The sequence below is a fragment of the Arachidicoccus sp. genome, assembly GCF_050436765.1.
In the GTDB taxonomy this organism is placed as follows: Bacteria; Bacteroidota; Bacteroidia; order Chitinophagales; family Chitinophagaceae; genus Arachidicoccus.
This window is the reverse complement of the sequence record NZ_JBNQGD010000153.1, coordinates 1-54,258: the sequence shown is the minus strand read 5'-3', so window position 1 is coordinate 54,258 and position 54,258 is coordinate 1. Positions and strand designations below refer to the sequence as shown.

The 54,258-nt window shown below is 37.9% G+C and carries 50 protein-coding genes; 35 read left to right on the top strand and 15 right to left on the bottom strand.

Annotated elements, in window-relative coordinates:
* The 3 genes from ACQR30_RS06645 to serS all read right to left on the bottom strand — a co-directional run.
* On the bottom strand, positions 1-938 hold a 938-nt coding region (locus ACQR30_RS06645; protein ID WP_429733039.1), incomplete at its 3' end, for a LacI family DNA-binding transcriptional regulator.
* Positions 939-1,456: 518 nt separating this feature from the next.
* On the bottom strand, positions 1,457-1,732 hold the full coding sequence (locus tag ACQR30_RS06640) for a hypothetical protein (protein ID WP_429733036.1): 276 nt from the start codon (positions 1,730-1,732) through the stop codon (positions 1,457-1,459).
* Positions 1,733-1,948: 216 nt separating this feature from the next.
* Positions 1,949-3,217: a serine--tRNA ligase gene (gene serS / locus ACQR30_RS06635; RefSeq protein ID WP_429733033.1), complete on the bottom strand. Its 1,269-nt coding sequence runs from the start codon at positions 3,215-3,217 to the stop codon at positions 1,949-1,951.
* Between the two features lie 98 nt (positions 3,218-3,315).
* Between serS and ACQR30_RS06630 the strand changes: the two genes are divergently transcribed.
* The 4 genes from ACQR30_RS06630 to typA all read left to right on the top strand — a co-directional run bounded on the left by ACQR30_RS06630 (position 3,316) and on the right by typA (position 8,727).
* On the top strand, positions 3,316-3,663 hold the full coding sequence (locus tag ACQR30_RS06630) for a hypothetical protein (protein ID WP_429733031.1): 348 nt from the start codon (positions 3,316-3,318) through the stop codon (positions 3,661-3,663).
* A 101-nt stretch (positions 3,664-3,764) separates the two neighbouring features.
* Complete coding sequence (locus ACQR30_RS06625) at positions 3,765-5,027, top strand: ABC transporter permease (protein WP_429733028.1); 1,263 nt, start codon at positions 3,765-3,767, stop codon at positions 5,025-5,027.
* Positions 5,028-5,197: 170 nt separating this feature from the next.
* Entirely contained in the window at positions 5,198-6,763 is a 1,566-nt protein-coding gene (gene rny / locus ACQR30_RS06620) for a ribonuclease Y (RefSeq protein ID WP_429733025.1), read from the top strand.
* 161 nt (positions 6,764-6,924) lie between these two features.
* The gene (typA, locus tag ACQR30_RS06615) at positions 6,925-8,727 is read left to right on the top strand and encodes a translational GTPase TypA (RefSeq protein WP_429733022.1); all 1,803 of its coding nucleotides are present in this window, start codon (positions 6,925-6,927) and stop codon (positions 8,725-8,727) included.
* Between the two features lie 102 nt (positions 8,728-8,829).
* Here typA and ACQR30_RS06610 read toward each other — a convergent pair whose 3' ends face one another.
* Both ACQR30_RS06610 and ACQR30_RS06605 read right to left on the bottom strand, forming a co-directional pair.
* Positions 8,830-9,363 (bottom strand): DUF4251 domain-containing protein, encoded by a 534-nt coding sequence (locus ACQR30_RS06610; RefSeq protein WP_429733019.1) that lies wholly within the window; start codon positions 9,361-9,363, stop codon positions 8,830-8,832.
* Positions 9,364-9,471: 108 nt separating this feature from the next.
* Positions 9,472-10,320: a transketolase gene (locus ACQR30_RS06605; RefSeq protein ID WP_429733016.1), complete on the bottom strand. Its 849-nt coding sequence runs from the start codon at positions 10,318-10,320 to the stop codon at positions 9,472-9,474.
* Between the two features lie 225 nt (positions 10,321-10,545).
* Between ACQR30_RS06605 and frr the strand changes: the two genes are divergently transcribed.
* The 3 genes from frr to ACQR30_RS06590 all read left to right on the top strand — a co-directional run bounded on the left by frr (position 10,546) and on the right by ACQR30_RS06590 (position 13,440).
* Positions 10,546-11,109: a ribosome recycling factor gene (gene frr / locus ACQR30_RS06600; RefSeq protein WP_429733013.1), complete on the top strand. Its 564-nt coding sequence runs from the start codon at positions 10,546-10,548 to the stop codon at positions 11,107-11,109.
* Positions 11,110-11,148: 39 nt separating this feature from the next.
* A complete protein-coding gene (pheS, locus tag ACQR30_RS06595; RefSeq protein ID WP_429733010.1) occupies positions 11,149-12,177 on the top strand; it encodes a phenylalanine--tRNA ligase subunit alpha in 1,029 nt (342 codons plus the stop codon).
* A gap of 69 nt (positions 12,178-12,246) precedes the next feature.
* On the top strand, positions 12,247-13,440 hold the full coding sequence (locus ACQR30_RS06590; protein WP_429733008.1) for a phosphoglycerate kinase: 1,194 nt from the start codon (positions 12,247-12,249) through the stop codon (positions 13,438-13,440).
* A 77-nt stretch (positions 13,441-13,517) separates the two neighbouring features.
* On the opposite strand, the gene ACQR30_RS06585 is transcribed toward ACQR30_RS06590, so the two are convergent.
* Positions 13,518-13,934, bottom strand: coding sequence for an OsmC family protein (locus tag ACQR30_RS06585; protein WP_429733005.1), 417 nt, complete (start codon positions 13,932-13,934; stop codon positions 13,518-13,520).
* A 30-nt stretch (positions 13,935-13,964) separates the two neighbouring features.
* Positions 13,965-14,420, bottom strand: coding sequence for a GtrA family protein (locus ACQR30_RS06580; RefSeq protein ID WP_429733002.1), 456 nt, complete (start codon positions 14,418-14,420; stop codon positions 13,965-13,967).
* Between the two features lie 61 nt (positions 14,421-14,481).
* On the opposite strand from ACQR30_RS06580, the gene ACQR30_RS06575 reads away from it, so the two are divergent.
* Complete coding sequence (locus tag ACQR30_RS06575) at positions 14,482-16,149, top strand: ArnT family glycosyltransferase (protein WP_429732999.1); 1,668 nt, start codon at positions 14,482-14,484, stop codon at positions 16,147-16,149.
* A 55-nt stretch (positions 16,150-16,204) separates the two neighbouring features.
* Here the strand turns inward: ACQR30_RS06575 and ACQR30_RS06570 are convergent, their stop codons facing one another.
* The 4 genes from ACQR30_RS06570 to ACQR30_RS06555 form a co-directional block, all read right to left on the bottom strand.
* Positions 16,205-17,617, bottom strand: coding sequence for an MBL fold metallo-hydrolase (locus tag ACQR30_RS06570; RefSeq protein WP_429732996.1), 1,413 nt, complete (start codon positions 17,615-17,617; stop codon positions 16,205-16,207).
* A gap of 315 nt (positions 17,618-17,932) precedes the next feature.
* Positions 17,933-18,274, bottom strand: a complete 342-nt coding sequence (locus tag ACQR30_RS06565) for an ArsR/SmtB family transcription factor (protein ID WP_429732993.1) — start codon at positions 18,272-18,274, stop codon at positions 17,933-17,935.
* A gap of 109 nt (positions 18,275-18,383) precedes the next feature.
* The gene (gene tsaB, locus ACQR30_RS06560) at positions 18,384-19,073 is read right to left on the bottom strand and encodes a tRNA (adenosine(37)-N6)-threonylcarbamoyltransferase complex dimerization subunit type 1 TsaB (protein ID WP_429732990.1); all 690 of its coding nucleotides are present in this window, start codon (positions 19,071-19,073) and stop codon (positions 18,384-18,386) included.
* Positions 19,074-19,408: 335 nt separating this feature from the next.
* Positions 19,409-20,005: a phosphoribosylglycinamide formyltransferase gene (locus ACQR30_RS06555; RefSeq protein ID WP_429732987.1), complete on the bottom strand. Its 597-nt coding sequence runs from the start codon at positions 20,003-20,005 to the stop codon at positions 19,409-19,411.
* 252 nt (positions 20,006-20,257) lie between these two features.
* Between ACQR30_RS06555 and ACQR30_RS06550 the strand changes: the two genes are divergently transcribed.
* The 24 genes from ACQR30_RS06550 to ACQR30_RS06435 all read left to right on the top strand — a co-directional run bounded on the left by ACQR30_RS06550 (position 20,258) and on the right by ACQR30_RS06435 (position 47,102).
* Positions 20,258-21,520: a c-type cytochrome gene (locus ACQR30_RS06550; protein WP_429733042.1), complete on the top strand. Its 1,263-nt coding sequence runs from the start codon at positions 20,258-20,260 to the stop codon at positions 21,518-21,520.
* A 77-nt stretch (positions 21,521-21,597) separates the two neighbouring features.
* Complete coding sequence (locus ACQR30_RS06545) at positions 21,598-24,711, top strand: TAT-variant-translocated molybdopterin oxidoreductase (protein WP_429732984.1); 3,114 nt, start codon at positions 21,598-21,600, stop codon at positions 24,709-24,711.
* Positions 24,712-24,769: 58 nt separating this feature from the next.
* Positions 24,770-26,212 carry an NrfD/PsrC family molybdoenzyme membrane anchor subunit gene (gene nrfD, locus ACQR30_RS06540; RefSeq protein ID WP_429732981.1) on the top strand — a complete coding sequence of 481 codons (1,443 nt, stop codon included), beginning with the start codon at positions 24,770-24,772 and terminating at the stop codon, positions 26,210-26,212.
* Positions 26,213-26,294: 82 nt separating this feature from the next.
* Positions 26,295-26,885, top strand: a complete 591-nt coding sequence (locus ACQR30_RS06535; protein ID WP_429732978.1) for a DUF3341 domain-containing protein — start codon at positions 26,295-26,297, stop codon at positions 26,883-26,885.
* Between the two features lie 86 nt (positions 26,886-26,971).
* Positions 26,972-27,643, top strand: a complete 672-nt coding sequence (locus ACQR30_RS06530) for a c-type cytochrome (protein ID WP_429732975.1) — start codon at positions 26,972-26,974, stop codon at positions 27,641-27,643.
* Positions 27,644-27,700: 57 nt separating this feature from the next.
* Positions 27,701-28,927, top strand: coding sequence for a quinol:cytochrome C oxidoreductase (locus ACQR30_RS06525; RefSeq protein ID WP_429732972.1), 1,227 nt, complete (start codon positions 27,701-27,703; stop codon positions 28,925-28,927).
* Positions 28,928-29,040: 113 nt separating this feature from the next.
* Positions 29,041-30,096 (top strand): cytochrome c oxidase subunit II, encoded by a 1,056-nt coding sequence (locus ACQR30_RS06520; protein WP_429732970.1) that lies wholly within the window; start codon positions 29,041-29,043, stop codon positions 30,094-30,096.
* Positions 30,097-30,155: 59 nt separating this feature from the next.
* Positions 30,156-31,967: a cytochrome c oxidase subunit I gene (locus ACQR30_RS06515; RefSeq protein ID WP_429732967.1), complete on the top strand. Its 1,812-nt coding sequence runs from the start codon at positions 30,156-30,158 to the stop codon at positions 31,965-31,967.
* Positions 31,968-32,041: 74 nt separating this feature from the next.
* Positions 32,042-32,983 (top strand): heme o synthase, encoded by a 942-nt coding sequence (cyoE, locus tag ACQR30_RS06510; protein WP_429732964.1) that lies wholly within the window; start codon positions 32,042-32,044, stop codon positions 32,981-32,983.
* The gene (locus ACQR30_RS06505; protein WP_429732961.1) at positions 32,984-33,553 is read left to right on the top strand and encodes a cytochrome c oxidase subunit 3; all 570 of its coding nucleotides are present in this window, start codon (positions 32,984-32,986) and stop codon (positions 33,551-33,553) included. It abuts the gene before it with no gap.
* 54 nt (positions 33,554-33,607) lie between these two features.
* On the top strand, positions 33,608-34,288 hold the full coding sequence (locus ACQR30_RS06500; RefSeq protein WP_429732958.1) for a cytochrome c oxidase subunit 3: 681 nt from the start codon (positions 33,608-33,610) through the stop codon (positions 34,286-34,288).
* 38 nt (positions 34,289-34,326) lie between these two features.
* Positions 34,327-34,809: a cytochrome C oxidase subunit IV family protein gene (locus tag ACQR30_RS06495; RefSeq protein WP_429732956.1), complete on the top strand. Its 483-nt coding sequence runs from the start codon at positions 34,327-34,329 to the stop codon at positions 34,807-34,809.
* A 184-nt stretch (positions 34,810-34,993) separates the two neighbouring features.
* Positions 34,994-35,824 carry an SCO family protein gene (locus tag ACQR30_RS06490; RefSeq protein ID WP_429732953.1) on the top strand — a complete coding sequence of 277 codons (831 nt, stop codon included), beginning with the start codon at positions 34,994-34,996 and terminating at the stop codon, positions 35,822-35,824.
* A gap of 17 nt (positions 35,825-35,841) precedes the next feature.
* A complete protein-coding gene (locus ACQR30_RS06485; protein ID WP_429732950.1) occupies positions 35,842-36,387 on the top strand; it encodes a DUF420 domain-containing protein in 546 nt (181 codons plus the stop codon).
* 138 nt (positions 36,388-36,525) lie between these two features.
* Complete coding sequence (locus ACQR30_RS06480; protein WP_429732947.1) at positions 36,526-36,879, top strand: BlaI/MecI/CopY family transcriptional regulator; 354 nt, start codon at positions 36,526-36,528, stop codon at positions 36,877-36,879.
* 39 nt (positions 36,880-36,918) lie between these two features.
* Entirely contained in the window at positions 36,919-38,787 is a 1,869-nt protein-coding gene (locus ACQR30_RS06475; RefSeq protein WP_429732944.1) for a TonB-dependent receptor plug domain-containing protein, read from the top strand.
* Positions 38,788-38,960: 173 nt separating this feature from the next.
* A complete protein-coding gene (locus ACQR30_RS06470) occupies positions 38,961-39,737 on the top strand; it encodes a DUF937 domain-containing protein (protein ID WP_429732941.1) in 777 nt (258 codons plus the stop codon).
* A gap of 384 nt (positions 39,738-40,121) precedes the next feature.
* The gene (locus ACQR30_RS06465; RefSeq protein ID WP_429732938.1) at positions 40,122-40,961 is read left to right on the top strand and encodes a LiaF transmembrane domain-containing protein; all 840 of its coding nucleotides are present in this window, start codon (positions 40,122-40,124) and stop codon (positions 40,959-40,961) included.
* Between the two features lie 35 nt (positions 40,962-40,996).
* Positions 40,997-42,085, top strand: coding sequence for a sensor histidine kinase (locus ACQR30_RS06460; RefSeq protein ID WP_429732936.1), 1,089 nt, complete (start codon positions 40,997-40,999; stop codon positions 42,083-42,085).
* 17 nt (positions 42,086-42,102) lie between these two features.
* Positions 42,103-42,828, top strand: coding sequence for a LytR/AlgR family response regulator transcription factor (locus tag ACQR30_RS06455; RefSeq protein WP_429732933.1), 726 nt, complete (start codon positions 42,103-42,105; stop codon positions 42,826-42,828).
* Positions 42,829-43,164: 336 nt separating this feature from the next.
* Positions 43,165-44,355, top strand: a complete 1,191-nt coding sequence (locus tag ACQR30_RS06450) for a glycoside hydrolase family 3 protein (RefSeq protein WP_429732930.1) — start codon at positions 43,165-43,167, stop codon at positions 44,353-44,355.
* Positions 44,356-44,376: 21 nt separating this feature from the next.
* Complete coding sequence (locus ACQR30_RS06445) at positions 44,377-45,366, top strand: glycoside hydrolase family 3 C-terminal domain-containing protein (protein WP_429732927.1); 990 nt, start codon at positions 44,377-44,379, stop codon at positions 45,364-45,366.
* Positions 45,367-45,556: 190 nt separating this feature from the next.
* Positions 45,557-46,471 (top strand): phosphoribosylaminoimidazolesuccinocarboxamide synthase, encoded by a 915-nt coding sequence (locus tag ACQR30_RS06440; RefSeq protein WP_429732925.1) that lies wholly within the window; start codon positions 45,557-45,559, stop codon positions 46,469-46,471.
* Between the two features lie 106 nt (positions 46,472-46,577).
* Positions 46,578-47,102 (top strand): gamma carbonic anhydrase family protein, encoded by a 525-nt coding sequence (locus ACQR30_RS06435; protein WP_429732923.1) that lies wholly within the window; start codon positions 46,578-46,580, stop codon positions 47,100-47,102.
* A gap of 7 nt (positions 47,103-47,109) precedes the next feature.
* Here ACQR30_RS06435 and rsgA read toward each other — a convergent pair whose 3' ends face one another.
* The gene (gene rsgA / locus ACQR30_RS06430; protein ID WP_429732921.1) at positions 47,110-48,036 is read right to left on the bottom strand and encodes a ribosome small subunit-dependent GTPase A; all 927 of its coding nucleotides are present in this window, start codon (positions 48,034-48,036) and stop codon (positions 47,110-47,112) included.
* 158 nt (positions 48,037-48,194) lie between these two features.
* Between rsgA and ACQR30_RS06425 the strand changes: the two genes are divergently transcribed.
* Positions 48,195-49,268, top strand: coding sequence for a glycoside hydrolase family 53 protein (locus ACQR30_RS06425; RefSeq protein WP_429732918.1), 1,074 nt, complete (start codon positions 48,195-48,197; stop codon positions 49,266-49,268).
* A gap of 98 nt (positions 49,269-49,366) precedes the next feature.
* Positions 49,367-49,843, top strand: a complete 477-nt coding sequence (locus ACQR30_RS06420) for a heme-binding domain-containing protein (RefSeq protein ID WP_429732916.1) — start codon at positions 49,367-49,369, stop codon at positions 49,841-49,843.
* Between the two features lie 5 nt (positions 49,844-49,848).
* Here ACQR30_RS06420 and ACQR30_RS06415 read toward each other — a convergent pair whose 3' ends face one another.
* From ACQR30_RS06415 to ACQR30_RS06405, 3 genes are all read right to left on the bottom strand, one after another.
* Entirely contained in the window at positions 49,849-50,097 is a 249-nt protein-coding gene (locus tag ACQR30_RS06415; RefSeq protein WP_429732913.1) for a hypothetical protein, read from the bottom strand.
* A gap of 66 nt (positions 50,098-50,163) precedes the next feature.
* A complete protein-coding gene (gene ccsA, locus ACQR30_RS06410) occupies positions 50,164-52,614 on the bottom strand; it encodes a cytochrome c biogenesis protein CcsA (protein WP_429732911.1) in 2,451 nt (816 codons plus the stop codon).
* Positions 52,615-52,682: 68 nt separating this feature from the next.
* Positions 52,683-53,105 (bottom strand): cytochrome c maturation protein CcmE, encoded by a 423-nt coding sequence (locus tag ACQR30_RS06405; protein WP_429732908.1) that lies wholly within the window; start codon positions 53,103-53,105, stop codon positions 52,683-52,685.
* 191 nt (positions 53,106-53,296) lie between these two features.
* On the opposite strand from ACQR30_RS06405, the gene ACQR30_RS06400 reads away from it, so the two are divergent.
* Positions 53,297-54,258: ABC transporter permease (locus ACQR30_RS06400; protein WP_429732905.1), on the top strand; the 962-nt coding region annotated here is incomplete at its 3' end.

Sequence of the window (54,258 nt, the reverse complement as noted above, 5' to 3'; positions counted from 1 at the left end):
AATAATAATTCAGTAGCAAGCTTTCCCATTTCAAAAGCTGGTTGCTTAACTGTAATGACATTATTATGTAAAATCCCCGGCATATCAAAATTACTGAACCCGGCAATAGTCATTGGTTGACTCGTCTTTTCTTTCCATATTTGTGCTAAATTTAAGCACTCCATCGTTATACGATCCGAACCGGTAAAAATCGCATCAGGAGGTTCTGGCAATGCCATCAATTCATTAAACGCTATTTCTATCTCCATCGAATCCTTTCCGCCGTGCGCACAGTATTTTGTATAATCACTATTAACAGGCATGTTATTTTCCTTAAGTGCATCTACATATCCTGCTAACCTTTCATTGGTTATGGATAGTCTTGGGGGGCTGGTTATATGTGCGATGCGGGTGTGGCCTTTTTCTATTAACTGTTTTGTACAATTGTATGCCCCACCTTTATTATCCACAGAGACAGTATGCGTTTTAATCGTATCTGTAACCCTGTCAAAAAATACGATGGGTATGCCTTCTTCCTGTAGCTTTTTAAAGTGTGTTAAATCTTCCGTTTCAGAGGATAGTGAAACTAATAATCCATCTATACTTCTCCATTCTAGATTTTCTAACTTTTTGACTTCTTGCTCATACGATTCGTTAGTTTGTGAAATAATGCTAAAATAATTATTCTCGTTTGTAGCCGATTCAATTCCATTAATTACTTGCGAAAAAAACATATTGGGAATTGAACTCACCATTACGCCAATATATCTTGTCTTTTTCTTTTGAAGACTTTGCGCAAATAGGTTAGGACGATAATGATGTTTAGTCGCATAGTCTTCAATTTTTTTTCTTGTAGTTTCACTGATATTGTGCCTTCCCTGCAAAGCTCTGCAAACAGTTGAGGGAGCAACTTTCAACGCTTTGGCAATGTCTTTTATTTTTAAATTTTCAGCAGTCATTTTGATATTTTTTAAAAATGAAAAATATGATGGACAAGATTTGGAATCGATTTCTATGTATAAAGAACAACCATTTGTTATCCAAATATACTTAATCGATTAAATAAAAGTCAAATTAGCAATATAAAGTTTTTATTCTTTGTTAAATATTTATATTTATTATATTTAATAATCATATGATCAATAAATTACCAATTATTAACTGAAGGCTTATTTTAGGCTTCCGTCGCTGATTTTTTAGTGTTATTCAATCGTTTTCTGAACCCGATGAAAATAAATGCAAATGCGCTTGCTATTTTTGAGAAAAAGGATTTATTGCTGGGACAAGTCTACCAGGCAGAAAACGGGAAGCAGACTTAGTTGGGGGGAGGCACTCTTTAAACGGGAAAGATAATTCTTGGTTGTCGGAAGAGGCGATTGCCTTATTATTGGACTGATGGTCTCAAAAGAGATGTCTTTTTTTTAAACATCCTTTTAATCGTTTGCAAATCGATAAAATCAGTGAGAAAATTTTTACATTAACTATCCCACATTTCACGATAAAAATGAATATACCTGGCTGTGGCTTGTGGGTTGATATCAAAATAGTAGCGGCAAAGTTTTTTAAATAACAAAAGCATTTTCTCCTCTCCGCAAAAATCTAATATCCCATCCAGTAAACCTTGAATGGTGCTATCGTCCTTAATTTTATTTTCCGTCAAAGATTCTAGCTGCGGCAGGTATTGCCGATAAGCTAGCTGCTGCAACTGTTGCAAGTGTTTTGCCAATGGTCTTATATCATCTATCAAATTCATTGGAGTTTTTTGATAAAGGCATTTCTAGGAATTGTTTTTAGCTGAGAAATGCCCGTTTGATTTAATAGAATCAATCACTTAATCTATTTTTGTTTTTCTCAGCAGTGCTTATTTCGTTATAATTACCGGCCTATTTATATGTTCTTTGAATTCATTTATAATCTTCAATTGGTCCTATCCACTGTTTTGCCGCATGTCATCTGGATTAAATAGATTTTATATTTTTTCTGCACCAAAATATCTGTGCAATACTTTCGGTAGGTTTATTTCCGTCTCCGTTTGATTATTTTCCAGTAAAGCTGCAACTATTCTTGGTAAAGCCAAAGAACTTCCATTTAAAGTATGTACCAATTGTGTTTTACCATCGGTATTTTTAAAACGGCATTTCATACGGTTGGCTTGGTAGGATTCAAAATTGCTGACGCTGCTTACTTCTAACCAACGCTGTTGGGCTGCGCTATACACTTCAAAATCATAGGTAATCGCGCTTGTAAAACCCATATCACCACCACACAAACGCAAAATGCGATAGGGCAATTCGAGCGATTGAATTAATTTTTCTACGTGCGCCACCATTTCATCCAAAACCATTTCGCTTTTTTCGGGATGCACAATTTGAATGATTTCCACTTTTTCAAATTGATGCACACGGTTTAACCCACGCACATCTTTGCCAAAACTTCCGGCCTCACGGCGAAAGCAAGGAGAATGGGCAGTAAGCTTTAATGGCAAATCACTTTGTTTTAAGATTTCGTCTCTGTAAATATTGGTAACAGGTACTTCGGCGGTGGGAATTAAATAAAAATTATCCTCTGTCGCGTGGTACATTTGACCTTCTTTGTCGGGCAATTGTCCTGTTGCATAGGCTGAGGTCTCATTGACCATATAAGGAGGAATGTATTCAGTGTAGCCTTCGGCTGTATTGAAGTCTAAGAAATATTGTACCAAGGCACGTTGTAATTTTGCACCCTTACCTTTATATAGTGGGAAGCCGCTGCCGGTAATTTTTGCGCCGGTCTCAAAATCTATTAAATCGTATTTTTTTATTAAATCCCAATGAGGTAAAGCAGTTGTTGCTAAGGTCGGCTTTGAGCCACTTTCGCGTACGACCACATTGTCTTCGGGAGTTTTGCCCAAAGGAACTTTTTCGTTGGGTAAATTGGGTAATTGTACTAACGTTTTGTATAATTTTTCTTCTACCTCAGTTGCACTTATTTTTAAAGGGTCAAGTAATGGTTTTAAGGTAGCTACTTCTGCTTTTGCATTTGCTGCTTCTTCTTTTTTGCCCTGTGCCATTAGCGCGCCGATGGTTTTGGAGGCTAGGTTTATTTTCGATTGTATAGTATCAAATTCTGTTTGCAGGCGTTTGCGCTCATTATCCAACGCAATGATTTCATCTACCAGATGGATGCTTGCGAAGTTCTTTACTTTCAGTCTTTCCTTTACCCAGTCAGGGTTTTGCCTCAATACGTTTACTTGTAACATCTAAGAAATTTGGGTAAAGATAAATTTAATTTGAAGATTTGAAGAGCTTGGTCATTTGAAAAAAATATTCTTTGCTCATTCACTATTATCTTTGCCTTATGAATGTAAACGACGATATAACACAACGGTGGTGGAATTTGGAAGCGAAACTTGCGGAAAAATTTGAAAAGAAGCCCGATATGGAGGCTATTTTGTTTTTAATAGGGATGCAGGAAACGGGGTTTATCCAGAATAATATTTCAAAAGAGCAGAAGCAAGATCTGATGCATGTAGCGATTTGTACTTTGCTGCTGCCAAGTGGGTACTATAAGTTAGATCACCACGATGAAGATGGCTGGCCCCATTTTATACAGCTAAAAGAGCATGCTTCCCAATCGGTCATGGAGCAGGAGAATTTTTTGAAAGATCATATTTTGTTTTATTTTGAACAACAGCAGTTTTTATAGGCGGGAGGTATTCGGCAATATCTTTTGTGCCGCTCAACAGCGTGATTTCTCTTTCATCATAAATATTTTCCGGAGAGGCTGATGCTTCTTATCTTTATAAAATGAACCTTTTTGATTCATTATCTTCCGCTTTTCGTACTGTTAAAAGTAATAAGCTCCGTACCGGTATTACCGTTACTATTATTGCTTTGGGTATTATGGCCCTAATTGGGATTGTAACCTCGACAACAGCAATTAAGCAGAAGATGCGCTCCAGTTTTTCTTCTATGGGCGCTAATGGATTTACTATTACGTATAAAGATATGCAGCGCTTCGGCAATCAAGTGCGTGTGCAAAATGGTAAGCGTCAGAAAAAATCGAATCTTGATAAACCCATTACCAAGGTAGAAGCAGAGTTATTTAAGCAAAAATATAAGTTTCCCGCAAAAGTGAGTATTGCCCTTGATGCTACCGGTGGAAGTGTGGAAGTGCATTACAAGAATATAAAAACGAATCCCAACGTAACACTCAGCGGTGGAGATGAGAACTATTTGTTTGTAAATGGCTTTACCGTTGCCGATGGCCGCAATCTTTCCGTTAACGATGTGAACTCGGGAAGAAATGTATGCGTATTGGGTAATGATTTGGCAGTAAAACTTTTTGGCAGTAATACGGGAAGAGCGGTAGATAAAATGATTTTGGTTGGGACATTACCCTACCGGGTTGTCGGTGTGTTAGCGGCAAAGGGTTCTGGTGCCAGAGGAAGTCAGGATAATTTTATATTAACGTCCTATAACAATATTCGCCGTTTAGGGCTGAGCAATGCCAACTCTTTTTCTATAGGAGTCGCCGCTGACGATGTGCAGAATGTAAGTGTCGCAGCATCGGAAGCGACAGGTGTTTTTAGAAGGGTAAGAAAGCTTTTGCCCAGTGAGGCGGACAATTTTGTTATTAATAAAAGTGATGAACTCACCCAAAAATTATTCAGTTCACTTAGTAGCATTGAATATGGTGTGGTGGGTATTGGATGTATTACTTTGTTTGGAGCGGCTATAGGCTTGATGAATATAATGTTGGTGGCGGTGAGCGAGCGCACCAAAGAAATTGGCCTTATTAAGGCCATCGGAGGGAAGAAGAAAAATATTCGCCAACAATTCTTATTTGAATCCATCATCATTAGCTTGATGGGTGCTTTCATAGGTATCCTATTGGGTATTTTGATAGGCAATGTCTTTGCCAGCTTTATGAAAACAGGTTTTGTTGTTCCATGGCTATGGGTGACGATCGGAATTGTGTCATGTTCGGTAACGGGTTTGCTGGCGGGACTATATCCGGCAATTAAGGCATCAAAGCTCAATCCTATAGATGCACTCCGCTATGAATAGCCTTTACAACAAATAGAGTTGGTAGGCAGTAATTTAGCAAACAAATATTTGTTATATCTCTACCCGTTATTGAAGGTTTTATTGAATGCTTTCTTTATCTTCGCTCATTAATTAGCCTTGGCTACCTTGTTGGCAAGGCATTTTTTTTAATATACATAACAAAATATAGAATGAATTTAGGAATATGGGAGGCGGTGGTTGCAATTGTGGGTGTTGTAATTGGTATAATTGTTGGCAAATTTGTTTTTGCAAAAGACACTAAAAAGCAAATTGCGGACGCAGAAAACCAGGCACAATCCATCATAAAAGAAGCTCAATTACACGCCGAAACTACCAAAAAAGAAAAATTACTTGAAGCAAAAGAAAAATTTGTTCAACTAAAGTCAGAACACGACAAAGAGATATTTGAACGTGACAAAAAGATTGGTGATATTGAAAATAAAATTAAGCAGAAAGAGAATACCATTAATCAAAAAGAGAATACGCTCGACAAACAATTGAAAGAAAACAGCCTTATCAAAGAAAATTTGAACAGGCAAATTGAAGTTGTGAATCAAAAACGTACCGAGCTCGAAAAGCACCAGGAGGAGCATATTCGACGCTTGGAAAAAATATCTAATCTCTCTTCAGAAGAAGCAAAATCCCAGTTGATAGAAAGTTTGAAAAGTGAAGCCAAAACCCAAGCGCTTTCGCTACAGCAAGACATAATTGAGGATGCGAAACAAAAAGCTAACAAAGAAGCTCGCAAAATCATTATACAGTCTATTCAGCGTACGGCCGCAGAGCAAACTATTGAAAATACGGTAACTGTCTTTAACCTGGAATCTGACGAAATTAAAGGTCAGATTATTGGTCGTGAAGGGCGCAATATACGTGCTATTGAAGCTGCTACCGGAGTAGACTTAATCGTTGATGATACGCCGGAAGCCGTAATTCTTTCGAGTTTTGATCCTTTGCGCCGTGAAATTGCGCGTCTTTCTTTGCAGCGTTTGGTTGCTGACGGACGTATTCACCCGGCTCGTATTGAGGAGGTGGTAGATAAAACCCGTCGTCAACTGGAAGAGCAGATAATGGAAATCGGAGAACGTACAATTATTGAATTAGGTATTCACGGTTTGCACAAAGATCTCGTAAGAATTGTGGGTAAAATGCGATTCCGTTCTTCTTACGGACAGAACTTATTGATGCACAGCCGCGAAACAGCCAATCTTTGTGGCATAATGGCCGCAGAATTAGGACTTAATCCGAAATTGGCAAAACGTGCCGGTCTGTTACATGATATAGGTAAAGTTCCTGACGAAGAGACTGAATTGAGTCACGCTTTATTAGGTGCTAAACTGGCGGAGAAATACGGAGAAAACCCTGCTGTGGTCAATGCCATTGGTGCTCATCACGATGAAATGGAAATGCTCTATGTAATTTCACCCATTATCCAGGCTTGTGATGCTATTAGCGGGGCGCGCCCTGGTGCTCGTCGCGAAATAATGCAGCAATATATTCAGCGTATCAAAGATCTGGAATCGTTGGCGCAGGGCTATACCGGCGTTGAAAAAGCATATGCTATTCAAGCGGGTCGTGAATTGCGTGTGATTGTGGAAGCAGATAAAGTAACCGATGATGAAAGCGGTAAATTAAGTTTTGATATTGCTCAAAAAATACAAACCGAGATGACTTATCCCGGTCAGATAAAAGTGACCGTTATTCGTGAAAAACGTGCGGTGAACGTGGCGAGATAGAAGTGATTGCTAATAGATTTCGCTCAAATTTTAATAAAGAAGCATTGCATGATGCTTCTTTATTTTTTGGGTGAAAGATTAGATTATTGTTATCCGATTATCATTTTCTCTAAAGACCAAATAAATTCGTACCTTTGCGCACTTAAAATAAAATTATTTTGATGAATATCAGAAATATTGCCATTATCGCGCACGTTGACCACGGTAAAACTACCTTGGTGGATAAGATTTTACACACTGCCAGAGTATTCCGAGACAATCAGGATACCGGAGATTTGATAATGGATAGCAATGACCTTGAACGAGAAAGAGGTATTACGATTTTTAGTAAAAATGCAGCCGTTATTTATAACGATGTAAAGATAAATGTGATTGATACACCTGGTCACTCCGATTTTGGCGGAGAAGTGGAACGTGTATTGAAAATGGCAGACGGGGTGATCCTTTTGGTGGATGCCTTTGAAGGCCCTATGCCACAAACACGCTTTGTATTACAAAAAGCATTGCAATTGAATTTAAAGCCAATCGTGGTTATCAACAAAGTTGATAAGCCTAATTGTCGTCCTGATGAAGTACACGATGCGGTATTTGAATTATTCTTTAACCTAGATGCAACGGAAGAACAACTTGATTTTCCTACTTTCTATGGTAGTGGTAAGAATGGTTGGTTTAACGATAGCCTAACGGAGCGCGAAGACATTTTGCCATTGATGGATGGTATTTTGAAATATGTTCCTGAACCTAAGGTAAACGAAGGTCCTTTGCAAATGCAAATCACTTCTTTGGACTATTCTTCCTTTTTGGGAAGAATTGCGGTGGGAAAAGTTACCCGTGGCAGCATTAAAGAAAGTCAGCCAATAGCCTTGGTGCAAGCTGACGGAAGTATCAAAAAATCCCGCGTGAAAGAGCTGTATGTATTTGAAGGAATGGGCAAACGCAAGGTTACAGAAGTTATAGCCGGCGATTTGTGTGCGGTTGTTGGCCTCGAAGATTTTAATATTGGCGATACTATTTGTGATGCAGAAGTACCGGAAGCTTTACCCATAATCAGCGTAGATGAACCTACAATGAGTATGTTGTTTAGCATCAATACTTCACCATTTTTTGGTAAAGATGGTAAATTTGTAACTTCGCGCCACTTGCGCGATCGCTTGCTGAAAGAAACCGAAAAGAACTTGGCATTACGTGTAGAAGATACAGATAGCGCCGATAGCTTTTTAGTATTCGGCAGAGGTATTTTACACTTAGGTGTTCTGATAGAAACCATGCGTCGTGAAGGTTATGAATTAACGGTGGGGCAACCACAGGTATTGGTAAAAATGGTCGATGGTAAAAAACATGAGCCTTATGAAAATCTTGTGGTAGATGTACCGGCAGATTTCAGCGGAAAAGTAATTGATTTGGTTACACAACGCAAAGGTGAAATGTTGGTTATGGAAAGCAAAGGTGAGATGCAACATTTGGAATTTGATATTCCTTCTCGTGGCTTAATCGGCCTTCGTTCTCAGATGCTTACCAATACGGCTGGTGAAGCAGTAATGGCTCACCGCTTTAACGAATATAAGCCTTGGAAAGGAGTAATTCCAGGTAGAAGTAATGGCGTTTTGATTGCAAAAAATCAAGCAACGACTACCGCCTATTCTATCGATAAATTGCAAGATAGAGGTTCTTTCTTTGTAGATCCGGGAGATGACGTATATGTAGGTCAAATTATTGCAGAACATATTAAACCCGGAGATTTAATTGTAAATGCTACAGAAGGAAAAAAATTGACCAACATGCGTGCGAGTGGTAGTGATGATTCTGTACGTATTGTTCCAAAAATTCAAATGACTTTAGAAGAATGTATGGAATATATTCAAGATGACGAATGTATAGAAGTTACGCCGAAAATTATTCGTTTGCGCAAAACTTTGCTCAATGAAGAAGAAAGAAAACGTCAATCTAAATCAATGAAAGCCTAGTGAAAAAAGCTTCTGCTGTCCTTAAAAGGCGATAGAGCTTATATATAAAAAGAATCCGCACTTCAATTTTTGGGTGCGGATTCTTCTTTATAGGAGGGTGAGTTATAATATATCTGTTTTTGACGAGTTTATTGTTCCATAAAAAGACATTATATCCCGATTAATACTTTGCACCTGTAAAGTGCTATAACCACTCTCTGTGATATCCAAAATGAGTTCGTTTGCATTTTTTACATTGTTCAGGGTGATGGTAATTTCATAAATACCTTTTCTCTTTTGCTTAAGATGGTAATTAAAATCCTTGGTACTAAATTTTATACCATTATCATCACTATGGAAATTACCGCTATAAGCCCTTCCGTAAAATGGTAGATTAGCTTTTATTGAGTCTTTTGTTACGGAAAGATAATAGCCCGGCGATAATTGGCGCAGCTGCTGGCCATTGGGTAATATATTCAAGATATTGATTCTTTGTGGATTTGCCTGTGTTGCTTCAAATACAAAATTCTGCATCCCTGTCAATTTTGCGATTTTTTCTCTTTGTTCCGTTTTTTCAACGCCGGATTTTAGAGAGGAGGAACAAGCGAATAACACTAAAGAAATAAGGATGCAAGTAGAAACTACGTAATTTTTCATCTGCTTTCAATTTGTTCTGTTAAAGGTAGTAAAACCCTTTATATATAAATAAAAAGAGCGGCTAATGACAGCCGCTCTTCGGTAAAAGCATATTTAACATAGGCGAAGTTAATAATCACCTAAAGGAGTTTCGCCTAATTGAGTAAGTGCACTGGCTAATTGTTCATCATTGGGTGCAACACCATGCCATTGATGGTGACCTTCCATAAAGTCAACGCCTTTCCCCATCACGGTTTTCATTAAAATAACCACCGGTTTTCCTGGTTGAGAGAGCTTTTTGGCTTCTTCTAGTTTTTTAATAATAGCTGCAATATCATTACCTTCTTCTAAAACCAAAACTTGCCATTTGAAAGCCTTGAATTTAGCTTCTAAATCACCCAAATCCATTACTTCTTTTGTAGGTCCGTCAATTTGTTGACCGTTCCAATCCACAGTTAGAATAAGTTTTGAAGCATCCAAATTAGGCGCTGCTAGTATGGCTTCCCAGTTTTGACCCTCATTCAATTCACCATCGCCACAAAGTGTATATACAAAGTTTTCATCGCCATTATGTTTCTTGGCTAAGGAAGCACCAATGGAAACGCTTAAACCTTGTCCCAAAGAACCGCTGGCAATACGTATCCCTGGCAGGTGTTCGTGGGTTGTCGGGTGTCCTTGCAAACGAGAGTTTAATTTACGAAAAGTTGCCAATTCTTTTTTATCAAAATAGCCGGCATGTGCAAGTGTTGAGTAAAACACCGGAGAAATATGTCCATTGGAAAGAAAGAAAATATCTTCATCTTTTCCATCCATGTCAAAACCTGATTTACGTTTCATCACGCTGAAGTACAAGGCTGTAAAATAATCGGCACAGCCCAAAGAGCCGCCGGGATGCCCACTCTGTGCACCATGTACCATTCTTAATATATCACGTCTGATTTGCGTAGCTGTATTTTTTAGCTGTTCAATATCTGCCATTTCGAATTACTTTTTTATGCAAAAATTATTTTAGCCCCGAAGGTAAATCATTTTCCTATTTTGAACTTTACATTATTGAATTTATATGAATAAATTTAATAATTAAGTTTTGTAATAAATGCAACAAGGGCCATATTGCTGTTATTGTTCTGATTTTTAATGATTTTTCTATTGTCTTGATCAGCTTTTTAGAGTAATTTCGCCGCAATATAAAACAGCATAATTATGCCTGAAGATTTAAATTCGATAATAGAAGACGCAAACGCTACAATGAAAAAGGCTGTAGCTCATTTGGAAGTAGAACTTACACGCATACGCGCGGGAAAGGCCAGCCCGTCAATGCTAGATGGCTTAATGGTTGAATATTATGGTAATCCCACACCTGTTTCGCAGGTGGCAAATATCAGTGTCTTAGACGTACGAACTATTTCTCTTCAACCTTGGGAAAGAAATATGCTTGCGCCCATTGAACGTAGTATAATGGCTGCTAATATTGGGGTAACTCCTCAAAATGATGGCGTACAGATCCGCTTATCCCTTCCTCCACTTACAGAGGAACGTCGAAGAGAATTGTTTAAAAAAGCAACTGCCGAAGGCGAAAATGCAAAGGTGAGCATTCGTAATATACGCCGGGATGGTATTGAACAAATAAAAAAGTTACAAAAGGACGGTCTTAGTGAAGACATTGCCAAAGGCGGGGAAAAGGAAGTGCAAGAGCTTACCGACAAATACACGGCTGTTGTAGAAAAGCATTTGGTTACGAAGGAAAAAGAAATGATGTCGATTTAATGTTGACAACCTAAAATTTATATCTTACACAAGATACCCATGCAAGAAATAGTAGAGAAAATAGATCATTACAAGCGAGAAATAGAAGCCGCATCCGTAGCCAATATTGACGATGTTGAAAGTTTCCGAATAAAATATTTGGGAACCAAAGGTTTGGTAAAATTGATTATGGGAGAAATGAAAAATGTTCCCAACGAACAAAAAAAACAAGCCGGTCAATTATTGAATGAGTTTAAGATTTTTGTGGAAACGAAATTCGACGATCTCAAAGCGCAATTTGAAAATACAGATACAGATGCCTCTCACATAGACTTTTCTTTGCCGGGTGACGCTATTGCTGTTGGCACAAGACACCCATTGAGTATTGTACGTAACCGTATTGTTTCCATTTTTAAAAGACTGGGTTTCGCTATTGCAGAGGGGCCGGATATTGAAGACGATTGGCATAATTTCGGCGCAATGAATCTGCCGGAAGACCATCCTGCAAGAGACATGCAGGATACGTTTTATATTCAACAAAATCCGTCCTGGTTGTTACGTACACATACCAGTAGTGTACAGGCGCGCGTTATGGAGACGCAAAAGCCACCTATCCGTGTTATCTGCCCTGGACGGGTCTATAGAAATGAGACCATCAGTGCAAGAGCCCATTGCTTCTTCCACCAGGTAGAAGGATTGTATATTGACGAGAATGTAAGTTTTGCTGATCTGAAACAGACACTTTATTTCTTTGTACAAGAAATGTTTGGCAAGGATATCAAAGTACGTTTTCGCCCGAGTTACTTCCCTTTTACGGAACCAAGTGCAGAAATGGATATCAGTTGTTTGATATGCGAAGGCAAAGGCTGCAATGTTTGTAAGCATACAGGTTGGGTGGAAATTTTGGGAAGTGGAATGGTGCATCCAAAAGTGTTGGAAAACTTTGGAATTGATAGTAATAAATATACCGGGTTCGCTTTTGGGATGGGTGTGGAACGTATTACACAATTGAAATATCGTGTCAATGACTTACGCCTATATTCGCAAAATGATGTACGGTTTTTGCAGCAATTTACGGGATCGGTGTAGTGTTTATAAGTCAAAAAAGACGAGAAAGCAATATCATAAATCATCTTCATAAATAATAATCATTCTTCTATGAGCAAATTTAGTAACCACTCATTCACAAACGAAAAAGCATTAATTCGTGTAGATTTTAATGTACCTCTTGATAAAGCGACTTTAGCCATCACCGATGATACGCGCATTGTTGCTGCCCTGCCTACTATAAAGAAGATTTTAGCAGACGGCGGAAGTGTTATTTTGATGAGTCATTTAGGTCGCCCGAAAAGTGGCCCGGAAGATAAATTCTCCTTAAAACATATTCTTGCCCATTTAAGTGAATTGTTAGGCGGGGAAGTTCTGTTTGCCAATGATTGCATTGGAGAAGAAGCCGTTCAAAAAGCTAAAAACTTGCTACCGGGACAAGTACTTTTATTAGAAAATTTACGTTTTTATCCGGAAGAAGAAAAAGGAGATAAAGTCTTTGCTCAGAAATTGAGTCAACTGGGCGACGTATATGTAAATGACGCTTTTGGTACTGCTCATCGCGCGCATGCTTCTACAGCCGTGATTGCACAATTCTTCCCTGAAGGTAAAAAAATGTTTGGCTTGTTGATGAACGCGGAAGTAAGCAGTGCAGAAAAAGTAATGCACGCGTCAGAAAAGCCCTTTTGTGCCATTATAGGCGGCGCAAAGGTTTCCGATAAAATACTGATAATAGAAAATTTATTGGATAAAGCGACTGATATTATTATCGGTGGTGGTATGTCTTATACTTTTTTCAAAGCTAAAGAAGGTAAAATAGGTAATTCTCTTTGCGAAGATGATCGCCTGCAAACTGCTATTGAGCTGATGGAAAAAGCAGAAGCAAAAGGTGTTTGCATCCATTTGCCAAGTGATTCTATTATTGCAGATAAATTTGCTGCAGATGCAGAAACTGCTGCATCACCTAGTAACAATATTCCCGAAGGGTGGATGGGCTTAGATATTGCGGAAGATGCACGCGAGCAATTTTCCAATGTTATTAAACGCTCCAAAACTATTTTGTGGAATGGCCCAATGGGCGTTTTTGAAATGGAAAAATTCCAGGGTGGAACGAAAACGATTGCTTTGGCTGTCGCCGAAGCTACTAAAAATGGTGCTTTTTCTCTGGTAGGAGGTGGTGATAGCGTTGCCGCAGTCAACAAATTTAATTTAGCTGATCAAATCAGTTATGTTTCCACGGGTGGAGGTGCCCTATTGGAATATTTTGAGGGAAAAGAATTACCCGGTATCGCAGCGATAAAATAAGATCATGTTTTGTCATAAAAAAACTCATTTAGTGAAAATAGGCTAAATGAGTTTTTTTATGATCGGGGGTACATTCTTTAAATTAAGGATGCATCAAGAGAAATGTCCAGGTTTAAAACTTTGCTTATCGGACATCCCGCTTTTGCATTTTTTGTGCACTCTTCAAATTTTTCTTGGCTAATACCAGGAATGTTGGCTTTTAATACGATATGAGAACTAGTTAATTGCAATTTTTCGGTGTCCATTGTAATGGTTGCATTCGCTTCTAATGATTTTGGTATAAAACCTGCTTCACCTAAGATTAAACTTAACGCCATTGCAAAACAACCTGCATGTGCCGCGGCAATTAACTCTTCAGGATTAGTGCCCACCCCTTCTTCGAAGCGTGATTTGAAAGAATATTGTGTATTGTTTAAAGTAGTGCTTTGCGTGGTAATTTTACCAGCACCCTCTTTGATAGAACCATTCCAGATGGCTGTTGCTGAACGTTTCATAGTGTCCTTATTTTATTTTGAAATTATTGATTATCTCAGGCTAAAGGTAAACAAATAATTAGCTGTAAAGTTCCAAAATATTACTAAAATGATAGCTATTAGTTTTGCCACATAAAAGTTCATTTTTCTTTTATTAATTAATAAATAAATAATACCATTATTAAGTGATAACCCAATAACCGATACCATAAAAAATGAAAAATATTCTTTGGGAATATTAGCCTGATGACTTTTAAAGGTCCAGACGCGATTTAAAATATAGTTGCTGGATGCAGCACTGATAAAGCCGCAGCTATTGGCAATATATTTATTTACCTTCAGTTTTTCTTTTAATAACCCAGTGATAGAAAAATCGATTACCATTCCGGAAAAACCAACAACGGCAAATTTTATAAATTTAAAAAATATACCCATTCCTCTTTGAATATTTATGAGCGCGAAAGTACTATTAATTGTTGGGGTGTCATTTTTTAATGGCTTGTTCATTAAACAATAGGGTCAGATATCTTTATCTTTGTTTTGGAACAATGTATTTTAAATAAGTCAAATGATGGGTACATCCGTGGCATTTAATTTTGAGGCATTTTTGGATAAAAATTTTAAAGTGTTATTAGCTGTGGCAATTTTATTGAATGCCACCGCGTTATTTACGGGTGTTTTTGTGGGCGATAGTGCTTTATATGCGGATGTCTCAAAATATATCGCACAAAAAAATGACTGGCTGGATTTATATGCTTATGGCAGCGATTGGCTAGATAAGCCACATTTCCCTTTTTGGGTTGCTGCGCTGAGTTTTAAGGCATTTGGGATCAATGCATTTGCCTATAAGCTCACAGCTTTAGTCTTCTGGCTGATAGGTATGTTGTATACTTTCAAGTTGTCTAATTTGCTTTACAATAAAACGGTGGCACAAATAACAGTACTTATTTATGCCATCGCATTGCATGGCGTGATTGCTAATTTTGATGTGCGTGCCGAGCCCTATTTGACCGCTTTAATTATTGGTGCACTTTTCTATATCTACAAACTTACGGATAGCAATAATTGGAGATATTACCTTCTGGGGGCGATTTTTATTGGTTGTGCGTTGATGACAAAAGGGTTATTTGTACTTGTAACAATCGGGGGAGGCTTGGTTGTTTATTGGATGATAACAAGAGATTGGAAACAGTTTGTCAATCCGAAATGGTATTTGCTTTTGCTGCTTTCATTTATTGTGATTTTGCCGGAAATGTACGCTTTATATACACAGTTTGACTTGCATCCGGAGAAATTGGTCTTTGGCGAACATAATGTTTCGGGGATACGGTTTTTCTTCTGGGATAGCCAGTTTGGGCGATTTTTTAATACAGGACCCATTAAAGGCTCGGGAGACAAAACATTCTTTTTGCATACGACGCTCTGGGCTTTTTTGCCCTGGTCAGCTTTATTTGTTTTTTCTCTTTTTAAAAGAAATAAAATTGCCAATTCCAAAAGATGGATTGTTGCTGGTAGTGCGCTGTTGACTTTTATATTATTTTCTTTGTCGAAGTTTCAATTGCCCCATTATATTATCATTCTCTTTCCACACTTTTCTATGTTTACTGCAGTTTATCTTTATTCTTTAAAAGATAAAAAATCGCTTAAAGGCTTTGCTATTACACAGCAAGTAATTTTTTATGTAGCAGTGATAGTGGTAATACTGCTCACTTATTTAGCTGGACTTGACACGGCCGTGGTTATTTCACTGGCTTTGGCTGCTTTTATTTTTTCTCTTTTCGTTGCCCGAAGAAAACAGGATGGAGAGAAAATTTTCTTTTACAGTTATGCTTTTGCCATAGTACTGTATTTATTTATGAATTTGTGTTTTTATCCTTTTCTGGTCAATTATCAAGGTGGGTCGAGTGCGGCAAAATACACCAATTCTATTGCCTCTGATATTAAATTAGGGATGTCTGGTTATTCGGTATCGGCTACAACATTTCGGTTTAATTCAAACAAGCCGGTCACATATTTGGCCGATATAAATCAGGTAAATGCATTTTTGGAGCAGCCCAATACGGCCGTATTTATTGAACAAAATAATTTGGATTCTTTGAAATTGATGGATAAAAACGTTGATGTTTTACAAGCGTTCGATGATTTTCATGTAACAAAGTTGACATTCAAATTCCTTAATAAATCTACCCGAAAATCGGCTGTAGACGCGACCTACTTGGTTGCACTAAAAAAATAAAAGGATTCAAAATCAATTGAACCCTTTTAAAATATTGTAAAATAAATCTTATAGGCTAGTTCAATATAGCCGGTGACTTTGCTGTCTTTATTTTCTTTTCCTGAGCGATAGCCTTCCAGCCACCCACGATATTGCGCAGGTTGTGGATGCCTTGTTTCTTCATCATGGAAGCGGCGATTACACTACGGTAGCCACTTTGACAATGAAGATAAATATTGTCGGTATCTTCAATGGGCGACATGCTTGCGGGATCGGTCAAAGAAGATAGAGGAATATTTACAGCATCTTTTACATGACCATCTGCAAATTCAATTTCTTTGCGCACATCTATTACCAAGAGATGCTCATCGAACGGAATATCCATCGCCAACTCATCCACTTCTACATCGATAATCATATCGGTTTTCAAACCTGCATCTTTCCAGGCCTCAAACCCCCCTTCAAGAAACCCAATCATTTTGTCAAAACCTACACGAGCCAAACGAACCATTGCTTCCTGTTCCATTCCCGGCTCTGTGACTAAAATTAATTTTTTGTCAAATGAAATAAGGCTGCCTGCCCATTCTGCAAAACGTCCGTCTAGTCCAATAAATATAGATCCCGGTATAAATCCCTGTACAAAAGTTTCCTTGTTACGGGTATCAATTACCCAAACATTGTCTTGATGTGATTTGTCTTCTACCTCTTTTGTTGATAATGGTTGAAGTGCCCTTTGCAATATTTCATCGAGTTTATCATATCCATTTTTATTAATAGCCGCATTGATCGGGAAATATTGTGGAGGTTCGGCAAGGCCTTCAAGCACCACTTTTATAAAATCTTCTTTGCTTTGAGATTGCAAAGCATAATTGGTTTGCTTTTGCTCGGCAATAGTGCTTTGAGTAGAGGCACCTATATTTTTTCCGCAACTACTACCTGCACCATGTGCCGGATAAACGAGGATATCATCCGCTAAAGGCAATATTTTTTCCTGGAGACTTTCATACAGCATTCCGGCCAAATCTTCGCTCGAAAGTAGCTCACCTTTCTGCGCCAAATCGGGTCTTCCGACATCACCAACAAATAAAGTGTCCCCGGTAAAGACAGCATAACCTTTACCTGATTTATCTTTCAATAAATAGCAAGAACTCTCTAAAGTGTGTCCAGGCGTGTGTATCACTTCAATTGAGCAGTCCCCTAAAGGAAAGCATTCACCATCTTTGGCCATTTTAAAGGCAAAATTTGCTTTTGTCTGGGGACCGTATATGATAGGTGCCCCTGTGGCTTTGCTTAAATCTAAATGACCACTTACAAAGTCGGCGTGAAAATGTGTTTCGAAAACATATTTAATTTTTGCCCCCCTTTTTTCCGCTAAGGCTAAATAGCTTTCAATGTCGCGCATGGGATCTATAATAGCGGCTTCGCCATTACTTTCTACGTAATAAGCAGCTTCGCTCAAGCATCCGGTATATAATTGTTCTATATGCATTAATGATAGTGAACTGTCAATCGAGAATGTGTAATCAATTGACTTCGAGTTTCATAGCTAGTGTTTGTTTTTTTCCAAAAGTAGTCGGAATCTTTATCTTTGCTCTCCACTCGTGTACTCGATAGTCCTTACCGAGGTTTTAATGTCTAATGCTGACGCCGCAAGGATACGAAAAAATATTTTTAATATCCCGTCCTCTCTGTTATTCATTTTATCCAATTCATGCTAAAGTGATGAATTGATTTTGCCTTACTTTCTATAATAAAGATACAAATATTAAGTCTGGTGCGAAGCCAAGTAAATAGGTGCTTAAGGTTATTTTAGCAATTCGTCCACAAAGGTTACCAGTTCCTTCATGCGAGAATGATTAATGGTATAATAAATGAATTTGCCGTCGCGCTGAGTACCTACAAGAGCGGCCCTACGTAATATTGCCAAATGTTGTGAAACTACCGATTGCTCCAAACGAAGCTTTACATATATTTCAGTAACGGTAATTTTCTGATGCTCTTGAATAAGCTTTACGATTTGTAAACGTAATTTATGATTAATTGCACGTAATATTAACGCGGCTTTTTTCATTCTTAAGAAGTCTATTGTAACTTCTTCATTACTCTCAGGAGACTTAATTACGATATTTTGGGCTGCGTTGCTCATGTTGAAAATGATTTGTACTTGATGGAATAATATAATTTATAAAGTTAATAAATTATTATTTCTATTATTAGAAGAAGAAGCAAAATGACAAATTTTTAACATATATTATTTAAGGTATAATTTTGGCTGTCGTATAAAAGGGTTTGAAATATAAAGGCTCACTGTAGGCTAAATCTGCAAATCGTTGTTGGTGAAAATCTTGCTGAGCCAAACTATTTAATGCGTGGGGTGAAGGGGTTGTTTTTTGCAGGAAGATAAAATCTTCTTTAGGCGCAACTTTTTGCCATTTTTCTACTCCGCTTCCCGTAAAAATTATTTGTTTTGCCGTTTTCTGCAATTGCCGGGTGAAGTCATTTTCCGTAAGAATAAATGTCTTTGTATGCATCACTTCATTTAGTTCATAACTATATAAAGCCGAAAATATTTCCATTCTGCGTGCATCAATCATGGGACAATATAATGCCGTTGGATTACCGACTTCCTTAATAGCATCAGCGGCTAAAATTTGCAAAGTGTTCAGTAAGATAAGCGGTTTGTTTAAAGCATAACAGATGCCTTTTGCAGAAGCCAGGCCTACCCGTAATCCCGTATAGCTACCCGGACCTGCACTTACTGCAACTGCATCTATATTTTTAATCTTTTGATTGGCCGACGATAAAACCTGTTGAATAGCTAGTTGCAAAAATGAACCATGATCTTTTTGTTCATCATTGGATTGGGACGCAAGCAGCTGATTCTCATCACCTAAACACACTGTTGCTGATGCTGTAGCAGCATCTATTGATAAAATAAGTGCCATTGAAATATAAAAATTTGACCAAAGATAAAAAGTTATTCTCGGAGATATAGCCGCATTGTTCACTTTCTTAAGCGTTTCAAGAAACTAACGAACATAAATTTGTTGGTTCGAATCTTTTTCTTTTAATTTGCTTAGGCAAAACAACCGAAGACCTTTTTGTGTTTTGTTTAATGATTAGATGATTTGATTTATTAAAGCCTCTTGTAAAAGAGGCTTTTTTTGGCAATAATAAGGATAATTGTAGCGATAAATAATCATAAATGGAATCACAAAAAGTTGCTTTTCCCGATCTTCTTCGCTAGTGATGTATAAATCTTATTTTCTGCAAGTATCGATTAGCTGTTTTGATTATTCATTAACGCCTGGCAATACTTTTCTATGACCTCAGGTAAAAATCGATGTTCCAGTGCATGTATTTTTTGGGCTAATGATTCGACTGTATCTTCCTGAACAACAGAGCATTCTGCTTGAAAAAGGTGCTTGCCATGATCATATTGTTCATCTACCAGATGAATAGTAATACCTGAGATTTTATCTTTTGCGTCAATTACGGCCTGGTGTACAAAGTTTCCGTACATGCCTTTGCCTCCATATTTAGGAAGTAAGGCGGGGTGGATGTTGATGATTCTGTCGGGAAAAGCAGCAACTAAATTAGCGGGAATTTTCCATAAGAAGCCGGCTAGTACAATTAAGTCTATATTTTGTTCTTTTAAAAGAAGAACGTACTTATCTGATTCAAAGAACGGCTTTCGTTCTAAGATGATGGTGCGAATGTTGTTTTGATTGGCTATTTCAACGACGCCCGCCTCGGCTTTATTGGATATTATAAGGCTGATATTAATTTCGGAAGGTTGTTGAAAGTGTTGAATAATCTTTAATGCATTAGAGCCTGCTCCTGATGCGAATATAGCAATATTGAATTTATTTTTCATGTCGCAAAGTTGCGTCAATTCTTTTATAAATAAGTACTTAATAGCAGAATTATGAGTTTGAATTGTTATTAGATTTAGATAGTGAATAATAAAATTTATTGCTGTAGATGCTTATTGCCATTGAGCTTGAGAAGATATGACTAGTAGATTATTTAAATTTTTTTTTGCCTGATTGTACTTTTGTCAATTTCGTGTCATATTTTTGCCCCCGTCAGGGATATTTCTCCACATTCCAACAACTGAATTGTGAATATGATCCACATAAGAAAGTTAACCGCAAAGTTTGGTTTTTTTGTAAGTTTTTTATTTTTATTGTCTTTTGCCAGTCCTGCGCATGCGCAAGATGGGAAGGCGTTGTTTCAGGCTAATTGTGCCAGCTGTCACCAAATCCATAAGGACGCAACGGGTCCGGCATTGGCAGGTGTTGAAGATAGATGGCCTAGTCGTGATAAAATTCACCAATGGGTACATAATAGTTCTGCTGTACTTGCTTCCGGTGATAAATACACGAACGACCTTTTCCAAAAGTTTGGTAAAACGCCGATGACGCATTTCCCGCAATTGTCTGACAAAGACATTGACGGTATTTTGGACTATATTAAGAAAGAACAGGCAAATGTACCGGCCCCAACAGCTGCAAATGTTACCGCAAATGCTGGCGCATCATCAAGTGACAATACCTTGCTTTATGCTGTGCTTACAGGGGTATTGTTGATTGTAGCCTTTATATTACTGCAAGTAAATAATAGCTTAAAAAGATTGTCTAACAAACAGGAAGGTCATCCTGTAATTGCTCCTATTCCATATTATAGAAATAAGAAGATAATAGCATTCGTTTCTATTGTAGTCTTTATATTGATAGGTTTCTGGCTGTCGAGTGGGGCGATTGGACTCGGGCGAACACAAAATTACGAGCCTAAACAGCCCATCTTCTATTCACACAGAGTGCATGCCGGTATCAACCAAATTAGTTGTTTATACTGCCATACGAATGCGCAATACAGCCGCCACGCAACCATACCTTCTGTAAATGTTTGTATGAATTGTCACATGGCCATCACAGAATACACAGGACCTAAACTTTATACAGCCGAGGGCGATGAAGTAGACGGTACAGCTGAAATAAAGAAATTATATAAATATGCCGGATATACACCGGGTCCGGGTGCAACCTTTGATGCTTCCAAGGCAAAACCAATTGAATGGATTAGAATTCATAAATTGCCTGATCACGTTTATTTCAATCACTCTCAACACGTAATGGTTGGGAAAGTACAGTGCCAAACTTGTCACGGTGATGTAACAAAAATGGATGAAATAAAACAATTTGCTCCATTAAGTATGGGTTGGTGTATCAATTGTCACCGTACCACAGATGTACAATTTAAAGACAATGGCTTCTACAGTATTTATACAAAATACCAGGAAGAATTAAAAAATGGTACGATTGATTCAGCAAAAGGAGTCACCGTTAAGATGATTGGTGGGACGGAGTGTCAAAAATGCCACTATTAATCAAGAAGCGGTAAGATTGATTAATGTAGATGAGTTTTAGGCTTTATTAAAATTTAAAAATTTTCAAATTCCGATAAATGGCGAACAAAAAACATTGGCAAAGTTTTGGTGAACGGGAAAATACTAAAGGGTTTCAGGAAGCGAATAAAAATGAATTTCCTGAAGAGCTTCTCCCTTTTGAAGAGATTGATGGTGGATTTTTAAGCGCGCCAACGCCCAGAAGAGATTTCTTAAAATATTTAGGCTTTGGTACTGCAGCTGCTACTTTAGCGGCTAGTTGTAAGACGCCTGTAATGAAAGTTATTCCATTTGCCAATAAACCGGAAGATATTGTACCGGGTGTGGCAAATTATTATGCGACTACTTATGTACAAGACGGTGATGTGCTTAGTATGTTAGCTAAAGTACGTGATGGTCGTCCGATAAAATTAGAAGGTAACGAGTTAAGCCCTATTACTAAAGGAGGTACTTCTGCCAGAGCACAGGCTTCTGTGATCGAACTTTATAATACTGCACGTTTACGCTTTCCGTCAATTTCGGGTAAAGAAGTTACTTTTGAATCAATTGATAATTCCATTGCAGGTGTATTAGCCGGCCCGGCAGTTATTTTGACTACAACAGTTAATTCCCCCAGTACTTTAGAGGCTATCAATAAGTTTATTGCTAAATACCCCGGCAGCCGTCACGTAATGTATGACGCGGTTTCTTACTCCGGTATTCTGGAGGCAAATAATCTTTCTTATGGTAAAAAGGCAATCCCTTCTTACCATTTTGAAAATGCAAAAGTAATTGTAGGTATTGGTGCAGACTTTTTAGGTACCTGGATTTCTCCGGTAGAATATAGCACACAATATTCTGCGACTAGAAAAATTAATGAAAAGAACCCTACCATGAGCAAGCACTTTCAGTTTGAAAGTATTTTGACTCCAACAGGTGCTTCTTCCGATGAACGTTTTACACATTTGCCTTCGCAAACAGGTGCCGTTGTGGCCGCATTATTGAATGCTGTAAACGGACAAAGTATCGCTGGTATCTCTGATGAAAAATTAAAGGCGGGCATAGCAAAAGTTGCAAAAGAATTAGCTGCTAACAAAGGCCAGTCTTTGGTAGTTTGTGGAAGCAATGATAAGAATATTCAGGTTTTGGTAAATGCTATTAACGAAGCTATTGGCGCAAATGGTAAAACCATTGATTGGAGTGTTCTCAACAATGCTCGTCAAGGTACGGATGCAGATTTTGTGCAGTTATTGAGCGATATGAACGCAGGCGGTGTAAATTCACTATTAGTATATGGTGCAAATCCGGCTTATAGTTGGTATGACAGTGATAAGTTTGTTGCCGCTTTGAAAAAGGTAAAAACAACCATTTCATTTGCGGAAAAAAATGATGAAACTACCCAGCTCTGTAAATATGTTATTCCAAGCCATAACTTTTTAGAAAGTTGGGGCGATGCGGAAGCTAAGACGGGCTATTTCTCTTTTATGCAACCTACTATTAACCCACTGTTCAAAACACGTCAATGGCAAGACAGTTTGTTGAAATGGGCTGGTGAACCAACAGATTACGAAACATTCTTGAAGAATTATTGGTTGACAAAAGTAGGTGGCGAAACGGGTTGGATGAAAACGTTACAGGCAGGTGTTATCAATGCTGCTGAGACGCCGATAACAGCAACTGCTTATAATGGTGCTGCTGCCGTTTCCGGCGCTTTGTCTTCTATCAATACAAAAGCCGGTGATATAGAATTGATGCTTTATCAGAAGGTTGCTATCGGCGAAGGACAAGGTGCAAGTAATCCGTTCTTGCAAGAAATGCCAGACCCTATATCCAGAGCGACTTGGGACAACTACATTATGATTTCACCATCTTTAGCATTGAGCCTTTTGGGAATCAATTTGCATAATGAAGGTGACGCTGATAAATACGAAACACATCCCGCAAAACCGGTATTAAAACTAACGGTTAACGGAAAATCTATAGAGTTGCCTATTTTGGTAATTCCTGGTACACATCCTAAAACTTTGGGTATTGCACTAGGATATGGAAGGACCGGTAAAATAGGTAAAGCAGCAGATGGTTATGGTAAAAATGCCTATCCTCTTGCTCAGTTTACGGGTGATGCTGTTCAGTTTGAACAATACGATGTAAAGATAGAAAAGACAGATAAGACATATAAAGTAGCGCAAACACAGATTCAAGGCCGTTATGATTCTTTTATGGGTGGCAAGCGTACTGAAATATTAAAGGAATTGACGCTCCCTGAATTTGCAGAAGATCCTAAAGAGATTTTGCGTGATCGGGAAAAAGAGTTAAAACCTTATGGGGGTATTGAAAACTTTGAAAAGCAAGGTACCATATATCCTTATTACGATAAACCGGGTATTCACTGGGGTATGAGTATCGATTTAAACTCTTGCAGCGGCTGTGGCGCCTGCGTGGTTGCTTGTAATATTGAAAACAATATCCCGATTGTAGGTAAGGACGAGGTGGCTCGTTTCCACGATATGCATTGGTTGAGAATAGATAGATACTATTCTGGGGACATTGATAACCCCAATGTAATTTTCCAACCCATGTTGTGTCAACATTGCGATAACGCTCCTTGCGAGAACGTTTGTCCGGTAAATGCGACTAACCATAGTACAGAAGGGTTGAACCAAATGGCTTATAACCGTTGTATTGGTACACGTTATTGCGCCAATAACTGTCCATTCAAAGTACGCCGTTTTAACTGGGCTGATTATACAGGTGCAGATAGCTTCCCTAATAACCAAGATCAGCAATTGGTCGGTAAATTGGATGCTACGGTACACGATAGGAATGAAGAATTGTCTAGAATGGTTTTGAATCCGGATGTAACTGTACGTTCACGTGGTGTGATGGAAAAATGTTCTTTCTGTGTGCAACGTTTACAAGATGGCAAATTGACTGCTAAGAAAGAAAGCCGGCCATTAAAATCCGGGGAAAATAACGAGTGGGATGTGAAAACAGCTTGTCAACAGGCATGTGCGAGTGATTGTATCGTATTTGGAAATGCAAACGATAGTAAGAGTGCCGTTTCATTAATGAGAAAAGAAAATCCATTACGTTTATTCCATGCGCTGGAACAATTACATGTTTTGCCGAATGTAAATTATCTGGCAAAAGTTAGAAATACGGATGTTAAAGAGCCGGAAGAACTTACGGCTTAGTAATATAGTAATAGGTGAAATAGTATAATAATTATTTATTAGTTATAAACGAAACTGAATGTCATTATTTAAGTACGAATCAGAACTCAGGGAGCCGTTGGTAAAAGGCAGTAAAACGTATCATCAAATTACAGAAGATATTGTAGCCCCTATTGAGGTAAAACCAGGTAAACTATGGTATATTGGTTTTTACATTGCCGTATGTATGCTTCTGTTTGGTATATTTAGTGTTTATGAAGAAGTTGTATATGGAGTGGGGCAGTGGAATCTGAATAAGACCCAAGGTTGGGGTTGGGACATCACCAACTTCGTGTGGTGGGTAGGTATTGGGCACGCCGGAACGCTTATATCAGCTATCTTATTGCTTTTCCGTCAGGGATGGCGTACAGGTGTAAACCGTGCTGCAGAAGCAATGACGATTTTTGCGGTAATGTGTGCCGGACAATTCCCCGTATTCCATATGGGACGCGTATGGGATGCCTTCTTCATTTTTCCTTATCCTAATTCACGTGGTTCTGTTTGGCCTAACTTTGATTCTCCTTTGTTGTGGGACGTATTTGCCATCTCTACTTATTTTACTGTATCTGTATTATTCTGGTATACCGGGCTATTGCCAGATCTGGCGACTGTACGTGATAGAGCGAAAACTAAATTAAGAAAATTATTATATGGTATTGCTTCTTTTGGTTGGACGGGTTCTACCAAACATTGGCAACGTCACGAGGCATTATCGCTGGTGTTAGCGGGCCTGGCAACTCCATTGGTTCTTTCTGTACACACAATTGTATCCTTTGACTTTGCTACTTCTGTAATTCCCGGCTGGCATACGACTATCTTCCCACCCTATTTTGTGGCAGGTGCGGTATTCTCGGGTTTTGCGATGGTAAACTCGCTTTTACTAGTTGTGCGTAAGATGATGAACCTTCAAGACTATATTACCATTGGTCACATTGAAGCAATGAATAAGGTAATTGTACTTACGGGTTCAATTGTGGGGGTAGCTTATCTTTCAGAATTATTTGTTGCCTGGTATAGCGGTAATAAATATGAAGCTTATGCATTCTTCTACACACGTGCTAATATTTATAGTACATTAGGCTGGAGTTATGTAGGGATGATTGGTTGTAATGTATTGAGCCCACAAATATTCTGGTTTAGAAAGATGAGAAGAAACCTTGCCGTTACTTTCTTTATGAGTGTTGTAGTTAATATTGGTATGTGGTTCGAAAGATTTGTAATTATTGCTACATCTATTTACAGAGATTATTTGCCTTCTGCCTGGAGTGTATACTATAGCCCTAGCATTTGGGAATTAGGTTTTTACATTGGTACATTTGGTCTATTCTTTACTTGTTTCTTCTTATTTTCAAAATATTTCCCTGTCATTGCGATTGCTGAAATTAAAAGTATTGCAAAGACATCCGGTGATAATCATAAATTAGCTATCGCACACGTTGAAGCAGAAGAGCCTGAAGCCTTTGCACACGAGTATGCGCACTAATTTTTCGGAAAAGATTTTAATTAAAGTAGAAGAGATAAATAAAATATTTCATTAATAGCAATTGCTAAATTGAAAATAAATTATGGCAAAAAAGAAATTTGTTGTAGCGAGTTTTGATGACGAAGCAAATTTGTTTCCCGCAGTGAAGGATGTAAGAGCTGCCGGGTACAAACTTCACGATGTTTATACACCATTTCCTGTACATGGTTTAGATAAGGCGATGGGATTAAGAGAAACTAGCTTGCATACTGCCGGTTTTATTTACGGTATCCTTGGTACCGCAACGGCATTAGGTGGTATGTCTTGGGTTTTTGTTTCTGATTGGCCTCAAATATATGACGGTAAACCTCACTTTGCTTTACCAGCATTTATTCCCATCACATTTGAGTTGACGGTATTGTTTGCATCGGTGGGAATGGTTTACACATTCTGCTGGTTGTGTCAGATGGCCCCGTTTGTGAAGAAGCACATTTTTCACCCGAGGCAAACAGATGATATTTTTGCAATGGTGATAGAATGTACACCTTCAACGAATGTCGATGAATTGGTGGACTTTCTGAAAACCAAGGGAACTGTCGGTATTGAAGTGCAGGACGCCGAAGCCGGCTGGTGGTGGGGTCGCTTTGATAGAGAGCAACAAATTATTAATGACAATGTCATTGAGGTGCTTTAGTTTATTATAGATTTTAGAAAAAATATTTTTGTTTGGTTTTTGTTTTAATTCAAAACCGACAACTTATACAGAAATTAAAAATAGGGATGAAAAAATTATCTGTCATCGCAACAATATTTGTAACCGGAGCCATTTTGGTTAGTTGTAACAGTGTAAGGCGTGATCCAGGACGTGTGTATATGCCTGATATGTTTTATAGCCCAGCCTACGAAACTTACACACAAAGAGACTCTACGCAGTTTACAGAAAAAGAAGCGGAAGCGGGACGTAAAATATTTTACAACAATCAGCCCGTTGCTGGTACTATTGCCAGAGGGGAAGACCTTCCTTTTCCTATTGCCAAAGACAAGCAGGGAGATACGACCAATTATGTGGCGGCTAAGTTGATTGAAAACCCGGAACCTCCTTTAACAGATGCACAAGCGACCGAAATTCACAGATTATATTTGATAAATTGCGGTATTTGTCATGGTGCTAAATTGGATGGGAATGGGCCTTTATATAATGGCGGAAGTGGTCCGTTTAGCGCGGCTCCCAAAAACCTGCTGGGTGATCCGATTGTTCTGGCAATGCCGGAAGGACAAATGTTTTATTCTATCCAATATGGAAAGGGGATGATGGGAAGTTATGCGTCTCAATTATCCCGTAAACAACGTTGGCAGCTGGTACATTATATTAAAGCAAGACAAGCTGAAGCAAAGGGTGGCAAACCAGCTCCTTTTGACGTAGCAGATTCTACTGCAGTGGCAGCCAAATAAGAAATATAAAACGATTATTTAGAAATATTAATAGCAGCGAATTAAATAATATTAACGATGGCATCAATAAAAACACAGTTTGTAATTCCTTCCAAAATGAAGACTTGGTCTTTAGGCTTGATAGCAGTTGGAGTTATTTCTTTTATCATAGGTTTTGTGACACAAGGCCTGAGTGATGATCCAAATGTTCAACAAGCTTTTTGGGGTACAATTATGTACAATGCAATTTATTTTCTGTTGATTACCAACATTGCTATGTTTTTTATCTGCGCACTTACTTTGGGCATGTCTGCCTGGCAAATAGCATTCAACAGAGTAACAGAGGCCATTTCAGCTGTAGTGCCTATTTTTGGACTTATCACGGGTGTGTTACTTATTTATTTGGTAATCAGCAAGCTGCATCTCTATCATTGGACGGATATAAAATATGTAAAAGGGGATACCGTCCTGATGCATAAACAGGGTTTTTTAAACTTGCCTTTTTATATTACCTGGACTGTTTTGTCTATTGGCTTATGGTCTTTTTTAGGTATGAGAATGAGAAAAGCTTCTGAACAATTCGATGAAAAGTACGAAGGACCTCAAAAAAGCCAGCGCACACTTTGGCGTACAACTGTAGCCGCCTCTTTATTTCTTGCTTTTTTTGGGATCACGGCTGGATGTGTAACACCTTGGTTGTGGCAAATGAGTTTGGATGCGCATTGGTATAGTACTATGTACAGTTGGTATGTATTTGCAAGTTCATTCGTTGGTGGATTGGCACTGATAACATTATTTGTCATCTATTTAAAGAATAAAGGTTATCTGGAATTGACCAATCAGGAACATTTACATGACTTGGGTAAATACTTATTTGCATTTTCAATATTTTGGACCTATATCTGGTTCGCACAATATCTGCTTATCTGGTATGCCAATCTTCCGGAAGAAACGATATACTTTAAACATCGTGTACAAGGTGAATATAAAGGTGTATTTTTCCTGAATTTAGTCATTAACTTTGTATGCCCGATTTTAATCTTGATGTCTCGTCCATCAAAACGTAATTATACGATGATGACTTTTATGGCAGTATTATTATTGTTTGGCCACTGGTTAGACTTTTATCAAATGATTATGGGTAGTATTTCTGATACACATATTACGCTAAGTTGGTTAGATTTTGGTATTGCCGCATTATTTGTCGGTCTATTGATTTACTTTGTAGGGAAAGCTTTAACCAAAAAACCATTGATACAGAAATACCATCCTTTCTTGAAAGAGAGTATTATACATCATACTTAAAATTTAAAAAGAGAGTTGACTTTCGAGATTTTAGAATAAAAAGTTTTAGAAAAATATTTTAAGCAATATTCATTATGTCTATGTTTTTTACCATCGTCGCGATAATTTTGATTGTGATAGTAATTTTTCAAATTGCTAAAGCAAGCGAGTATGTATCTGTGTTGAAAGGCGAAGAAAAAGCTTTCAAGCAAAGCAATAAAGTAAACGGCACTCTTATGATTGCCTTTCTGATCCTTGGTTTGATAGGCGTTTATTGGTGTAATCATTTATTGTACCATGAAACCCTTTTTCCTCAAGGCTCTGCTAGTATAGAAGGTGAGCAAGTGGATCAACTATTGTGGATTACGATTATTTTGACTGGCATCGTGTTTTTTGCTACGCAAATACTTTTGTTTTGGTTTGCCTATAGATATCAATATAAGGAAGGAAAACAAGCGCATTTCTATCCACATAATAATAAATTAGAAATTGTATGGACAGTTGTGCCTACGATTGTTCTGCTTATTTTAATAGTATATGGGCTACGTAGTTGGTTCTTGTTTACGGGTCCCTCTCCTAAAAATGCGATGGAGATTGAAGTTACAGGTCACCAATTTGGATGGGTTTTTCGCTATCCCGGACAGGATGGTGTTTTTGGAAAAAAATATTTTAAAGATATAGATCCTGCGCACAGTAATGAATTGGGGTTAATTTGGAAAGATAGTGCAGCACTTAATCAAAAAGCAGATCCTGCCACATTTGATGATGTTGTTATTGATGGAACAATGTATTTGGTGAAAGGTGTGCCGGTTCGTTTGTTGATTAATTCTCAAGACGTAATCCATGACGTAGGGCTTCCGCAGTTTAGAATGAAAATGGATGCGGTTCCGGGTACGCCTACAACATTATGGTTTACGCCAAGGTTTACAACAAAGGAAATGAGGGCGCGTACCGGAAATCCAAATTATGTATATGAATTGGCATGTGACCAGTTATGTGGTCAAGGACACTATTCTATGCGTGCTGTGATAGATGTTGTAACTCAACCAGAATTTGATGTAATTATGTCGCAACAAAAGCCGGCCTACTATGCGGCGTTTCCTGACAAGGATCCAAGCATGAAGGCAGCAGATACGACAAAACCTGCATCTGCTGCTATAGATACAACGAAAGTAATGGCGAAATTATAAAAGATATTTTTTCACCTAGTTTAGGAATAACATTATAGAATTTATATAAAGAAATAGTTATGAGTAGCGAAGCTGTATTACATCCGGGTGCTGCGGTGGCACACATTGAAGGTCACCATGATGTTCATCATCACAAACAATCCTTTATTACTAAATATATTTTTAGTACCGATCACAAAATTATCGCTAAGCAATTTTTGATTACCGGTATTATTTGGGCCGTGCTGGGTGGTTTTATGTCTGTATTGTTCCGGTTGCAATTAGGATTTCCTGACACTACTTTCCCCTGGTTGGAGACTATCTTAGGAAAATGGGGTAAGGGCGGCCATATTTCACAGGAAGCCTATTATTCGCTGACGACGATCCATGGAACGGTAATGATATTTTTTGTATTGACTGCCGGATTGAGTGGTACTTTTGCGAATTTCTTAATTCCGCTTCAAATTGGTGCACGTGATATGGCGTCGCCTTTTATGAATATGCTAAGCTACTGGTTCTTTTTCGCAGCTAGTATTGTTATGCTATCTTCCTTCTTTGTTCAAACAGGTCCATTTGCTGGTGGCTGGACGGCTTACCCTCCATTGAGCGCGTTGGGTGAAGCTTCGCCGGGATCGAAAACAGGTATGGACTTATGGCTTACCTCACTTATTTTATTTGTCGTTTCTCAGTTATTAGGTGGTCTCAACTATATTTCCACCGTATTGAATATGCGTACCAAAGGTATGAGCATGACTCGTTTGCCATTGAGCACTTGGGGTGTGTTTTTGCAAGCTATATTAGGCGTATTATCTTTCCCTGTGTTGTTCTCCGGTTTTATACTTTTGATTTTTGATCGTCATTTTGGAACAAGTTTCTATTTATCCGATATATATATTCAGGGAGTTGGTGCACTACCACACGAAGGTGGTAATGCTATATTATATCAACACTTATTCTGGTTCTTAGGTCATCCGGAAGTTTATATTGCTATTTTACCTGCGTTTGGTATCGTATCTGAAGTAATGTCTACCAATGCGCGCAAGCCGATCTTTGGTTACTCGGCGATGGTAATGTCCATGTTCGCAATCGTAATACTTGCCTTTTTGGTATGGGCGCATCATATGTTTGTATCTGGTATGAATCCATTCTTAGGTTCCATATTTGTACTACTCACCTTATTGATTGCTGTACCTTCATCTATTAAGGTGTTTAACTGGCTTACAACATTATGGCGGGGGAATATTCGATTTACACCGGCGATGCTGTTCTGTATTGGATTTGTAAGTGTATTTATCTCTGGCGGTCTTACCGGTATTTATATGGGTAATTCAGCGATTGATATTCATATTCACGATACATATTTTATTATTGCGCATTTTCACTTGGTTATGGGTGTTGCCTCTATGTTTGGCATGTTCTGTGGCGTATATCATTGGTTCCCTAAGATGTATGGCAGAATGATGAACAGTACTTTAGGCTCGATTCACTTTTGGATTACAATAGTCGGCGCTTACCTTATTTTCTGGCCGATGCACTATTTAGGCTTAGCGGGTATGCCACGTCGTTACTATGATTACAGCAGCTGGGAAAGTTTCAAACAGTTTGCGGAGGTAAATAAATTTATCAGTGTCGTTGCAATTATTACCTTCTCAGCACAGTTTCTTTTCTTATTCAATTTTTTCCATTCAATTTTTAAGGGTAGGAAATTAACAAAGAAAAATCCTTGGAAGGCTAATTCATTGGAATGGACTACACCTATTAATCCGGGGCATGGTAACTGGATTGGTGAAATACCTGAAGTACATCGTTGGCCATATGATTACAGTAAGGATGGGCACGATTATATTCCTCAAACGGTTCCTGTAGGACAAGAGGATAATATAGAAGATTAGTATAGATATTGAAGGTTTTAATAAGACTGTAGTAGCGTTTTAGATAAAATACTCTTAGCGTAAAAATTAGATTTTTGAATAAAGAAAATTCTTTCTCCTATAAAGTGTCTGAATCTGTTAAGGATTATATGATGCTCATGAAATTCACTTTGAGTTTCACGGTAGTTTTTTCTTGTGTCATAAGTTATCTTTTATCACCCAACACGCAAGTGTCGAATGTGGTAAAAATTATAGAGCTCTTTGTAGCAGGGATGTTGGTGACCGGCGCGGCTAACGCGATCAATCAGGCAGTGGAAAAAAGTACAGATGCCATGATGAAGCGTACCGCAAATAGACCCGTGGCTTCGGGAAGGATGTCCGCCCAGCATGCATTAGGATTTGCATTTATTACCGGCGTACTTGGGATAGTGATGATGTGGACCTGTTTTAATATGGAGTCCGCGTTTTTATCCGTTTTTAGTCTTTTTTTATATGCTTATATTTATACGCCTTTAAAGAAAGTAAGTTCAATCGCGGTTTTGGTGGGTGCATTTCCGGGTGCTTTGCCCTGTTTAATTGGTTGGGTAGCGGGATTCTCTCATGGCGGGGATAATAGTTGGGCAGGCGGATGGATATTATTTCTCATCCAATTCCTTTGGCAATTTCCTCATTTTTGGGCCATTGCATGGGTTGCACACAACGATTATAGTAAAGCGGGGTTTAAGTTATTACCGTCTGAAAAAGGGCCGACAAAAAAAACAGCCCTGCAAGCAGTTATTTATTCGGTGATGATGGTTCCTGTCGGTATGCTTGCCTTTGTAGGTATAGGATCCAGACCCATTAATGACATAGGAAGTATAGCAGGGAAGATTAGCTTTGTAATTATCCTTTTGTGTAATTTGGGAATGGTTGTCCAATCCATAAGGCTCTATATTAATATGGATGTAAAATCTGCGAGACGGGTAATGTTTAGCAGCTATATATATTTACCGATTGTATTGTTAGCATTGTTATTTGCGGTAAATAAAATTTATTAAATGGTGAGTGCAGTAGAAAATAGAAGTAGGTTACATCCACACAAATTTTTATTGTGGATTGGGATTGCGAGCATTGTGATGATGTTTGCGGGACTTACGAGTGCTTATGTGGTAAAAAGATCTTTCGCCAATTGGATGGAGTTTTCTTTACCAAAGATTTTTTGGGTTTCTACAGCCGTGATATTGATAAGTAGTTTAACGATTCACCTGGCTGTGAAAAGTTTTAAGGCGCACGAACGTAAAAAATATAGAACTCTTATTACGGTTACTGCAGCTTTAGGCGTATTATTTGCCATATTACAGTTGTATGGCTTTACCGAGTTGCATGAACAAGGTATTCAAATATTTGGGGTAGGAAGTAATGCTTCAGCCTCGTTTTTAGGTATTATTACCGGATTGCATGTTTTGCACGTTTTGGGTGGAGTGATAGCGTTATTGATAACTTTTTTCAGGGCGTACCGTACCAAAGTGAAAAGATATGATGCCGCCCCCATAGAGATGGTCGCTACCTATTGGCACTTTGTAGATATTTTATGGATTTATCTGTTTATATTTTTTAGTTTAACTTAGTATAAATTCTTTAGAGAAAACTTAAATAGAAAATAATTTTTATTATCAATTATTATGGCAAATACAGCAGCAGTACATATTGAGAAACCAAGTAAATGGGACGGCGGCAGCAGCCCCTACAAAGTTGAGTACGGTAAATTGATGATGTGGTTCTTTTTACTGAGTGATTCGTTTACATTTGGCGCTTTGCTTATTGCGTACGGCACTACCCGTTTTGCAACTATTGGCTGGCCCGATGCGAATAAGGCTTTTGACGAATTTCCCGGATTACATATGCCTGCTCCATTGTTGTTTGTGAGCTTAATGACTTTTATCCTCATTTTAAGTTCTGTTACCATGGTTTTGGCGGTGCAGGCAGGTAAAGAAATGAATAAAAAAGATGTGGTAAGATATTTAATATTTACTATCATCGGGGGTTTAATGTTTTTGAGTTGCCAAGCTTGGGAATGGACACATTTATTTCACGAAGGTGCTTGGTGGGGTCGCAATCCTTTTCCTAATGCGGACGGCACTGTCTCAACGAGTAATTTTACGAACTTCTTTTTTACCATTACAGGATTTCATGGATTTCACGTATTTTCTGGTGTGGTTATTAATACGATCATGTTGATAATGACTTTACGTAATAAATTTGAACAAAAAGGCCATTATTTAATGATTGAGAAAGCAGGTTTATATTGGCACTTTGTAGATTTGGTTTGGGTATTTGTATTCACTTGTTTCTATCTTGTATAAGAATAAATAATAATTCAGTTTTAAAATTATATTGATCAATGGAAAACTTAGCGAACTTAGAAAGCGGCGGCCATACGCATGCGCACGCGTTTGACTCCAAAGCTGTGAAGAGGGAGATCTGGCGTATAACCTTGTACCTTTCTATCTTGACTGCTGTAGAATTGGGGTTTGGATTTCTCATGATGCCTTGGCCTGAAGAGAGTCTTAAACGGCATTTAGTGAAGGGCATAGTCTTAGCATTGATGCTTTGGAAGGCTTTTTATATTATTGGCTATTTTATGCATCTACGCCATGAAGTTCGGAACCTGATAATGTCATTAGCTATCCCTGCACTTTTATTCATTTGGTTCATTTTTGCTTTCTTAAATGAAGGCAGTGCCTATAAAAGAGAAAGAGCAAGATTCGAACCCTATCATGTGGAAAGAGCTAAATTGATGATGCCTGTTCAAGAACAACCTAATCCTGATGTGACACATCATATGGATGTTCCGAAGCCGGAAGCGACTCCAGAAACGAAATAATGTGACAAATAATATGTTTTGAAAAGCCATCTATTCTTTAGATGGTTTTTTGTTGTGCTTATAACAACTTTTATGAAAATTATATAGGACCTTTGCCCCGCAATAGAACACATTGTTTGTATTTGCTTAGGCCTTTTTGTAACAATGCGTCACAATGAACTATCATCGTTAAAAGATAAGAGAGATGAATAAAAAAGCACTATTGGCCATTTGTATTGCATTGGTAATTCCCCTAATCGGTTACTTTGGTTTAAAATATGAAGGCGAGAATGCCGTAACAATACCGAATAAGTATTTACTTGATTCCGTAATTACCAAAGTAGAAAATGGCAAGATTTCGACCGATAGCATTTGGCATACAGTACAAAATATTCGTTTGGTCAATCAATTGGGAGATACGGTAAACTTGTATGATATTAAGGATAAGGTCATTGTTGCTGATTTTTTCTTTACCGGTTGCGCATCCATTTGCCCAATACTTACGCATAATATGGCTAAGCTGCAACGTTCCTTTGAGCGAAATCAAGTTCAAAATGATGCAGTTGGCGCCAATAGAGTTCAATTTCTTTCCTTCACGATTGATCCGCTCCGCGATAGTGTAACGCGGCTAAAAAAATATGCCGATAATTATGGTGTTAATTCTGATAATTGGTGGTTCCTGACCGGGAATAAAGACTCTATTTACAACTTTATTTTTCAGCAACTAAAGGTTGATAAATATAATGATACCATTCCTATAAGTCCTTATTTCCCGCATACGGCGCGGTTTGTTTTACTTGATAGGGATTTTCATATACGCGGTTATTACAATGGCCTGGATACCGTCGAATCCTTGCCGAAACTCGCTCATGATATTAGTTTACTAATGGTGGAAAAAGATAAAGCCCACCCCAGCGCATTGCCTTTTGACCCTGTGGAAATGGGGGTCATGCTGCTGATAGCCTTTGTATTGGTGATGATTATTGCGCGTTTAATTTTTAAGAAAAAACCCCAGCAAAAGGATGCTACTAAATAATTTATAATAGACATGAGATGCTAGAACCTTCTATTCAAAAAAATGACCGCAAAGCAAAATGGCTGATTGGGGTGTTTTCAACGATTACTTTCTGTATTATTGTTGCATTAGGAAAATATAAGCTTACCAATGTAAATCTCGGGTTTAACCCACACGTATTTGCCAAACTGAGTGCCATTATCAATATATTCGTTGCTTTATTTTTGTTGGCCGCTTTGTTGGCCGTAAAAAGTAGAAAGTATTTGCTGCACAAACGTATGATGCTTACAGCTTTGGTGTTGTCCGTTTTATTTTTGATTTGCTACATTGGGCATAATTTATTTGCCGGTGAAACTAAATTCGGAGGCGAAGGAGCTATTCGTATTTTTTATTTTATACTGCTGATAACACATATTCTATTAGCGGCTATAATGCTGCCTGTTATACTGTTTACGGCTTATCGTGGGCTTACCGGTGAGTTTGCAAAGCATAAAAAAATGGCAAGAATTACTTGGCCGCTCTGGTTTTATATTGCCGTTTCAGGACCTATTATTTATTGGCTAATCTCTCCTTATTACCACTAATATATTGATTCTACTTTTTCGAAAAATGTCCAACTCATCGTAGTGTTGGACATTTTTTTAAAATAAATTTTGTAAACTAATAAATTAGGTATACATTTGATTTATTAATTTAAAACCTAAATAAATAAAATATATACAATGAGAACATTAACAAGGGCCGAAGAGCAAATAATGCAGGCAGTTTGGAAAGTTAAACAAGGCTTCTTAAAAGACATTTTAGATCAGATGCCTGAGCCAAAACCGCACACCAATACAGTAGCGACTATTTTAAAAATTTTGATTGAAAAAGAGTTTGTGAGTTATGAGGTATTTAGTCGTGCCCATCGCTATTATCCACTTATCACTAAAGAGGATTATTCCAAAGGATCCCTCAATAATTTAGTGGGTAATTATTTTAGTGGTTCCTACAAAGACGCAGTGTCCTTTTTGGTGAAAGAGAAAGAGATGAGTGTGAAGGACCTTGAATTGTTACTGAAGCAATTAAAGAAATAATTAAAGCAATCCTATTTTAAAATACTAAAAACGAGTGTTATGCAAAATATTGTGTTATACTTAATCAAGGTAGTGGTTTGTTCCGGTATTCTCTATGCCTATTATTTGTTGGCATTACGCAACAAAAATTTCCATCCCTACAATCGTTTTTATTTATTAATCACCGCAGCTCTTAGTTTCTTATTGCCACTGCTTCATTTGAGTATGTTTGATATAAGTAGCAATAATGAAAAAATGTTGGCAATGATGCGATTGATGTACGGTGGAAGCCTTCCGGATGTAGTAGTAGGTTCAACTGGGCCCACGGCTGACTGGCAACAGTTATTGTTATATGCTTCTGTTGTGGTAATGGTGATTTTACTTATACTTATTTTGATTCGGGTTGTTAGAATATATCAATTAAAGAAAGCATTTCCGCGCCAGAAGGTAGAAGGAATAGATTTCATCAACACCGATATTGAAAACGCACCGTTCTCCTTTATGAAAAACTTATTTTGGCGTAATGATATAGAATTGGGTGATGCTATTGGAGAACAAATCTATAGGCACGAGATGGCACATATCCGCCAAAAACATTCGCTTGATAAAATATTTTTCCAAATACTGCGCGCCATTTTTTGGATGAATCCGATTTATTATTTTATGAAAAAAGAATTGCTGCTCATTCATGAATTTATAGCAGATAAAAAAGCCGTGCAAAATAACGATGGGGAGGCTTTTGCGCAGATGTTATTACGGACACAAATGGGGAAATTTAATTTCGAACCCGCACATCCTTTATTTTATTCTACCATTAAAAAAAGATTACTGATGATTACTAATTCTAAAAAGCCGAAGTATAGTTATTTACGCCGGTTACTGGTTTTACCATTATTGGGTTGCGTAACTTTTGCATTTGCTTTTCGTGCTCATAAAATGGAAGTAAAGAAAAACGAAAACGCCATGCAGAATTTGATAAATGTTTTGCAACAGCAAAAAGACACAACCTCGCATCCAACTTTGCAACTAGTACCGGTAAAGGGGAGAATTACGGGTCTGCGGTTGGTACAAGATGGAAATTTGCCGCCCGATAATAAGTCTGAAAAATCTTTTGGATATAGACTTTCTACTGATGGAAGTCAACCTTTATACGTAATTGATGGACTTCCTGCTAAAGATAAAAATGCATTAAGTGCCATTCCCGCCAATAAAATAGAAAGCATAAGTATCTTAAAAAATGAGGGTGCAAGGGCTATTTATGGTGATAGAGCCAAAGACGGAGTAGTGCTTGTTGTAACAAAAAATAAGGTAAAAAGCGCCAATGATACCAATAAAATACAAACGGTTTCTGTTACCGATATTAAAAGAGGAACACCACCTCTCGTGTTTGTAGATGGAATAAAAAAAGATTTTGATGTCATTAATACAATAACGCCTCCGTCCATTGCCAGTATCAATGTTTTGAAAAGTGAAAAAGCTATTGAAAAATATGGAGCGGAAGGTAAAAATGGTGTGATAGAAATTACGACGAAAGATAAAGGTCAGCATGTCTTTACAATTAATTATTATAATAAAGACAGTTCGCATAGAAATTCAGCGATAGAATTTACATCCGTACAACATCCCGCTACCTTTCCTGGTGGTACGAAAGCGTGGCAAGGATATTTGGTAAAGAACTTGAACTCTCGAATCCCTGCTGAAAAAGGTGCGCCTACTGGAACCTACTTCGTAATAGTTTCTTTTCTAATTGATAAAAATGGAAACATATCGGAAGTTAAAGCTATTCATACACCAAAACCAGCCTATGGTATGGGTACTGAAGCCGAACGTGTCATTAAAACAAGTGGTAAATGGAATCCGGCCGTGCAGAATGGGCATGACGTTACTTATCGCCAAACACAAAAAATTGTTTTTTCGGTGACGGAATAATAGGGATCGAGAATAATTATTATGTGGTCATTTTTTATAAAGCAACTTTCAGATTCTGGAAGTTGCTTTTTTATATACAATATTGCTTTTCAAGCCCTTTGGCTTAGTTTTTGTTTTATTAAATGTTAAATCCAACCCTGTAAATATGTTTGTTAACCCTTAAAAAAACAACTATGGATAGCAAAATTTTATACTACGCTAAATCACATTTGGAGGGAAGTTTTTTGCAAGAAGCCGCGGAAAAAATGGGTGAAAAACTTGAAGACCTTTCTAAGGCGGTATCGGCAATTGTACCAACAATTTTTGGCGGTATGAGCAATAAAATTACAAATGAACCCTCTTTTTTGCCAACCATTATCAGCGAATCTAAAAATATTTTCAACAATCAATCTTTCCACCATCTTAACGGGCTTATAGGAGAAAATAATGCTGAAACTAACATTACACAGTCAAGCTCCTTTTTATTTGATGTATTTGGTGGCAGTTTGCATCATATTGTCGAAAAAATCGCTTCCTTTGCAGGCATTAAGAATAGCAGTACGCGTCAATTGTTTGATGCTTCAGCTATTGCGTCATTAGGTAGTATTGGTAAAAATATTATAGAAGAAGGCGGCAGTTCTGAATCGATAAATAATTTCCTCGCGAAGAATAAACCCGGATTTCTTAGTATAATTCCTGCAAGTTTAGGCTTAAGTTTATTACTTTCGGGCGCGCATTCGCCAACGGAAGAGGCGAATAATATTCATCAACAATCAAATACTTTTCAAATGCAAAAGAGTAACAGTTTCCTTAAAACACTTCTTATCACCGTTATTGGAATGGTTATAATAGTAGTGTTGTTTCGCAGTTGCTGGGGTAATGAGAAAGAGCATGACCACGTAATAGGCAGCCATGAACAAGCAACATCGATGATTATAACCAACAACAGCATTATGAATACTTTTATTTAATGAGCCGCTAAACCCAAAAATCTTTGGTTTTTGGAATATAAGTCGTTGATTATTTTGACATTTTGCATAGTCAGTATAAGACTCTAAAAACCTCGAATGAGACTTGCGAGTATACATGTCCAATGGGTAGTAAGATTGCCGACTTCCAGCAGGCAGTTAGCAAATCGTAGTGAAGCACGAAGTCAAAACATTTAGTTTTTTTGCTGATTCACTTAAATGTAATAGTTGAGCATTATCAATTTTCAACATTTTTAAAAGGTATGCACCACTGCGTACCTTTTTTTTGACTGTGGTTCATTCACCGACTAATAACTCTAACTCATCGAAAATGCTTTTTAAGTTGAAGAATAGTCGATGTACATTTGTATTATAAAATTTTGAATAATGGAAAACGAAGAAAAGAAAGTAGAGATGGGAAGCGATTATCAAGCGTCACGCTTTGATAAATGGAATGATTTTCCAATGCGCAAAAATCACAACAATGGTTTGGCGGGATTAATTGTTATCATTGCCGGTATAATTATATTATTGAGCCGCTTACCTCAAACGGAAGGCTGGTTTCCTTCCTGGCTCTTTGATTGGCCAATGATTTTAATTTTAGCAGGTTTTTTTGTTGGAGCAAAGCATCGATTTTGCGGTGGCGGATGGTTAGTGCCTATTATTGTTGGTGTTTATTTCTTATTGAGAGATAATGATAAAATTGGAGAGAATATGAGTGTGTACGCTTTGCCCGTAATGCTCATTTTATTGGGATTCTTTATAATCATTAATAGAAATAGCCCGAGACGCTGTAGAGTAGGGATGCATCGTCTTGATAGAAGACATCGTTATTTTAATAAGTTCGAAAATCAATACCAAAATAAGGGCTCAAAAATCTCTGACAATAGTAGTGAAGATGTAATTGATATTAATTCCGTTTTTGGCAGTAGCGAGAAAGTGATGTTTACCAAGACATTCAAAGGAGGCACTATTAACTGTGCCTTCGGAGGCGGGAAAATAAATCTTACGCAGGCGGACATGGAAGACAAGGCAATTCTTACTGTATCGGTAACTTTTGGCGGCGCGGAAATTATTGTTCCTTCTAATTGGAATATCCAAAATGAACTTACCGCTTTTATGGGCGGCATTGAGGATAAACGAAGATCGGTTGCAGGAAATGTTCAAGATAAAACACTCATTTTGCGTGGTAGTATTTTTTGTGGTGGTGTAGAGATTATGAACTAATAAACAAATGCATATTAAGGTTTAAATAAGAGCTATTGATACAAATAAAACTTCGCCGCATAAATATAAAAAGTAGGGGAGCCATCTTTCTTGCGATGATAGCGTGTGCGCAGTTCTATTGGTTATATTTCATCAACACCATTCCTTTAGAAATATCGTTGGTTGATGCTTTGGGAAGTAGTTTGTTATTGTATGGTTTATTCTTCTTTATTAAATATGCAAGATCTTTTAATTTTTCCTCCCGAGCAGATTATGTGGTGATGATTTTTCAGAATATAGTTTTTGCGTTGTTGTGGATTTATTTTTGTCGCTATGCTTTAATTGATCTCTTTGCTACACAAAAAAACTATGTTGCGCTTTGGCAAACGAGTTTTTTTATGCGTGGATTTGTGGGATGGGTAATCTTATTCTGTTTTAGTGCTATTAATTTTTTAGCCAATCAACTTAATCAGACACGCGCTTCTATTATTGAGGAGCAACAGGCCCAACAGTTAAGGAAAGAAGCTGAACTATATAAATTGCGGCAACAATTACAGCCACATTTTTTATTTAATAGTTTGAATTCTATTAATGCACTTATTGGCCGTGACCCTAAGAATGCGAGGAATATGATACAACAGTTGTCCGATTATCTGCGCAGCACCCTGAGAAAAGAGGATGATACCTTTATAACTTTTCGAGAAGAATTAAGTGACCTGAAATTGTATTTGGCTATTGAACAAGTGCGCTTTGGACATAGATTAGTCATAGAGGAGTATATTGAAATAGATTGTGATGAAATACAAATACCTCCTTTTTTGTTACAACCATTAGTCGAGAATGCGATTAAATATGGTTTGTATGGGACTATTGGTTCCGTGCATATAGTAATTAAAGTGATAAGAAAAAAGGATGCACTCGTTTTCAGTATTACTAACCCCTACGATTTGGACGCTGTAGCCACAAAGGGAACGGGTTTTGGCTTGGAGTCCATTAGAAGAAGATTGTATTTATTGTTTGCAAGAAATGATTTATTAAAAATAGAACAGAAAGTACAACCATTGGAGTCTACGAGAAGTGATGAAAGTTCGCCGTTGCAAACTTTTATGGCGACGATCGCCATTCCTATAAGAAATAATATTTGAATTTTTAAAAATGTTTTATGCGTACAATTATTATCGATGATGAACCATTGGCTCGTTCTTTATTGCTAGAGCTTTTAGAGGCTGAAAAAGATATTGAAATTGTTGCTGAATGCGGTGATGGTTTTGAAGCGTTAAAAGCTATTCAAGACCTTCAACCGGATCTGATCTTTCTGGACATTCAAATGCCTAAAATTACCGGATTTGAGATGCTGGAATTGCTGGAAAATCCACCACGTGTGGTTTTTACAACTGCATATGATGAATATGCGCTTAAAGCATTTGAAGTCAATGCGCTGGATTATTTATTGAAGCCGCTTAACCCGGAAAGGTTAAGTAAATCGCTTCAAAAAATACGTCAGCAAAAGGATAATAACTCAGAAGATTTGAGGGGAAAAGTACTTCAATTGCCGGAGCAAATGCAAAGAATAGTCGTAAAGATGAATGGCAATATTAAAATCTTACCACTACCTGAAATTTTTTACTTAGAGTCAGCAGACGATTATGTAAAAGTACATACCCACGATAAATATTATCTCAAACATCAAACAATGAACAATTTTGAGCAACAGTTACCGATGCACCAATTTGTCCGTGTTCACCGTTCTTGTTTGGTAAATGTGCAACATATTCATAAAGTAGATTTGTATGAAAAAGATCAGTATTGTGTTGTATTGCGTAATGATGTGCGGCTGCCTGTAAGTCGCAGTGGCTATGGTAAACTTAAAGTAGTTTTGGGCATATAGCTTCTTGCTTAGCAAGCCTGGAGTCACCAACCGGTACTTTATGTCGGCCAAAAACCGACGAGGGCACCGGCTATTTTAATTTTGTGCTTCGCAGAATCTTCATTTCTCTAGGTTATGCTGACATATATTGAGGGTATTTTTACGAGGATGGATTTTGAATGTGATATTCTATATAAATACTTATCTTTAAGGATCATAATTATGCTAAATCTATACAGTTTTAAGGCGGTAAATATTGCTATAGTGGCTTTCTTAGATTAATGATAGAGGTACTTACCCTGTTAGGTTACTTATAAAAAGTAATTATATTTTTTATCGTTGAATAAAAATTAATGCATGAAAAAGTTTTCACTTATTGTGTCTTTACTTTTATCTGGCTCTTGTCTTCTTGCCCAGTCTGCCAATCGGCAACTCGTTCAGTCTATACTTTCTAAAATGACCTTGGAACAAAAGGCGCGTTTATTAGTAGGCAATGATTTTAATCTGGAGGGTGCATCTAAAACGGCCCGCGAAAAAGTTCCCGGCGCGGCAGGTACGACTTTTCCTCTTATCCAGTTAAAACTTCCATCATTAGTTTTATCTGATGGCCCCGCTGGCGTAAGGATTAATCCGATAAGAAATAATGATAGCTCTAAAACATACTATGCTACAGGCTTTCCGGTGGCAACTTTACTAGCTTCCACCTGGGATACGGCTTTGGTTTATAAAGTGGGAAAAGCTTTTGGCAATGAAATAAAAGAGTTTGGTGTAGATGTCATACTTGCTCCTGCGATGAATATTCAACGCAACCCTTTAGACGGAAGAAATTTTGAATACTACTCCGAAGATCCTGTGATTGCTGGCAATATAGCAGCGGCGTTGGTCAACGGGATTCAATCTAATGGTGTAGGGACCTCTATCAAACATTTCGTTGCAAATAACGAAGAAACCGATCGGACAACTTTAAACGAACTCATAAGCGAACGGGCATTAAGAGAGATATATTTGAGAGGATTTGAAATTGCCGTGAAAAAATCGCAGCCCTGGACAGTGATGAATTCTTATAACAAAGTAAACGGAATTTATACTTCGGAAAATTATGATTTAAACACCACTGTGTTGAGAAAAGAATGGGGCTTCAAAGGTATGGTAATGACCGATTGGGGTGGCGGAAGGCACCCGGTAGAACAGATAAAAGCGGGTAGCGATTTACTTATGCCGGGAACAGAAGGGCAATACAATGCGATTATTGCTGCCGCTAAAAATGGCACCCTTTCCATAAAATCTATTGATAGAAATGTTGCAAGTGTACTGGCCTTGATTGTGAAATCTCCTGCATTCAAAAAATATAAGTACTCCCAAAAGCCGAATATAGAAGCGCATGCGAAAATATCCCGTATGGCGGCTTCTGAGGGGATGATTTTATTGAAAAATGAAGGGGAAGCCTTGCCCTTAAAAAAGGCCCCTACCAAGATTGCACTGCTTGGCGACGCATCTTATCATACTATCGCTAACGGCACTGGAAGTGGTGACGAGCACAAGCCTTAGGTTATTTCCCTCGCAGAAGGATTGAAAAATAGTGGCTACATGATCGACCCTCAATCAACCACAGCTTCTGTTGATGCATTGGCCGATAATGATGATGTGGCCATTATCACCATTGGCCGAAATGCAGGCGAAGGTAGTGATCGTCCTATTGACGGCGATTTTACCCTGAAAAATAGCGAAAGAGAAATGATTAAAAATATCTCTACGGCATTTCACGCGAAGGGTAAAAAAGTGGTTATTGTTTTAAATATTGGGGGTGTAATGGAGGTGGCAAGTTGGCGCGATGATGTTGATGCCATATTGTTAGCATGGCAGCCTGGTTTAGAAGCCGGCAATGCCGTTGCGGATATCTTGAGTGGAAAAATAGACCCCTCTGGAAGGCTTGCAGTTACCTTTCCTATGAAATATTCTGATGAACCATCGGCAGAAAATTTCCCCGGCACGACCTTTCCAAAGCAAGCGCGTAACGCTATTTTTGGCAGTAATTCCACCAACCGGGAAGTAGATTACAAAGAAGGAATCTTTGTCGGCTATCGGTATTTTAATACGTTTGATGTGAAGCCTGCATACCCTTTTGGTTATGGGTTGAGTTATACCCATTTTGATTTTGGTAATTTACAAATAAGTTCTTCCAGTTTTCATAATCAGATTGCTGCAAGCGTTACCATAAAAAATGATGGACAAAGCGCGGGAAAAGAAGTGGTGCAACTGTATATTTCTGCACCTAAGGGGAAGTTGCAGAAACCGGAAGAAGAATTGAAAGCATTTGCAAAAACAAAGTTGCTGCAACCGGGCGAAACCCAAACCATTCATTTTACGGTTACACCGGCGGATCTGGCATCCTTTGAGCAGGATGATAACGCTTGGATTGCGGACAAAGGAATATACACTTTAAAGATAGGTGCGTCTTCTGCTGATATAAAGCAACAAGCTACTTTTAATGTTGCTTCGAAACTTATCGTGGAAAGAACGCATCCGATTCATTATCCTAAGGAGATCCAAAATTTGTGAGCATAAGTATGGCCTAATTATATTTGCTTCGTTAGTTTTTCCTTGGCTGCGCAGCAAAAAGCTACGCATTAAAACCAGGAGTAGATCATTTTAAAGGGTTCTGAAGATTCAATTTTTACCTTTCATTTTATTCTCCTCCAACTATGCAACATTTGAGCTAATTTTGTGGCTCAAAATATTTTAGTTTTTTATGCCCCAGTTTCATTTTCCTAAGCAAACAAATTTTTATAAAGGCAAAGTGCGCGATGTTTATACCATTGGAGAAGATACATTAATAATGGTTGCCAGCAACCGCATTTCGGCTTTCGACGTTATTTTGCCAAAACCAATTCCTTACAAGGGACAAGTATTGAATCAGGTGGCTGCTCATATGTTGAAAGCAACCGAAGATATTTGCCCTAACTGGCTTACCGCGAATCCTGCTCCTAATGTTTCGATGGGTAGAAAATGTATTCCTTTTAAAATAGAGATGGTGGTGCGTGGTAATCTTACAGGCCATGCCTGGCGGACCTATGCAAGTGGTAAGCGCGTTTTATGTGGTGTGCATTTGCCGGAAGGGATGAAAGAAAATGATTTTTTTCCCACACCTATTATTACTCCTTCTACAAAAGCCGATGAGGGGCACGATGAAGATATTTCCAAAGAAGAAATAATTGCTAAAAATTTGGCAACAATGGAAGATTGGAATATTTTGGAAAAATATGCCTTAGCTTTATTTGCGCGAGGAAAAGAGATGGCTGCAGCCCGTGGGCTTATTTTAGTTGACACCAAATATGAGTTTGGTAGAATCGGGGACAAAATTATTTTAATGGATGAAATTCATACGCCCGACTCTTCGCGCTATTTTTATCTGGACGGTTTTGAGGGGAGGCAGTTGAGTGGCGAGCGTCAAAAGCAATTAAGTAAGGAGTTTGTCCGGGAGTGGCTGATAGAGAATAATTTTATGGGCAAAGAAGGGCAGGTAGTTCCTGAAATGTCTGGAGAGTGGATTGACACCATTTCTAAACGTTATATAGAACTGTACGAAGCTGTTACAGGTGAAAAATTTGTTCCCGAGGATTGGGCGGACGAACAAACTTTTGAAGCAATTGTAAAACTGTTATAATAGAAAAGATTAAAGTGCAGCTCACAGGTCTTAATGGTAAAAATTGTAAAATCAAAATGGTACATAAGAGACAGTCATAATTCATCATTTTTAAACCGTTATTCGAATGATTCTTTCTGTAAGAGGTAAAACACCACAATTAGGAGACAATATTTATATTGCGCCAAATGCGACTATTATTGGTGATGTGGAAATTGGAGAAAATTCTAGTGTCTGGTTCAATGCAGTAATCCGCGGCGATGTAAACAGTATAAAAATAGGCAATAAAGTAAATGTGCAAGATGGGGTAATTATACATTGTACTTATCAAAAAACCACCACTACGATTGGCAATAATGTTTCTATCGGACACAATGCTGTTATTCATGGCTGTACGATTCAAGATAATGTGTTGGTGGGCATAGGCGCCATTATAATGGATGGATGTATTGTGCACTCCAATGCGATTATTGCTGCGGGTGCGGTGGTTTTGAAAAATACTATTGTGGAAGAAGGGAGCATTTACGGTGGAGTGCCTGCCCAAAAAATAAAAGAAATCTCACCAAATTTAATTGAGCACGAAATCGAACGTATTGCAGATAGTTATTTGATTTATGCTGATTGGTATAAGGAAGTGAAGACAGTAGAGTAAGCTTCAACTAATAATTTTTGATGTCCATCGTGTCTAAAATATTTCGGTAGCTAATATAGCGTTCTACAGAAATGACTCCTTTGGCTACCGCTGCTGTCACGGCACAACCGGGCTCTTCAATATGCATGCAGTTGTTAAATTTACAACTATGGATCAATGCGCGCATTTCCGGAAAATAATGAGAGAGTTCTGCTTTTTCAATATCCACCAGCCCGAATTCACGAATACCGGGTGTATCAATAATTCTTCCGCCAAAAGGCAAGTTAAACATTTCGGCAAAAGTGGTGGTATGTAGCCCTTTACCACTCCAATCACTTACTTCCTGGGTGCGCAAATTTTTCTCCGGAAAGATGTTGTTGATAAAAGTAGATTTACCTACGCCTGAATGTCCGCTTAATAGAGTGGTTTTATCTTTTAATATATCTTGCAGATTACTCAAACCTTCCTTGGTCTCCATACTTAGAGCGATAATATTGTAGCCAATGGCACAATAGGTTTTCTTCATCTGTTGCAACAACTCCAACTCTTTCTTTTTGTATAAATCTATTTTATTAAAAACAATAATGGCCGGCACGTGGAAGGCTTCGGCGGAAACCAAAAAGCGATCGATAAAACCGGAAGATGTTTTTGGATTTTTTAAGGTGGCAAAAAGTAATACTTGATCTAGATTCGCCGCTACAATATGGTGTTGGTTTTTGTTGTGTGGGGAGATGCGTGCGATATAATTCTTTCTGTCTAATATTTTCGTGATGATAACCGATTTTTCGCTTTCGGTATCTTCTTCTACATTCACTTCATCGCCCACAGCAATAGGATTTGTTGAGGTAATGCCATCTAACTTCATAACCCCTTTCAACCTTGCATTGAAAGTATTGCCATTACTGGCTTGTACAATATACCAGCTTCCTGTAGATTTATAAACTATTGCCTGCAAGTAGAAATTATTTACAGCGAAGATATTGCAATTGATTGAGTTTAAAGATGGCAAAATTACTTTGTTCTTTTTCGAAGTTTATACCGGAAAATGGTTCCTTTTGCACTACTTTTATTTTACTTAACTTTATCTATTGCAAAATAATAAAACCAAATAAGATGAATTTCTCTAAAATAATTGTTTCCATTTTTCTTTCTGCTATTTTGTTGATAAATTATTCCTGCGCAAAAACTTCCTCCAATAAAAAGCTACCTGATGACACAACTGATTCGAGTGGATCGACATTTGTAAAAGGTGCGGATATTGGTTGGCTACCGCAGATGGAAGCTAGTGGTTATACTTTTTATAATGACAAAGGAATAGCACAGGACTGTTTTCAAATATTGAAAGATCATGGTATTAATACTGTTCGTTTAAGGGCCTGGGTAAATCCTTCCAATAACCCACAAAGCGGACATTGTAGTACTGCTGAAACAATTGCTATGGCAGTTCGCGCAAAAAAATGGGGTATGCGTGTGATGATAGATCTTCATTATAGTGACAGTTGGGCAGATCCGTCAAAGCAGGTAAAACCTGCTGGGTGGGTGGGTGATGATTTCTTTCATTTGCTTTCAGATGTCTATAATTATACGTATGGTGTGATGCAAGGGCTAAAAAACAATGGTGTAACACCCGAGTGGGTGCAAGTGGGTAATGAAATCGCAAGTGGTATGATTTATCCAGAAGGCTCAACAGATCACTGGGATAGCCTGGTGCAGTTGATAAATAAAGGGTATGATGCTATAAAAGCTGTTAGTCCAACTACTAAGGTGATTTTGCATATAGATCAAGGCAATAATAATCAGCGTTTTAGAACCTGGTTCGACAGTGCAACAGTGCATCATGCAAAGTACGACGTTATTGGCATGTCTTATTACCCTTATTGGCTACCGGGAAAGCCGGATTATACTTTATCTATTGATGATCTTGGAAATAATTTGAAGGATATGGTATCAAGATATGGCAAGGAAGTAATGGTGGTGGAAGTGGGCGGTGAAGACGATCAACCGCAAAATACGTATGATATGCTAATGGCAGTGCAACAGAAGGTACGACAGGTGCCGAATAACGAAGGTTTGGGCATTATTTATTGGGAGCCGGAAGGCGCGAGAAGTTGGAGTCATTATCCGTTGAGTGCCTGGGGCAATGATGGCAAGCCCACGCATGCATTGGATGCATTTGCGCAAAATTGATGGGGTTAAAGGGTGTGACATTTTCCCATATTTGTAAATGATTAATAAAGAAACGAATTATTTTCGTTCCTTTATTAGATTAAATTAAAAGTTGTCTTATGGCTAAGAAAATATTGATGCTGTTAGTAATCGTTTTTATTGCTATTCAGTTTTTTCATCCGGTAAAAAATATTTCTTCGGCACCTACGCCTAATGCGATCGCACTACACTATGAAGTGCCTCATGATGTACAGACGATTCTAAAAGTTGCCTGTAACGACTGCCATACCAACAACACTCGTTACCCTTGGTATAATAAAATACAGCCAACTACTTGGTATTTAGCTAAGCACGTGAATGATGGGAAAAGACATTTGAACTTTGACGAGTTTGCAGGTTATACGTTAAAAAAACAGGCGCATAAGATAGACGAGGTTGTGAAAGAAATCAAGAACGATGGTATGCCTTTGACATCGTATAATTTAATCCATAGTGACGCAAGGCTGACAGTGGATCAAAAAAATGTGCTGATAAAATGGGCTGAAAATTTAAGTAAAGAAATTAAGACAAAAAATACTACGGCTTTGGCTAAGTAGCTATATTAAGGATTTGGATTAGGGTTTTCATTCTTTACGATAAACCGCTCGCGTTGATACCATCTATAACCAATATAGAATAATAGGCAAAGGGGAATGCTCATCAAATATAGGATGCCATTATTTAATCCGCTAGCAGGTCCATCACCCAATTGTGCCGCAGTCTTGGTGCACAACGCGCATTGTGCTATTGTTTGAGAAAACGTAAATGCAGAGAGCAAAACAAGTAATAAAATATTTTTTAGCTGTTTCATTTTTTAAAGATTAAATTTTAATAGACGATCTATCAACCCAACTTAAATAGATGGGTGCAACGAATTTTATCGCGCCTTTAATTTCCGCACTCCCTGATATACACTCATCCAGAACCCAATCACCATTACGATTACGCCTATCCATAGCACACTTATAAATGGAAATTCGATTACTTTAAGCGTAAGTGCGTCGTTCAAGGAATTGCTTTCTTTGACACCTATTTCTAATTTTCCGTCTTTGTCATTGAGTACTTTGTTGAATTTTATGACCAAGCCTTGTGCCATTACCGTATCGGGAATAACCTTCGCATTATCTTTTTTTATCAATACCATTGGAGTCGCCGGGAATTTGCTGCCGTCTTTTGAAATCACTGCCATGTTCAGCGTCATCAGCATCTCGTCAGGTGTAATTGTAGGATACTTTTCGTTGGGCTTATTGACATCAACTTTGTTTAAAACCAACATGCCATTAGAGTAAAAAGTTGTATCACCTACTTTTATTTCCGATGCTCTAAATGTAGTGGTGTCCGTACCCTGCTGTTGCCAGGAACTTACATAGGCGTAAATATCCTTATTCCAAAAATGTTTTGAATTAGGGGTTGCACCAAAGCCTTCTGCCTGACGATTATTTTTTAACCAATAAGGATGTAGTGTGAATTCTTCCTTTGTTTTCTTGTCTTGAAAATGAATAGTAAATACACGTTGTTTAGCCCTTGTATTCATGGAGTCTCCTACAAATGTCACCATATATTTTCCCATATCAATAGGCAAGCCTCTAAATAGGGTAATATTTTCGGCTGGATCTTCTGTTTTTGTTTTTTCAAACAAAGGGATACCGGTTGTGTTTTTACTAAGAATATGTTTTTTACTAGATGATAAAAGAACGCCCAAAAGCACCAAGCCAAATCCTATATGTGCGACAGAAGCACCTACTGTTTTTATTTTTCCACCTAATACCAGGAAAATATAGCTAATATTTGCAATGACGGCATAAAAAGCGGAGAAAAGCGCGATGTAAATAGCCACCAAAAAGCCTACACCGTGTTCAAGGTAGTCGATTTTTACAACGGAACAAAAGGCGATGGTTACTAGTAAAGAGATAATTGTTGGTAAAAGTAATTTGCTTTTTAAATATGCTTTTGTCGTGTCTTTATATTTAAAATATTGTACAAAAGCAGTCAAAGCGCCTATAATAAAAACAATAAAAATTTGTATCTGATTGTAAGAAAACAATACGTCTTCGGGTTGTGCAATTTTTGTCCCAAATATTTTATTGAAGACGGGTATCGATGTTTTTCCAATGATAATGATGCCAGCTAAAAATAGTATTAATGAACCGATAAACATCCAGAATTCCCGGCTATAAAGGCTCTCTTCTTTTTTAATGGTCGGCATGTCTTTTTTCCTGATGAAAAATAATATCATCGCCGGAATAAAGAAAATTAATATAAAGGATATGAGCTGTATGCTCATATCTGCTCCGGTAAAGGAGTGTACCGATGTGTCGCCCAGCACGCCGCTTCTTGTTAAATAAGTGGCGTAAAGTACCAGGCTGAATGATAGTATATAGAAAAGATAAGTTGTCCTGAGTGAATACTTAGAGTTTTTGTAAACCATATTGGTGTGCAATCCAGCCACCATTATTATCCAAGGAACCAGTGATGCATTTTCGACTGGATCCCAGGCCCAAAAACCACCAAAATTTAAGCTTTCATAAGCCCAAGCAGCACCCATCATAATACCTAATCCTAAAACACCTCCGGAAAAGGCTGCCCAGGAAATGGAATATTTTGTCCAACTGTGATCTTTGTTGGTCAAGCCAGCGAAGGCATAGGCAAACGGAACAATTGTAGAGGCAAAGCCCAAGAATAAAATAGGCGGATGTATAACCATCCAATAGTTTTGCAAGGTTGTATTTAACCCTTGTCCATCTCTTAGAAATTGAAGATAATTTTGTTTGAATAATCCTGTTGCCTGATCTATAAATACGGGGGCGTTATCTAATATTCCTTTTTGGCGCATTAGTAAGAATGGATCACTACCGACCTTTAACCCGAAAACATATACACCAATAATCATAGTCGCCAGGCAAAATTGTGCGAAACTGATAACCGTCATTACCGGTGCTTCCCATTTTTTGGCCCGAATCATTAGGATGCAACCCAATACACAGTTCCAAAATGTCCACAACAAGAAACTACCTTCCTGTCCTTCCCACAAACAACTGAAAATATATTCCGGTTGAAGGGTCTTGTCACTATGGTCCCAGGCGTAGAAATATTCAAAAAGGTTGTGAGATAATATGAAATAAATACATGCGATAGTCGTAATTACAGCCACCACTTCTAATATGAACGCTGCTCTTGCCAGCTTTAGCCAGCTCTTTTTTTCTTCCGGAAGTATGGCCTTGTTTGATTTGTAAAACGCGATAGTAGCGATAAGTGTAATTACCAGCGAAACTATGCTTGCAAGGTGCCCCAGTTCTCCAGGGATTAAATGCTCGCCTGTATATGTCATATCAATGTATGCTTACAAATTGAATAATAGAAGGTTTTTATTCAATATCTTATTGAATAAAACATAGGTCATAAAACAGCCTTTACGCTTAAACTTTCTTTCATTGCATTTGGGTTGTCTTTGTATTTAGATGGGCATTTAAGCAGTATTCCACTTTGTTCTTTTATTTGAAAAACGCCATTTTGATCCATCTTTCCTTTCAATACGATACGTTCAGATTTTTCCATATCTGTAGGCTTTTCGAAATAGTAAGCGACATTCATTTTATTGCCCAAAGTATCTTCAACCTGAAACGTTAAGTAGTTTGGATTTCTTATCGGATCATATTTAACAGTTTGCTTTTCTAATTTTGCGATTACTGTAACAGTTTTGCCCATCTTGGCCTTAGCTGAAGCGACCGTTTCATAAGTAGAAAAACTTCCCAGCTGGCTTATTAATAACGCTATTACTACAGCAATCACCACCAATGCAACAATATGTAATTTCTTCATTTCAAAAAGTTTTATTTGAAAGGTGATGCAAAGGTACGTTAAAAATATAGTGGAAAACTATCGCCTTCGTTAAAAGTTAGATATAATGCATTTCTTTTTAGGGTGCGAAAGTCAGGGAACGACCTCCACTTAGCTTCAATTAATCACATTTCGGTTCTCTAATTTTGCTATCATTGATTTATCTTCACTTTATGGAAGAACATAATAAAAGAAGCCGATCTGTATTTAAACGCCTTTTGAAAAATAAAGGTGCTTTCTTCGGACTGATTATTATCTCATTTTCTATATTTATCTCTGTGTTTGCGTACCTCTTGGCACCAGATAGCTCCCCTAATTGCAATCGTATGACTACAGAAATTGCCAATCAAAGGCCAGGTTTTTCTATGGAGTTTCTGCGACTAAAAAAAGAACGAAACGCTGCTGATATTTCTTTTTTTCACCGTTTATTATTTGGCAAAGAGGTAGATTATCAATTGTTGCCTATTGTTGCGTATCAAAAAAATGATTCAGGATATGTGATAAAAAAATATATAGATGAAGGGGTGAGTGAGACACTATTTTTTTCGGCCAATAAGGTCATGCAACCCGCTGTAAGCAAAGAAACTTTTTATTTGGGAACGGATAAATTTGGACGAGACATTGTGAGCCGTCTGTTATTAGGCACGCGTGTAAGTCTTGCAGTCGGCCTAATTGCTGTTTTTCTTTCGCTCACATTAGGAGTCTTTTTGGGCGCAATTGCCGGATATTTTGGCGGCCGTGTCGATAATTTTGTGCTTTGGTTGATTAATGTGATTTGGTCTATCCCTACACTGCTATTGGTTTTTGCCATTACATTGTTATTGGGGAAAGGTTTTTGGCAGGTCTTTGTTGCCGTTGGTCTTACACTTTGGGTAAGTGTTGCGAGACTCGTTCGAGGACAGGTTTTGGCAATTAAAAAACTTGAATACATTGAAGCTGCCAAGGTCCTGGGATTTAGCAATAGTCGAATCATTATAAGACATATTATACCTAATATTGTTGGTCCGGTAATGGTAATTGCCGCAAGTAATTTTGCCTCTGCTATTGTGATAGAAGCGGGATTGAGCTTTCTTGGCCTTGGTGTGCAGCCACCCCAACCCAGCTGGGGCCTGATGATAAAGGAAAACTATAATTT

Coding starts and splice junctions, on each gene's coding strand:
- ACQR30_RS06525 (WP_429732972.1), top strand. CDS start 27,701: ATGGCATCAATAAAAACACAGTTTGTAATTCCTTCCAAAATGAAGACT.
- frr (WP_429733013.1), top strand. CDS start 10,546: ATGCCTGAAGATTTAAATTCGATAATAGAAGACGCAAACGCTACAATG.
- serS (WP_429733033.1), bottom strand. CDS start 3,217: ATGTTACAAGTAAACGTATTGAGGCAAAACCCTGACTGGGTAAAGGAA.
- ACQR30_RS06530 (WP_429732975.1), top strand. CDS start 26,972: ATGAAAAAATTATCTGTCATCGCAACAATATTTGTAACCGGAGCCATT.
- ACQR30_RS06420 (WP_429732916.1), top strand. CDS start 49,367: ATGGCTAAGAAAATATTGATGCTGTTAGTAATCGTTTTTATTGCTATT.
- ACQR30_RS06450 (WP_429732930.1), top strand. CDS start 43,165: ATGAAAAAGTTTTCACTTATTGTGTCTTTACTTTTATCTGGCTCTTGT.
- ACQR30_RS06415 (WP_429732913.1), bottom strand. CDS start 50,097: ATGAAACAGCTAAAAAATATTTTATTACTTGTTTTGCTCTCTGCATTT.
- ACQR30_RS06465 (WP_429732938.1), top strand. CDS start 40,122: ATGGAAAACGAAGAAAAGAAAGTAGAGATGGGAAGCGATTATCAAGCG.
- ACQR30_RS06550 (WP_429733042.1), top strand. CDS start 20,258: ATGATCCACATAAGAAAGTTAACCGCAAAGTTTGGTTTTTTTGTAAGT.
- ACQR30_RS06505 (WP_429732961.1), top strand. CDS start 32,984: ATGGTGAGTGCAGTAGAAAATAGAAGTAGGTTACATCCACACAAATTT.
- tsaB (WP_429732990.1), bottom strand. CDS start 19,073: ATGGCACTTATTTTATCAATAGATGCTGCTACAGCATCAGCAACAGTG.
- ACQR30_RS06455 (WP_429732933.1), top strand. CDS start 42,103: ATGCGTACAATTATTATCGATGATGAACCATTGGCTCGTTCTTTATTG.
- ACQR30_RS06580 (WP_429733002.1), bottom strand. CDS start 14,420: ATGAACAAGCCATTAAAAAATGACACCCCAACAATTAATAGTACTTTC.
- ACQR30_RS06495 (WP_429732956.1), top strand. CDS start 34,327: ATGGAAAACTTAGCGAACTTAGAAAGCGGCGGCCATACGCATGCGCAC.
- ACQR30_RS06435 (WP_429732923.1), top strand. CDS start 46,578: ATGATTCTTTCTGTAAGAGGTAAAACACCACAATTAGGAGACAATATT.
- ACQR30_RS06590 (WP_429733008.1), top strand. CDS start 12,247: ATGAGCAAATTTAGTAACCACTCATTCACAAACGAAAAAGCATTAATT.
- ACQR30_RS06500 (WP_429732958.1), top strand. CDS start 33,608: ATGGCAAATACAGCAGCAGTACATATTGAGAAACCAAGTAAATGGGAC.
- pheS (WP_429733010.1), top strand. CDS start 11,149: ATGCAAGAAATAGTAGAGAAAATAGATCATTACAAGCGAGAAATAGAA.
- nrfD (WP_429732981.1), top strand. CDS start 24,770: ATGTCATTATTTAAGTACGAATCAGAACTCAGGGAGCCGTTGGTAAAA.
- ACQR30_RS06470 (WP_429732941.1), top strand. CDS start 38,961: ATGGATAGCAAAATTTTATACTACGCTAAATCACATTTGGAGGGAAGT.
- ACQR30_RS06440 (WP_429732925.1), top strand. CDS start 45,557: ATGCCCCAGTTTCATTTTCCTAAGCAAACAAATTTTTATAAAGGCAAA.
- ACQR30_RS06490 (WP_429732953.1), top strand. CDS start 34,994: ATGAATAAAAAAGCACTATTGGCCATTTGTATTGCATTGGTAATTCCC.
- ACQR30_RS06575 (WP_429732999.1), top strand. CDS start 14,482: ATGATGGGTACATCCGTGGCATTTAATTTTGAGGCATTTTTGGATAAA.
- ACQR30_RS06425 (WP_429732918.1), top strand. CDS start 48,195: ATGAATTTCTCTAAAATAATTGTTTCCATTTTTCTTTCTGCTATTTTG.
- ACQR30_RS06630 (WP_429733031.1), top strand. CDS start 3,316: ATGAATGTAAACGACGATATAACACAACGGTGGTGGAATTTGGAAGCG.
- ACQR30_RS06475 (WP_429732944.1), top strand. CDS start 36,919: ATGCAAAATATTGTGTTATACTTAATCAAGGTAGTGGTTTGTTCCGGT.
- ACQR30_RS06605 (WP_429733016.1), bottom strand. CDS start 10,320: ATGGCAGATATTGAACAGCTAAAAAATACAGCTACGCAAATCAGACGT.
- ACQR30_RS06555 (WP_429732987.1), bottom strand. CDS start 20,005: ATGAAAAATAAATTCAATATTGCTATATTCGCATCAGGAGCAGGCTCT.
- ACQR30_RS06610 (WP_429733019.1), bottom strand. CDS start 9,363: ATGAAAAATTACGTAGTTTCTACTTGCATCCTTATTTCTTTAGTGTTA.
- ccsA (WP_429732911.1), bottom strand. CDS start 52,614: ATGACATATACAGGCGAGCATTTAATCCCTGGAGAACTGGGGCACCTT.
- ACQR30_RS06565 (WP_429732993.1), bottom strand. CDS start 18,274: ATGAGCAACGCAGCCCAAAATATCGTAATTAAGTCTCCTGAGAGTAAT.
- ACQR30_RS06625 (WP_429733028.1), top strand. CDS start 3,765: ATGAACCTTTTTGATTCATTATCTTCCGCTTTTCGTACTGTTAAAAGT.
- rny (WP_429733025.1), top strand. CDS start 5,198: ATGAATTTAGGAATATGGGAGGCGGTGGTTGCAATTGTGGGTGTTGTA.
- ACQR30_RS06585 (WP_429733005.1), bottom strand. CDS start 13,934: ATGAAACGTTCAGCAACAGCCATCTGGAATGGTTCTATCAAAGAGGGT.
- ACQR30_RS06480 (WP_429732947.1), top strand. CDS start 36,526: ATGAGAACATTAACAAGGGCCGAAGAGCAAATAATGCAGGCAGTTTGG.
- typA (WP_429733022.1), top strand. CDS start 6,925: ATGAATATCAGAAATATTGCCATTATCGCGCACGTTGACCACGGTAAA.
- ACQR30_RS06535 (WP_429732978.1), top strand. CDS start 26,295: ATGGCAAAAAAGAAATTTGTTGTAGCGAGTTTTGATGACGAAGCAAAT.
- ACQR30_RS06570 (WP_429732996.1), bottom strand. CDS start 17,617: ATGCATATAGAACAATTATATACCGGATGCTTGAGCGAAGCTGCTTAT.
- ACQR30_RS06515 (WP_429732967.1), top strand. CDS start 30,156: ATGAGTAGCGAAGCTGTATTACATCCGGGTGCTGCGGTGGCACACATT.
- ACQR30_RS06405 (WP_429732908.1), bottom strand. CDS start 53,105: ATGAAGAAATTACATATTGTTGCATTGGTGGTGATTGCTGTAGTAATA.
- ACQR30_RS06545 (WP_429732984.1), top strand. CDS start 21,598: ATGGCGAACAAAAAACATTGGCAAAGTTTTGGTGAACGGGAAAATACT.
- ACQR30_RS06485 (WP_429732950.1), top strand. CDS start 35,842: ATGCTAGAACCTTCTATTCAAAAAAATGACCGCAAAGCAAAATGGCTG.
- ACQR30_RS06640 (WP_429733036.1), bottom strand. CDS start 1,732: ATGAATTTGATAGATGATATAAGACCATTGGCAAAACACTTGCAACAG.